Annotated in this window: 18 protein-coding genes (2 of these 18 cut by a window edge); 15 read left to right on the top strand and 3 right to left on the bottom strand. The window is 60.5% G+C overall.

Features of this window, described 5'->3' with window-relative positions:
• Positions 1 to 1,476, bottom strand: partial view of a cellulose synthase family protein gene (locus ACKVY0_RS13795; RefSeq protein ID WP_409215406.1) — the 5' portion only. Its footprint begins 27 nt before the window's first position; 1,476 of the gene's 1,503 nt are visible here — the first part of the coding sequence; it begins with the start codon at positions 1,474 to 1,476; its stop codon lies off the left edge, out of view.
• Between the two features lie 159 nt (positions 1,477 to 1,635).
• Here ACKVY0_RS13795 and ACKVY0_RS13790 point away from each other — a divergent pair, with 159 nt between their 5' ends.
• From ACKVY0_RS13790 to ACKVY0_RS13760, 7 genes are all read left to right on the top strand, one after another.
• Positions 1,636 to 2,430: a class I SAM-dependent methyltransferase gene (locus ACKVY0_RS13790; protein ID WP_409215405.1), complete on the top strand. Its 795-nt coding sequence runs from the start codon at positions 1,636 to 1,638 to the stop codon at positions 2,428 to 2,430.
• 289 nt (positions 2,431 to 2,719) lie between these two features.
• Positions 2,720 to 12,061, top strand: a complete 9,342-nt coding sequence (locus ACKVY0_RS13785) for a Calx-beta domain-containing protein (RefSeq protein WP_409215404.1) — start codon at positions 2,720 to 2,722, stop codon at positions 12,059 to 12,061.
• 55 nt (positions 12,062 to 12,116) lie between these two features.
• On the top strand, positions 12,117 to 13,082 hold the full coding sequence (locus ACKVY0_RS13780; protein ID WP_409215403.1) for a GDSL-type esterase/lipase family protein: 966 nt from the start codon (positions 12,117 to 12,119) through the stop codon (positions 13,080 to 13,082).
• Positions 13,083 to 13,287: 205 nt separating this feature from the next.
• Positions 13,288 to 13,509 carry a hypothetical protein gene (locus ACKVY0_RS13775; protein ID WP_409215402.1) on the top strand — a complete coding sequence of 74 codons (222 nt, stop codon included), beginning with the start codon at positions 13,288 to 13,290 and terminating at the stop codon, positions 13,507 to 13,509.
• An 8-nt stretch (positions 13,510 to 13,517) separates the two neighbouring features.
• Positions 13,518 to 13,955 (top strand): type II toxin-antitoxin system VapC family toxin, encoded by a 438-nt coding sequence (locus tag ACKVY0_RS13770; RefSeq protein WP_409215401.1) that lies wholly within the window; start codon positions 13,518 to 13,520, stop codon positions 13,953 to 13,955.
• 67 nt (positions 13,956 to 14,022) lie between these two features.
• Positions 14,023 to 14,901 (top strand): GH25 family lysozyme, encoded by an 879-nt coding sequence (locus ACKVY0_RS13765; protein ID WP_409215400.1) that lies wholly within the window; start codon positions 14,023 to 14,025, stop codon positions 14,899 to 14,901.
• 680 nt (positions 14,902 to 15,581) lie between these two features.
• Complete coding sequence (locus tag ACKVY0_RS13760) at positions 15,582 to 15,926, top strand: PQQ-binding-like beta-propeller repeat protein (RefSeq protein WP_409215399.1); 345 nt, start codon at positions 15,582 to 15,584, stop codon at positions 15,924 to 15,926.
• 29 nt (positions 15,927 to 15,955) lie between these two features.
• Here the strand turns inward: ACKVY0_RS13760 and ACKVY0_RS13755 are convergent, their stop codons facing one another.
• The gene (locus ACKVY0_RS13755; protein WP_409215398.1) at positions 15,956 to 16,276 is read right to left on the bottom strand and encodes a putative toxin-antitoxin system toxin component, PIN family; all 321 of its coding nucleotides are present in this window, start codon (positions 16,274 to 16,276) and stop codon (positions 15,956 to 15,958) included.
• 95 nt (positions 16,277 to 16,371) lie between these two features.
• Positions 16,372 to 16,599 (bottom strand): hypothetical protein, encoded by a 228-nt coding sequence (locus ACKVY0_RS13750; protein WP_409215397.1) that lies wholly within the window; start codon positions 16,597 to 16,599, stop codon positions 16,372 to 16,374.
• 624 nt (positions 16,600 to 17,223) lie between these two features.
• Here ACKVY0_RS13750 and ACKVY0_RS13745 point away from each other — a divergent pair.
• The 8 genes from ACKVY0_RS13745 to ACKVY0_RS13710 all read left to right on the top strand — a co-directional run.
• Entirely contained in the window at positions 17,224 to 18,294 is a 1,071-nt protein-coding gene (locus ACKVY0_RS13745) for a hypothetical protein (protein ID WP_409215396.1), read from the top strand.
• 349 nt (positions 18,295 to 18,643) lie between these two features.
• The gene (locus ACKVY0_RS13740) at positions 18,644 to 20,626 is read left to right on the top strand and encodes a hypothetical protein (protein WP_409215395.1); all 1,983 of its coding nucleotides are present in this window, start codon (positions 18,644 to 18,646) and stop codon (positions 20,624 to 20,626) included.
• A 276-nt stretch (positions 20,627 to 20,902) separates the two neighbouring features.
• On the top strand, positions 20,903 to 21,460 hold the full coding sequence (locus ACKVY0_RS13735) for a YaeQ family protein (protein WP_409215394.1): 558 nt from the start codon (positions 20,903 to 20,905) through the stop codon (positions 21,458 to 21,460).
• 109 nt (positions 21,461 to 21,569) lie between these two features.
• A complete protein-coding gene (locus tag ACKVY0_RS13730) occupies positions 21,570 to 22,091 on the top strand; it encodes a hypothetical protein (protein WP_409215393.1) in 522 nt (173 codons plus the stop codon).
• A 97-nt stretch (positions 22,092 to 22,188) separates the two neighbouring features.
• Positions 22,189 to 22,893 carry a DNA alkylation repair protein gene (locus tag ACKVY0_RS13725; protein ID WP_409215392.1) on the top strand — a complete coding sequence of 235 codons (705 nt, stop codon included), beginning with the start codon at positions 22,189 to 22,191 and terminating at the stop codon, positions 22,891 to 22,893.
• Between the two features lie 57 nt (positions 22,894 to 22,950).
• On the top strand, positions 22,951 to 23,226 hold the full coding sequence (locus tag ACKVY0_RS13720) for a hypothetical protein (protein WP_409215391.1): 276 nt from the start codon (positions 22,951 to 22,953) through the stop codon (positions 23,224 to 23,226).
• Between the two features lie 85 nt (positions 23,227 to 23,311).
• Positions 23,312 to 26,725: a PVC-type heme-binding CxxCH protein gene (locus tag ACKVY0_RS13715; RefSeq protein ID WP_409215390.1), complete on the top strand. Its 3,414-nt coding sequence runs from the start codon at positions 23,312 to 23,314 to the stop codon at positions 26,723 to 26,725.
• Between the two features lie 330 nt (positions 26,726 to 27,055).
• A protein-coding gene (locus tag ACKVY0_RS13710) for an autotransporter-associated beta strand repeat-containing protein (RefSeq protein ID WP_409215389.1) crosses the window boundary here: on the top strand, positions 27,056 to 57,671 show its 5' portion. It continues 6,515 nt past the right edge of the window; the window shows 30,616 of its 37,131 coding nt (coding positions 1-30,616); its start codon is at positions 27,056 to 27,058; the stop codon falls past the right edge of the window.

The raw sequence follows: 57,671 nt of genomic DNA, 5'->3' as shown, positions 1-57,671 counted from the left end.
CGCTTGAAAGGCGGACATCGAGAAGCGCTTCATCAGCGAACCGGCAGCCACGTAGCCGAAGCCGCCGAAGAACAGCAGCAGGAAGGGGATGGAGCCCCACTGGCCGCGTTGCGCGGCGAGGGCGATCATCCAGCCGAAGTAGCCGGTGAGGGCAACCTCGATCCACAGGGCGATGGATTTGCCGGCTTTGTAGCTGGAGCGCTGCTTCGAGGCCTGGGTCTTGTTTTCGATGCCGTACTTGGGGGTGCGGACGAATTCAGAGCTTTGGTTCAGCAGCGCCTCGATCACGGCTTTGCCGTTGTTGATGCTCATGCCGATGCCGAGTGCGAGCAGGATGGGCACATACGGCAGCGTTTTGAGCCAGCCGTAGCGGGTTTGTGCTCCTTGGGCGGTCATGTAGAACACGACGACGGAAAAGGAGGCGAAGAAGAACACGGGCACATCGACGAACACCGCCTTGTGCCAGGAACTGCCCATCACGAAGTTCGCGGGATACATCAGCACCAAGGTGCAAAGCGTGAGCAGGTAAGCGAAGTTGGAGGTGAGATGCGCAGTGGCCTCGATCTTGAGGCGCAGCGGGATGTCGCTGCGCCAGACATCGCCGAGGATTTTTTTGCAGACCTGGATGGAGCCTTTGGTCCAGCGATGCTGCTGGCTCTTGAAGCCGTCCATGTCCGGCGGCAGTTCGGCTGGAACGACGACATCCTTGAGGTAAATGAACTTCCAGCCTTTCAACTGGGCGCGGTAGCTGAGATCAAGATCCTCGGTGAGCGTGTCATGCTGCCAGCCACCGCCTTCAGCGATGGCTTTGCGCCGCCAAATGCCGGCGGTGCCGTTGAAGTTGAGGAATTCGCCGTGGCGGCTGCGGGCGGTCTGCTCCAGCACGAGATGGCCGTCGAGGAACAGCGCCTGGAGACGCGTGAGCAGCGAGAAATTCTTGTTCAGATGGCCCCAGCGGGCCTGCACCATGCCGACCTTCTCGTTGGTGAAGTGATGGATGACTTTTTTGAGGTAATCCGGCTGCGGCTGGAAGTCGGCGTCGAAGATGCAGATGAATTCGCCCTTGGCGGAGGCCATCCCTTCATCCAGCGCACCGGCTTTGAAGCCGTGGCGGTTGGTGCGGTGGCGGTATTCGACGTCGTAGCCCTGCGACTTGAGATTGGCGGAGAGCTGCTCGGCATGCGCGGCGGTTTCGTCGGTGGAATCATCGAGCACCTGGATTTGCAGGCGGTCGCGCGGGTAGTCCAGCGCGCTGACGGTGCGCAGCAGGTTCTCGACGACGTGCATCTCGTTGAAGATGGGGAGCTGCACGGTGATGACGGGCAGTGCGGCGAACTCGTGGTGCGGCTGCGGCACGTCCTTCCGGTGCTTCCAGTAATGGTACAGCACTTTGATCCTGTGTGCGCCGAAGGCGGACAGGGCGGTGAAAACGAGGATGTAGCTGGTAAACCAGAAAAAGTTGTCCCACTCAATCATATACCGGGAGGCCGTCGGGGCAGGGGGCGCAATCAATCTCCACCAGCGCCAAACAATCAAGCAGCATTTCGAGTGCCAGCCGGCCCCTGATTTTCAGGCATTTGCAAACCGGGCCGCTGATTTATGGCGCGCCCTGTGGAACTCGCCACAATGCGCCCCATGCCCACCGAACAGCGCGACTGGTATGACACGCCCCTCTATTATGACATCGTCTTCGATGACGGCACGGTGCAGGAGGCGGACTTTCTGGAGGCGGCGTTTGTGAAGCATGCGCAGCCTGCGAAGGGCCGCCGTCTTTTCGAGCCGGCCTGCGGCAGCGGTCGCTTGGCATTGGAAATGGCCCGGCGTGGCTGGGAGGTAAGCGGATTCGATGGCAATGCGAACATGATCGAGTTCGCTAAGGCACGGCTGGCATCAATAGGACTGAAGGCACGGCTGTGGGAGGACTGGATGCAGAGCTTCACGCTGCCCAAGGGCGTGAAAGGCGGTTTCGACCTCGCGCATTGCCTCGTGAGCACCTTCAAATACCTGCACAGCGAAAAAGATGCCGCCGAATGCCTGCGTCGTGTCGCCACCGCGCTGCGTCCCGGCGGTTTGTTCTTCCTCGGCCTGCATCTGACCGACTACGAGTCTGGCAAAGAAGAGCACGAGCGGTGGGTGGCGCAGCGGGGCAAGATCAAAGTCGTGTGCAACACGCACACCTGGCCCGCCGACCGCAAAACGCGCCTCGAAAAACTCCGCACCCGGCTGAAGATCACGGACGCGGGCCGCACGCACACGCAGGAGACGCACTGGCAGTTCCGCACCTACAATGCGGCGCAATTGAAGGCGCTGCTACGCAAGGTGCCGGAACTGGAGTTGCAGGAGTGCTACGACTTCACCTACGACCTCGCCGAACCGCGTCGTTTCGACGACAGCTATGCGGACGTGCTGCTGGTGCTGCGGAAAAGCTGAGTATTGACGGCAGGGCGGGAACTTTGGTAGTCTCCGGGAAATCAACCCAACCGGCCATCTGTTCTAATCAAACGGATCGGTGGTCGTTGTTCTTTGAACGCCCCAACCAATCTTCATGCGCAAGCGCACGTTTTTGTGTCTCGTGGCGGCTGTACTGGCCGCCGTCTTTGTTTTTCAGCCTCAACCGGCTGAAAAAACGTACGTGGCAATCTCGAAGCGTGCAGGAATTAAGACGGCCCAATCCGGAGAGCGGGCACCGGATGCTCCACAAGCTGCCGAGCGTCCGAAAATGGCTGCGCCGGCCGTTTCGGGCGATGTGCTGACGGATTTTGGCGCCTGGATGTTGCGTTATCTCGATGCATCGGAGACTGAGCGCGCGGCCTTGGTGGTGGAGGGCATGAAACTGGTACAGGAACGGCGGCCCGTCTTCAAGGCGCTGATCATGGAGAACCCGCGTGAGGCACTGGCTAAGGCGGTGCCGATGGTGGTGCGGCAGAAGTTGCCGGCGGAGGTGGTGGCGTTGTTGGAGAAGCGGATGAATCACATCGGGGCGATTCGGGTGCTGCAAGGGGTGCCGCTGGATTTGAATGATGCGCCGGTGCCGACTTATCGTGAGGTGGAGTTGGAGAAGGGCGGGACTTACCGCGCTTATGTGTATGGCGAGCGGGCGAACAAACTGACGTGGACGGCGGGGGCTTCGGTGAATGGCGTGGCGATGGATTCGGAGTTTGCGATCAGTGATGAGCCGACGCGGCGGTTGGAGGTCGGGGAGATTTTGCCTGCGGGCAAAACGGTGGTGGGAGATTGCCCGGTGTCGGGGAAGTATGTGCTTGATGCGGCTGATGTGCCTGCGGTGGTGCCGGAGAGCCTGCCAGCGGTGGAGACGCCGACGGAGATCATCACGTTTTGTGATGGCTCGCACATCGCGATGCAAAATCAGACCATCTTATATGGCGAGGGCGTGACGGGCGGGTCGTTTGCATTTTCGGGCATCTTGCCGGGATCGCCGACGCCTGCGCTGGGTCAGGTGAAGGTCATTGTGCTGAACACGACCTATGCGGATCAAAACGCGCTGCCTTCCACCGAGGCGCAGCTTTACGCGACGCTGCGGGATGTGGCGGATCATTACTCGAAGGCTTCGTATGGCCGCCTTTCACTCACGGGTGTGGTGGCACCGCCGATCAAGCTGCCGCACAATGAGGCGTGGTATGTGAATCGCGACACGAGCAACGGCGGCGACATCGGCGGCACCAACATCTCGATGGCGGACGCACGGGCTGAGGCGAAGAAGCTCGGCTTCGACTGGAATGACTACGACTGCACCGTGATGCGGCACAATGGCGGGCCGGGCAGCTATGGCGGGCTCGGCGGTGGCAACACGGTGTGGTGCCGCAGTGACAGCGTGAGCCTGTGGGCGCATGAGATCGGGCACGCTTTCGGCCTGGGGCATTCGAACTTCTGGAGCACCTCCGGCACGAGCAGCATCGGCTTCGGTGCGAATGAGGAATACGGCGACAGCTACGACATCATGGGCGGTGCGGGCACGACGGGGCATTACAATGCGGCGGCAAAAAATCAGATCCGCTGGCTGCCGAGCAGCTTTTTGCAGCCGGTGACGCAGAGCGGGCTGTATCGCATCCATGCGTTTGATCAAGGCGCGGCTGATCCGAGCAAGCGCTACGCTTTGACCATTCAAAAAGACGTGCAGCGCACTTACTGGGGCATGGTGAGGGCGCTCTTTGATAGCAATCCCTTCGTGAAAAGTGGTCTCGTCTTGGGTTGGAAGTTTCCCAACGGCGGCGGCAGCAACTTCCAGCTCATCGACACGACGAACGGGTCGCCTTATGCCAAAACGGATGCGCCGATCTCGCTCGGTGGCACTTTTGGCGATACGGAGAGCGGCATCTACGTCACGACGGTCGCGGCGAGCGACGTGCCACGTTACATCGACGTGCAGGTGCATCTCGGCACCTTCCCAACCAACCACGCGCCGACGATGACTCTGGCCGCCAGCGCGGAGGTGATCCCGCTGAACGGCACGGTGACCTTCACCGCGACAGCGAGCGATTCTGATGGCGATGCGCTGGCCTTTAGCTGGCAGCACTTTGGCGGCGGCACGCAGATCGTCTCGCCAAACACAAACGTGATCACGCGGCAGTTCACGACGGCAGGCACTTACATCGTGACCTGCACGGTGAGTGACATGAAGGGCGGCACAGTGACGCGGAATCAACTCATCACGGTTGGCACGGTGACGACCTTCACCATCAGCGGGCGCGTGACCTTGCTCGGGCAAGGAGTGCCGGATGCGGTCGTCACGGCGAACAATGCGAACGGTGTCATCAGCGACGCCGACGGCTACTTCACGATCCCGAACCTCACGGCGAACACCTACACGCTCACGCCGCTGCTTTACGGCTACACGTTTGGCGATCTGTTTAACAACAGCATCGTGGTGGGGCCGAGTTTCAGCGGTGCGAACTTTGAAGCCACGGCGCAGAGCGTGGTGACGCTCACCGCGCTGAATCCGAACGCCAATGAGCTTTCGCCGGTGACGCCGGGCACCTTCCGACTCACGCGGACGGGTGACATCTCGCAAGACCTCGTGGTGAATGTGAACTCCGCACTCGGCGGTGCCACCAAGACGACGGACTACACCTTCACGCCGGATTATGTGACCGGCTCACTCGGTTTCAGCACCTTCACCATGCTGGCGGACTCGGCCACGCTCGACATCACGGTGACGCCGGTGGTGGAAGCGCTCAGCGAAGGGCCGGAGACGGTCATTTTGCAGCTCGGTCCGGGCAATGGTTACCTCGTCGGCTCCGCATCGAGTGCCACGGTGGTGATCGCGGATGATGACACGAGTTTGCCCAAAGTAAGCCTCACCACGACGCGGAACTCGGTGATCGAAAACATCGCCTCGCCGGGTCTTTTGACGCTTTCACGCACCGGGAGCACCGCAGCCAGTTTGACCGTGAATTACACGGTGAGCGGCACGGCGACGAGTGGCGGCGATTTCACGGCTTTGAGCGGGTCAGTGACGATTCCGGCCACTGCGGCCACTGCGACGGTCGAAATCACTCCGGTGGACGATTCGACCTCTGAATCGCTGGAGACGGTGATCGTCACGCTGAGCACGAACGCGGCTTACATCATCGATCCACTCACCACGCCGGCCACCGTGAGTGTGTATGATGACGATCTGCAAACGGTGAACGTCACCGCGAGCGATGCAGAGGCCACGGAGATGGATTTGAGCATTCCAGGCACGGCGGCGGACACGGGCACGTTCTTGATCACACGCAGCGGCGACACCAGCCAGGCGCTGACGATTTATTACGCCTTCTCCGGCGTGACCGGCAGCGGCATCATGGCGCTGCATGGCGCGGATTACGATTGGATGCCCGGTGTGGTGCAAATCCCTGCCGGACAAACTTCCGCCGCCATCACCATCATCCCGCGCTTTGATGGCCAGGGTGAAGGCGTGGAGCGTTGCGTGCTGAATCTCGGTGCAAACGCCACGAACTACGTCCTCGGCACCAGCGCCACCGCCACGGTCAACATCAACGATAACGCGGCTGACGTCGCCTACATCGACGTGGTGAACACCGCGAACGGCGTGGAGCCGAGCACGAACGCGAACTTCCGCTTCTCGCTGCGCGGTGACACCACGGACACACCGGTGGCGGTGAATTTTACACTCGGCGGCACAGCGGTGAATGGCACGGACTACGACACGATCGGCTGGTGGCAGCCGGTGAGTTCCGGCAGCACAGAAAGCCTCCGCGCCATCTGGGCGGCGAACGCGACGAACCTGTGGGCCGTCGGCGACAACGGCACCATCCTCAAAGGCGACGGCAGCACGTGGACCGCGCAGACGAGTGGCACCACGGAGCATCTCCGCGCGGTGTGGGGCACCAGCGTGAGCAGCGTGTGGGCCGTGGGTGATGGCGGCGTGATCCTGTTCTTCAATGGCACGAGCTGGGCGGCGCAAACGAGCAGCACCACGAATGCGCTGCGCGGTGTGTGGGGCAGCAGCGGCACGAATGTTTTCGCCGTGGGTGATGGCGGCACGATTGTGCGCAGCACGAATGGCACGAGCTGGGCCGCGAGCGCCTCCGGCATCACCACACGTCTCCGCGCCGTGCATGGCAGCGGCACGAGCAACGTGTGGGCGGTGGGCGATGGCGGCGTGGTGCGCTTCTGGAACGGCACGACCTGGGGATCGCAAACCTCCGGCGTCAGCACGCAGCTCAATGCGGTGTTCGCATCCAATACGACGAACATCTGGGCCGTGGGCAGCGGCGGTGTGGTGCGCAAAGGCACGGGCACGACTTGGGCCAGCCAGACATCCGCCAGCGGTGCGGATTTGAACGGCGTGTGGACCGCCAGCACGACGAATTTGCTAGCCGCCGGTGCCAGCAGTGCGCAGATGGTCAGCACGAATGGAACAAGCTGGTCGAATGTCATGCTGAGTGCGCTGGGCACCTTCAACGGCGTCTTTGGCACCAGCAGCACCATCGGCTGGGCCGTGGGTGATGGCGGCGCGATCTTCAAACGCGACAACGCCACCGCTGGTCCTGTGCCGAGCAGCGTGGTGATCCCGCGTGCTGCGACCACGCTCGATCTGGCGCTGCGCACGAAGGATGACGCCGATTTCGAAGACTTGGAGTCCATCACCCTCACGATGCAAAGTCACGCATCGTATCAAACCTTCCCCGCCAGCGCATCCGCCAGCGCTTGGCTGCGTGACAATGACAACGTCAACACGCTCGTCGTGGACACGCAGGTGGGCACTGGCGGTGCGATCAGCGTCACGGAAGGCGTGATCAGCACACCGACGAAGTTTTACATCTCACGCCTCGGTGCCACGACGGCTGCGGTGACAGTCAATATCCTCTACGGCGGCACCGCGACGGGCGGCGGCGTGGATTACACCGCACCAGCGAGTGTGACGATCCCAGCAGGCGCGACGGGCGTGGATGTGCCGGTCACCGTGGTGAATGATACGACGTTTGAAGGCACGGAGACGATCACCTTTGAATTTGCCGCAGGCGGCTACGGGCGTGGTGTCGGCGCGGTGATGTATATCACGGACAATGACACGCCGACGGCCACCGTGACCTTCAATGCGCCCAGCTCCAGCGGTTTGGAAAATGTCAGCGCGGTAAACATCCCCGTCACGCTTTCCGCCGCGCAAGCTGCGGATGTGACGGTGGAATATCTCACCAGCGGCAGCACCAGTGCCAGCAGCAACCCCTTCAGCAGCCGCCCGGTGCCCTACTGGGTGCGGGTGGTGAAGACGGGCACCACGGTGGCCTATTTCCAGTCCAACGACGGCACGACATGGACGCAGCGCGGCTCCAACGTGACGGTGAGCACGCTGGGCAATGACTACCTCGCGGGCCTCGCCTTCGCTCCAGGCTCGACCTCATCATTCAGTGCGGTGATGGATAATCTAACGATCAGCAATGGCAGCGGCACTCTCGGCACCGAGACGGCGGTGAACATTGGTAGCGCGACGGGCAGCAGCTCGGTGGCGTCTGGCGTCTATACTTTTACCAACACCGGCAACGGCCTCAGCAACACCACGGGCGACAATTTCCGCTACGTCTATGTGCCGGTCACTGGCTCGGCGGACTGCACCGTCACCGCCCGCATCGTCAGCAATGGCAATGCGAATGCCGCCTCGCGCGCAGGCGTGATGCTGCGCTCCAGCATCGCCACTGGATCCGTTCACGCTTCAGCGTTCGGCACAGGATTGACCTCCGGCGATTGCTACACGCTGCAACGCACCACGACGAGCGGCACGGCGACGCTGAGTTCCGCCTTCACCAGCCTCATCCTGCCGATGTGGGTCCGCACCGTCCGCGCGGGCAATGTCTTCACTCAATCCGTCTCCCGCGATGGCACGGCGTGGACGAATTTTACCATCACGCCGAACATCGCCTTCGCGCCGAAAGTGCTCGCCGGTCTCGCCGTCAGCGCGGCGAGTGATGGGCTGATCGCCACGGCTACGTTTGATAATGTCACGCTCGGCGGATCGCCCATCACCACGCTCGGTGGTCGCACCATCGGCTTTGTGAATGAGCAGGGCAGCGAGAGCCTCAACACCGGCGTGTGGACGGTGAACGGCAGCGGTGCAGGCATCGGTACGGACGAGGCACACTTTCCCAGCATGGAAGTCACCGGTGACTTCACGCTCGCCGCGCGCGTCACATCGCTCACCGGCGGCGGCGCAAGTGCGCAGGCAGGCGTCATGGTGCGCGACGACCGCACGCATTATGCGCGGGCCGTTCACACCGGCTGGGTCAAAAATAACACACTGGAGCAGCGCTATCGCCTCCAGAGCAACACGACGGCCTTTGGCTCCGGCGTGGACTACACGCTGCCAGCGGGCGTTTTGACCATCCCCGCAGGCCAGACCACTGGAAACATCACCCTCACCATCAACAATGACACGATGGATGAACCGGACAATTTGGTGACGATCCAACTCCTCAACGCCAGGGGTGCCAACATCGGCACGAACGCTTACCACGGCTACACCATCATCGACGACGACAGCCCGCCGGCGAATCCGTATGTCGGCCTTGCCATCGCCACTGGTAGTGTCGTCGAAAGCGCGGGCGCAGCGCAGATCGCCGTCGCCTTGAGCAGCCCGGCCACTGCGGCATGCAGCGTGGACTACAGCACCACCGACGGCAGCGCCACGCAGCCCGGCGACTACCCGACGACGACTGGCACGCTGAGCTTTGCCGCTGGTGAGAGTGTGAAATACATCACGCTGCCGATCACGGATGATGCGGTACTCGAAGCGACGGAAAACCTCACCCTCACGCTCGCCACGCCCGTCGCTTTGAACCTCGGCAGCGTCAGCGCCTTCACGCTGACGATCACGGATGATGATTCGCCTGCCGTGACCATCGTGGCGAATGATGCCAGCGCCAATGAGAGCGGCGACGCAGGGCAGTTCACCCTCACCCGCACTGGCGATACGACGAGTGCGCTCGCCGTCACACTCACACGCACCGGCAGCGCCACCAGCGGCACGGACTACACCGCGATCAGCACCACGCAGACCATTTTGGCCGGTCAGGCGAGCCTCACCGTGAATGTCACGCCCATTCAAGACACGACCAACGAAGGCAGTGAGACGGTCATCCTCACGGTGGCCAGTGGCAGCGGTTACATCGCTGGCACGCCGAGCGCGGCCACGGTCACGATCGCCGATGATGATCGCAGCACGGTGACACTTGTGGCGAATGATCCGACGGCCTCTGAAAGCGGTGATGCAGGCCAGTTCACGGTCACCCGCACGGCACCGACCAATGTGGCGCTCACGGTGAATTTGACCATCGCAGGCACGGCCACGAACGCGACGGATTACGCGAACGTGGCTGCCACGCTCGCTTTCGTCAGCGGCGATGTCTCCAAGATCATCAATATCACACCCGTCGATGATGGCAGCACCGAAGGCCCCGAGGATGTCACCCTCTCGCTCAACACCGGCAGTTACGACATCGGCGCGGCTTCGTTCGACAATGTTAGCATCACCGACAACGACAATCCGCCCATCGTCTTCATCAGCAGCCCCACCGCGCAAGGTCCACTCATCGCTGCTGCGAACGGTGTCATCGTCAGTGCGCAGGTGAGTGACGACGGCTTCCCAGCGGCTCTCGCGACGAGTTGGAGCTGCGTGAGCGGCCCTGGTGTGGCGACCATCGAATCGCCAGCAGCCGCTACGACCGCTGTGACTTTCTCCGCGCCTGGCACTTACGTTTTGCGCATCAGCGCCACCGACGGGCAGTTCACCGTGGCGGATCAAATCACCGTCGTGGTCGGCAGCGGCCTCGTGGCATCGAACTGGATCACGCAGGACATGGGGCCGTCGTCATCGCGTCGTGGCCAGGGACTCGAGTACGGCGGACTGTTCAGCCAAACCGGCACCGGGGCCGGTTACAGCGCCACCAGCAGCGATCAGGCCCACATCATGGTCCGCAGCGCCATCGGCGATGGCAGCGTGGTGGCGCGTTTGACGAGCTTTTCGACCACCGCAGCGCTCGCAGGCGTCACCATTCGTGATTCGCTCGCACGCGGCTCGAATCGCGCGGTGTTGGGCTTTGTGCCCGGCACGGGCTTGCAGTTCCGCACACGCGCAGCGGTTGGCAATGACACCAGCGTGGCCGCCACGGCTCCCGCGTTGCCTTTCTGGCTCAAACTCGAGCGCAATGCCACCACCAACGAAATCACTGCCAGTTACAGCACCGATGGCACGGCCTGGACCGCTGTCGGCACACCCGTCGTCATCCCGCTGCTCAACACGGACGCGCATTACGGCCTCACCACCACGAACAACAGCACCGCCGGCAGCGCCACCGCGCTCTTTGACAATGTGACGCTCACGCCCACACCCAGCGGCCCCGCTTGGGTCAATGAAGACAGCGGCACCGCGCCGAACACCGCCGGCAGTGCCAGCTTTGACGGCACCACTTACACCGTCAACGGACCCACCACCGGCTACTTCCACGGCTGGCAGTATTACGGCGACATGGTCATCACCGCGCGGCTGAATACTTTTAGCAGCGGTGCAGGCAGCAGCAGCGGCGGCATCCGCGTCGCCGAGAGCATCGAAAGCGGCGCGTATCTCCACCTCGGCCGCATGCCCACTGGCAGCTACAGCGGCTACTACTGGACCAGCATCGCCGGTGGTAGCGGTGGCGGCGTGCCCAGCGGCATTTCCGCCGGCAACTGGATGCGCATCGTACGCCGTGGCAACGCCATCACCGGCTACCGCGCCACGCACAACACCACGACGAACAATCCCAATGCCTGGACGCAAATCGGCCAGCCACAGACCATCATCATGACCACGCCCGTGTGGGCTGGCTTTTACGTCAGCAACGCCAGCGGTGCCACCGGCACGCAAAACACCTGTACCTTCACCCGGCTCACCATCGAGGCCTTGAACAAAGCACCCGTCATCGCCGCCACAGCGGGAGGCAGTGTTGCTCCGGTCAATCTCGACGGCACCATCACCGACGACAGCCTGCCCGCAGATTTTACCAGCCTGTGGAGCAAACGCAGCGGGCCCACAGGCCTCATCTTTGGCAATGACGCACTCGCCGACACCACCGCCACGTTCACGGACAGCGGCCCTTACGTCCTGCGCCTCACCGCCGACGACACCGGCGCCGTGAGCTTCTTTGACCTCAATCTGACAGCCTACACCACACCCTTCGCCCAGTGGCTCGACATCAACAACGTCGGCAACGAAAACAACCAGCTCATCGAAGCCACCGCCGATACCGATCACGACGGCCTGGTGAATCTCGTCGAATACGCCACCGGCACCAACGGCACCGTGAGCAGCACCAGCCCGCAGATCGTCGAGTTTGCTCCTTCGAGCGGCGAAACCTACCTGCGTCTCACCGTTTCGAAAAACCCCGCCGCCACGGATGTCTTGTTTGAAGTCCAGGCCACCGGCAATCTTGCCGACCCGCTCAGTTGGAGCAGTGCCGGTCTCGTCATCGAATCCGACACGAGCACGCAGCTCATTGTTCGTGATTCCGTGCCCGCCAGCGCAGGCCAGTCGCGTTTCATGCGGGTGAAGGTCACGCGGCAGTGATCCGCAGTTCAAGCTGCTGGACATTTCCCGCCGCCTCCGCTCCAATAGGCCCCGCATGAATTTGAAACCTCTCGCTGGTCTTTTGGTGCTCGCCTGCGCCTCCTTCGCATCCGCTCAAACGCCGGAAACTACCACCGCGCCGTCACAGCCGACGACGTTTGAATTTAAGGACGGCGACCGCCTCGTGCTGATCGGCAACACCGTGTTGGAGCGCGAGCAGCGCTATGGCTCGTTCGAGCCGCGTCTCGCCCTCGCCCTTGGCGAAACGAAAGTCAGCGTGCGCAATCTCGCGTGGAGCGGCGACACCGTCTTTGGTCATGCGCGCTCGTATTTCGGGCCGCCGGAGGAGGGGTTGCAGCGCCTTTCCACGCATCTGGAAATGCTCAAACCGACCGTCGTGCTGCTGTGCTACGGTTCGGAACTCGCGTTTGAGCGACTTGGCGGATTGCCGGAGTTTTTGACCGGCTATCGCGGTCTGATCGAGCTGATCCGCTCGAAATCCCCCGGTGTGCGCGTCATCATCGCCGCCCCGCCGCCGCTGGAAAATCTGCCGCCGCCGCTGCCGGACCTCACCGGTGAAAACAAGAACCTCTCCAGCCTGCGCGATGCCCTGCGCAAGTTTGCCGGCATGCAGAACGCCTTCTTCGTCGATTGGTTCGAACTCATGGGCGGCCTGCCAAAGCCCGGCAGCACCGCGAAGCCGCTCACGGAAAACGGCGTGCATTACACGCGTGAAGGCTACGAAAAGCTCAGCGCCAAGCTCATTGAAGGCCTCGGCCTGAAAATGCCCGATGCACCCTCGCCCGCGCTCGAATCACTGCGCCGTGCGGTCATCGCCAAGGACACGCTGTTCTTCAACCGCTGGCGTCCGCACAACGAGACCTACCTGTTCGGCTTCCGCAAACACGAGCAGGGCCAGAACGCCAAGGAAATCCCGATGTTCGACCCGCTCATCGCGCAAGGCGATGAAGCGATCCAGAAGCTCAAGGCCGAGGCGCTGTCGCAGTCGAGAAGGCCGTGAAGTGGCGGGCGGGATTGGTCAAGGCGTTGGTCAAGAGGTCAAGGCTCGTCCCCTGCCCGCAATGCTTCGCGATAGCGATGCAGGCGGGTCGATCCCGGTGCTGCATCAGCCCACAAAACACACGGATAGAAAACAGCTCACAAGTCTGTGCTGCGACGGGAAACCGTGCGTTGACGCCTGGGGTGTTTAGGATTTGAATGTCGGCATGAAAAAAGCCGCTGCCACCAAACGCGCACGCTGTCCTGCTGCGCCCCGGATTAAACAATCCACCAGCATAGCCAGCCGCTATGTGACCTTTCCCGAGGCAAAACGACTGACCACCGCGGAATGGATGGCCGAGGAGGCGCGCATCACCGAACTGATGCGCGGCGGCAATGTGGACCGGAGCAAGTCCGTGGTGGAAGTAATGCGTGACATGCGCCGCTGATTCCTGCCATGAAGCTGACGATTGATGCCAGCGTGTTCGTGGCTCGTTTTGTGGAGGAGGACGTGTTTCACGAACCGTGCAGCCATTTTATTGATGCCGTACGGCAGGACAGACTCGTGGTTCATGCGCCGGTACTCTTGATTGCCGAGGTGGCCGGGGCGGTTGCGCGTATCAAAAAAGACCATGTGCGGGGAGATCTGGCAGCACTGCACCTGCGCACTTATGAATCCCTGAAAATTCGTCAAGCTGATCTCGCTTTTGGCATCAGTGCCGCAGCTCTGGCTTCGCGTCATCATTTGCGCGGAGCCGACAGTCACTACGTCGCTGTGGCGCGGGAAACGCGGACCACTTTGATCACGCTGGATGACGAACTGCTGGCGCTCGATGATGCGGGAGTGATCGCTGTGATGAAGCCGCTGGACTGGCTGCGGCAGCATAGTGTATGATGTGTCGTTGCCGCTGCGCCCGCTTTCTTCGTTGACGTAACTGCTGCATCCTGAGTAGAACAGCGGGATGAAAAAAAGTGCGTTGCGCTGCTTGGGAATGTTGTTGATCGCTGGGCTCACGGCCTGTGCGCCGATCCGCACGGAGACGGTGTCGCTGGGACGGGCGCGGGGCTGCTTGAACAACGTGGTCGATTTCGGCTGGGATTCGGGCGTGATCCAGTTTCACGCCATGCGCAGCATGGGTGTCGATCTCCTGATTCATCGCGCGACACGCGGCAGTTCCAAGACGGATGACGATTATGCCCGGCGGGAGCTGGCGGCGCGGCATGCGGGCATGAAATGGGGCGCGTATCATTATGTCCAGGGTGGCGCTTATCTGGCCCCGCAATTGCACCGCTTCATCAGCACCGTCGCTGCGACGGCGCACCGCAATGGCACCACGCAGCACGCTGTCATGCTCGTTCTGGACAACGAAGGTGCAGATCGTGTGTCGTGGGACGCACTGGCAGGTGCCGCGCGGTTGGTGCGTGCGCACACAGGTGTGTGGCCGCTGCTCTATTGCAGCGTGCCAAAGCCTGGCACCACGGCCTACGCGCAGCAAACCAGCGAACTGGCCGCGCTCAGTGCTGCCGACCGCCACACGCTGCACGACTGCGGTCTGTGGGTGCCGCGTTACGGCGAGGCACCGGGTGCGAGCATGAGCTTCAGCGTTCCGCGCGTGTTCGGCACCTGGACCCTCTGGCAATACTGCGGCGACATCAGCGGCAAGCCCAAGCATGCCCTTAACGCTCCCGAATTCACCGGCCAAGTCGGCGCCGCCTTCACGCGCAGCGGTGGGCGTGCATCACTGCGGCATTTTTGTGATCGCAACCTCTTCAACGGCTCGCAGGGCCAGTTCGAGCGCTTCTACCGCGCGCACTCCTCGCCCGTGGCCGCGTGGCGGTGACGATAAAGCCGCGTTCGGAGCCAGGAGCGTCCGCGGGCGGCTTATTTACAGAATGATGGGAACAGAATGATGCTGAGGTGCAGACATCTTGATCTCGGGCGCTGCTTGAACCGTGACAAGGAATGCCAACGGGCCTCTGCGACCGTCCAACCTCTGCGGTTAATTTGGATTGAACCGCAGAGGCTGGACGGTCGCAGAGCAGAACTGGATCACTGAGTTTCTCCTGGGGTAAGGTTTTTTGAGATTATTCTGTAACCATCATTTTGTCCATCCAGCTCTGCGTGCGGCTGGCGGCGGCGGCTTATTTACAGAATGATGGGAACAGAATGATGCGGAGGTGCAGACATCCTGACTTCGGGCGCTGCTTGAACCGTGACAAGGAATGTCAATGGGCCTCTGCGACCGTCCAACCTCTGCGGTTAAGTTGGATTGAACCGCAGAGGCTGGACGGTCGCAGAGCAGAACTGGATCACTGAGTTTCTTCTGGGGTAAGGTTTTTTGAGATTATTCTGTAACCATCATTTTGTGCCATCTGACTCCGCCTGCGGCTGGCGGCGGCGGCTTATTTACAGAATGATGGGAACAGGATGATGCAGATTATTCTGTAACCATCATTTTGTGCCATCCGACTCCGCCCAGCATCCAGCATCCAGCAACCAGCAACCAGCAACCAGCACCCTATGCACCTCTCCGACCTCGTCTTCACCGGCTTCAACAAACGCGTCGCCGCCCTGCATCGGGACACGGGCGCAATCCTCTGGCAGTGGAAAGCACCCTTCGGCATGAGCTACACCACCCTCCTGCTCGATGGCGACCGCCTCATCGTCAGCGTGGACGGCTACATGTATGCGCTCGATCCCTTCACCGGAGATCAGCTCTGGATGAACGAGATGAAAGGCTTCGGCACCGGCATCGCAAGTCTGGTCTCCGTCCATGGCAGCTCCAGCGCTCATGTGCTTGCCGCAGCAGCGGATGCAGCAGCCGCTGCGGCTGCCAGCAGTACATCTGCTACCACCGCGACTTGATGTGAGGGGGGGGCGGGAGTGGCCGCCAGTCACGGTTGCAGATGCTTGGCGATAAATTCCTCCGGCCTGATCGGCTGCGGCTTGTAGCCGGCATTTCGCAGCGTGCGGTAGTGACGGTCATCCGTGAGCACAAAGTCGGCATGCGCGGCGATGGCGCAGTCGGCGAAGGCATTGTCATCAGGGTCTGCCGGAATGGTTGCGAAGCGGAACGCCGGGTTCGTGCGGATGATCGTGCCGTGCGCGGAGGAAACCAGCGTGAAGAGCTTCTGCAGCTTCCCCCAGTGTCCGGGGCTGCGCATCTCCAGACACACCTCCTCATACTCAAGCCAGATGGCCGGGGACACCGCCACGCTGATCTGGCCTTAACTGATGGCCTCCACCAGGCGGCGCAGCGTGCTCTGCCTGCCAAACATGCGGATCACCACGTTGGTGTCCAGAACGACGATCATGGCTTGGCGGTCTGCTGACGCTCACGCACCTGCTGGATGATCTTGGGCAGCTTCGCCATCATGCCGTTGGCGCGCAAATCATCCGTCAGGTCGTCGAGTTCGCCGACCGTCCGGTTGATCTCCAGTTGCACCAGCACACGCTCGATGACCGCCAGCTCCTCCGGCGAGAGGTGATTCAGGCGTTCCACCAGTTGCGGCAGCGGAGCGGGCAAGGTCGCGTTCATGGCCGCATTATGCCCATCTAGGCAGCGCGGAGCAAGGTTTTGCTTTCAGTCATGGCAGCTCCAACGTCCATCTCCTCGCTGTTGTGTCTCCGGTCAGATGGCCCACGGAAGGCACGGAATAAACACCGCGGTTATCCAGACTTTCCCGTGGGATTCTATGTGGCATCCGAGGACACCTGGGGATCAGATGCGCCGCTCCGTGCAAGGGAGAATCCGGCATAACTCGCTGCGCTCGGCCTGCGGCACATATTCCGGTTCTCCCCTGCACTACGCTCTGCATCTGAAAGGCGGTCTCTATGGGTTTTGCGAGACGCAAACCCTTGTAAACACAGGGCTTGCGCCCATGGGCTCGTCAAGCCAGTCGTGAGATTGATCCCACAGGAAAGTCTGAAGAGCCCGAATGACGGGCGTTGGATTGCCTCGAACGGAGGAAGGGAAGCTTTTGTGCGTGACAGAAGATGGGTGCGATCATTAAAATGCGGTCCATTCTACGCCATGAAAAAGCGATCTGATCCAGCGCTTACCCAATGCGAGGCTTGTGAACGAAGGCCTGCCGCGAGGCTAGATCGACGCAGGGAGGAGTGGTGGGGACCTGTGCGCGTGTGCCCGGTTTGTGCGGACCGGATGGATCGGCTCTCGCTGCGGCCGCTGGAGTGGTACAACCTTGCCAAGCTGCACGGCCCTCATCACACCATTCTCCGGGAAGAGTATTACAGTCGCGGGGGGGTGGCCCTGATGTCGGTGGATGAACTGGAGGAGGAACCCGACGTACTGCGGGCCCCGGTGCTGAAGGATGTCCGCCATGACCTGCGGCTGCTGTGGGAGCACACACTGACGCGACGTCATCTAGGGCGGAAAGTGCTGGCGGCGTGGCGCAAGCAACCGAAGGCGAAGGCGGCGGTATTTCTGGCCGCGATGTGGGATGCCAGGAAGGACGTGCATGCGCGGGTGCATTTGCTGCACCTCTGCAGTGAGTGTCTCGGTACTGCTGGAGCGGGACTGGTGCGCAGGGCATGGGCGGACTTTGACGAGAAACGAAAGGCGCGTGCGCTGACGGCGGAACGTGTGGACAAGGCCGGGCCAGGTGGGAAGCCTGCCATGCTGGATGATGATGAGGTGGATGAAGATGAGGATGAGGATGAGGATGAGGATGAGGTGAATGACGGTGCCATGCCGTTCGGGCTCAGCCTTGCCGACCGTGGTCCCGGAATTGGCCTGCTGGTCTCTGCCTCGGCGTGCTGTTTGCCAGCGGACGAGAGTTTTGCCCGTGTCGTGTCTGAGATTGAGCGTGAGCCGGCTGGCTGCCAGCATTACATGCTAGGGTTGCTGCAAACGCTGCGTGACAGGAGGGCGCTGGCGTGGATCGAAACGCATGCGCAGTCTCCCGTCACATCAGTGTGGGGCAGTGCTGCCGCTGCTTCAGGTCTTGACTGGTCGAAGGCGGTGGAATGGCTGAACCAGGGAAGGCCGATGAGCCTCGTGGCGCTGGATGCTCTGGAAACGCTGGTCTTCCCCTTTGGGAATCCAGAGGAGGACTTTTATGGCGTGCGGCTGCTCGATCCGCCGAGCCGACGGACTTTGACCCGGGTGCTCAAGGCTTATGCCGCGCGTGATCCGGTGCCGAGAGTGGAGAAGGCGGTGGATTTTGTGCTGAGTTATCCGGATGTGCTGCTGGACGGCAAGCCGTATCAATAAACTGCGCCGAGTTCGAGAACGACGGTTGACCGCTTGACCACGCCTTGACCTTGCGATGCGATGCGATGGGATCGAGGACGAGTAGGAGTAGGAGTAGGAGGACGAGGAGGATCACCTGCGGTGGGCTGGGACTTGACGGCGCAACCTTGACCGCTTGACCACGCTTTGACCTCGCGAAGCGATGGGATCGAGGACGAGTAGGAGTAGGAGGACGAGGAGGATCACCTGCGGTGGGCTGGGGCTTGACGGCGCAGCCTTGACCGCTTGACCACGCTTTGACCGCGCAGCGAAAGCTGACCCTGCCATTTCCTGCTTGTGTTCCACGATTCTCTCATGCTTCAATGATCTCATGAACGCACTGGCGAAAGCTTTCATGGAGTGGGCGCAGGAGCCGCAGCGGACGGCGGACGAGCGTTTTTCGGTGCTGCTGCTGCTGGAGATTCATGCGCCGGAGTTTTATCCGAGGAACGGCCTGGAATTGCACCGTCAGCGGGAGGCGCGGCGCTACAATGCGGCATGGATGCCGGTGCTCAATGAGGCGGCCTTGCGCGTGGTGGCAGGGAAGCTGGAGGAGATCCGCGAATATCCATTCTGGCAGGATTGTGACCGCACGCTGCGCAGCGTGGAGGTGGTGCGCTTTCTGCCGGGGCTGAAAAAGCTGAAGGTGCTGGGGGAGGTGCCGGATCTGGAACCGCTGCGGTATCTGCCGGGGCTGGAGGAACTGGTGGTGAACGGGGAGGTGACGGATCTCTCCTGTCTTCGGCATGTGCCGGACTTGAAGTCGCTATGGCTGGGGTGCGCACGGCTGGAGGATTACCGCCCGGTGGCGCTGTGCCGGAGGCTGCGCGTGCTGCAGGTGCGCTGCACGTTTCCCTGGCCATGCATCGAGGGCTGGGAGGTGCTGGAAGAACTGGAGGAGATGGCCTGGGAGGGATCGGCGCTGGGTTTTCTGAGCCTGAAGCGTCTGCCGGGCCTGCGGAAGCTGACGCTGAACTGCGGTCAGCCGAACGGGGAGGGCGGGCTGCGGGACTTTCATCAACTGCCGGAGATGCCGCAGTTGCGGGAGCTGGATGCACGGCACTTTTTCTACCTGGACGGGATCGAGCGCTGCTCTGCTTTGCTCAATGTGCGGGTGACGGGGCCGTTCCGCACAGCGGCACCTGTGGCGGCGCTGCCGGTGCTGACGCATCTGACGCTGGAGTGCGATGAACTGCGGGAGGTGAAGAGCCTGCGGCACGCCCCGGCGCTGCATGTGCTGCGGGTGAAGGGGCGGCGGCCACAGGATTATTCCGGGCTGGAGGAGTCACCGAACCTGCGAGAGGTGCGTGCGGAGGGCTGTGAGACGCCGCAGGTGGACCTGGACATGCTGCGCGTGCTGCTGCCGGACTGGGACGAGTATTTCGCCGCCGCGATGCCGCGTGCGCTGGGAGAACTGTGCTGGCACATTCTGGAGCCACCGCAGGCTGCATGGCCGGAGATGAGCTACCCGGAAAATGTGACGGACTGGCAGGCGAACCGCGGCTTTCAACAGTCGGAACACGCCTGGGTGGAGCGGCGGCTGCAAGCGGCGCTGGAGGCCTGCGGTCTGACGCGCGAGGAAGGCTGCCGGGTGGGAGGGTATCATCATGGCGTTTATCGTGACGGCACACCGCGTCCGCCGTTTGAAGGTGGTCCCGGCCAGGGGAAGCGCTGCACCACGCTCTGGCTGCTGGGCCTGCGAACGATCGGGCGTTTCCGTGAGGTGGTGGACTGTGCGCGCACGACCTTTGCCGGGCTGCGGCATCCATGGGCGGTGCACATCATGGGAGAGCCGAGTCCGGGCGATGAGATGATGGGCCGGCCATGGGTGACGGATGACGATGATGAGTCCATGCGTCAATACTACCGGGAAAAGCAGCGCAAGGAGCGCGAGCTGCTGGCGCAGGAACTGCGGCTGAAACTGCTGCGGGAGGAGGGCATCGAGCCGGATGAGAAAGATTTCCGCCTGCCACCGCCCCCCAAACCGGAGACCGGTGGCGGCAAGGGCGGCACCACGACCACCACCAAGCCGGCGGAAGACGAAAAGCCGCCGATGAAGTTCGACGCGCCGAACCTGGACTGGAACAATCGCGACGAGGATGATGACGCCGGTGGTCTCAAGGAGGCGGACCCCGATGATGAGGAAGAAGATGAACAGTGGCTGCCCATGCCGCCGAAGATGAATCCGAACGTCTTCTGGGATGGACTGAATCTCTACCTCGTGCTGACCGAGGACACACTGTATGTTTATGAGAAGGGGCGGGAGGTGGTGGAGTATCTGCTGACGCTGGAGAATGGGAGTGGCGGAGCTTGACGCTGCCTTGACCTCGCGAAGCGATGAGATCGATCACGCCTGCACCCGCCAACAACGCTTCGCATCGCGATGCGGGCTGGTCGCTAGCGCGAAGCATTGCGGGCAGGGGACGAGTTCGAGTAGGAGTAGGAGGACGAGAACGAGCCTTGACCTTGCGAAGCGATGCAATCGAGGACGAGTTCGAGTAGGAGGACGAGTAGGATCACCTGCGGTGGGCTGGGCCTGACGGCTCGGCTGACCGCTTGACCACACCTTGACCCGCCCCTACCTCCACGCATGGCACTGAAGGCAATCATTTATCGCGCAGGCGTTTCGTATTCCGATCTAGACCGCAATCTTTACAGCGATCACACGCTGACGATCGCGCGGCACCCGTCGGAGACGGAGGAGCGGATGATGGTGCGGCTGCTGGCGTTTGTGCTGAATGCGCCGGCGACGAATGACCTGGGGACGCTGGAGTTCGGCAAGGACATGTGGGAGGCGGATGAACCGGCGCTGGTGCAGCAAGATCTGACGGGCCTGACGGAGCACTGGATCGAGCTGGGGCAGCCGGAGGAGAAGCGACTGGTGCGCGTGTGCGGCCGGTCGAAGCGGGTGACGGTGTACAGCTTCGGCAGCATGGCACCGGCGTGGTGGGCGGCGCTGGCGGGACGGTTTTCGCGCGTGAACAACCTGACGGTGTGGCAGCTTCCGGCAGAGCAGACCAAAGCGCTGGGCGCGCTGGCGGATCGCTCGATGGATTTGCAGATCACGCTGCAAGAAGGCGTGCTGTTTGTGGGGGAAGGGGAGCGCAGCGTGGAGATGACGCCGGTGCGGTTGTTTGGTGCGGAGTGAAGGCGGGTCAAGCAGTCAAAGGTCAAGGTGCTAAGGGGTCAAGGGGGCGGCGCACCGCAGGTGAGAAACTGCGACTGGCAGAGCTTGGCTGGAAGGGTAGCGTGAACGCATGACGACAGGCGAGTTTTATGACTGGCAAACCGGCGGCGGCGGGGGCGACCTCGGACGTTTGGCGCGTGCGTGGCAGGCGGCTGGGGTGAAATGGTGTGTGATCGGCGGGCTGGCGGTGAATCATTGGGCCAAGGAGCCGCTGATCACCAAGGACGCGGACATCGTGGTGGCGTTCAGTGATCTGACCCAGGCGCTGGAGGCGGCGCGGACGGCGGGTTTCGTCATCACCGCGCACCGATTCTTCGCGAATCTACAGGGACAGGGCGAGCTGGCGATTCAAGTGACGACCGATCCGCTCTACGCCGGCATGGCAGAGAGAGCGCAAGAGGTCGAAGTGGTGGGGATGCGGCTGCCGGTGGCGGCGCTAGCGGATGTGTTTCAAGGCAAGCTCTGGGCCTGGGGCGATCCCCAAAGGCGACCGCTGAAACGACGGAAGGATGAACTGGACCTGCTGCGTCTGGCGGAGGCATGGCCGGCGCTGCAAGCGGCGCTGCCGCAGAAGTTGCGTGAGGAGGGATGAAGCGGCGGAATGCCTGGCGAAGGCTTGACGGATGATGCCCGGAGTTTTTGCCGCCGACTTGCTGGAACCATGAACATTGAATTGCGAAACTTGGCCCATGACTCTCATTCATCTCCGCCAACAACTCCGTGCGCAGGCCAGTGCTGAGCGGGCGGCGGGTGCGCGGCGGTTTTTCAAGACGGGACCGGGCGAGTATGGCGAGGGTGATCTGTTCCTCGGACTGACGGTGCCACAGGTGCGGGCGATGCTGCCACAGACGGATGCTTTGACGGAGAAGGACGTGCTGACGCTGCTGCGCTCGGCGTGGCATGAGGAGCGGCTGCTGGCGCTGCTGATTTTGGTGCGGCGCTTTGACAAGGCACGAAAGGATGAAGCGATGCGTGCGCGAGTAGTGAAGCTCTATCTGGCGAACACGGCGTGGATCAACAACTGGGATCTGGTGGACACGAGTGCGCCGCTGATTCTGGGCGTGTGGTTGCTGACGCATGAGCGTGCGGTGTTATCGAAGCTGGCGAAGTCGAAGAGCCTGTGGGAGCACCGCATCGCGGTGCTGGCGACGCTGGCGTTCATCCGTGCGGGTGAGTTCGAACACACGCTGCGTCTCTGCGAGCAGTTCCTGACGCATGAGCATGATCTGATGCACAAAGCCTGCGGCTGGATGCTGCGGGAGGCTGGCAAGCGCGACGTGGCGGTGCTGCGCGCGTTTTTGGACCAGCACGCGGTGCAGATGCCGCGCACGATGCTGCGTTATGCCATCGAGAAGCTTCCGGAGGCGGAGCGGCAGCACTATCTGGGGCGATGAACGAGCAGGCGAATATCATGGGTTGCAAATCGGCGTCTGTTTATGCTTAGTGCTGCCATGTCCGCCGTCGCCGCTACTTCGCCAAGCATCGCCATCTGGGAGCGTGCGATTCAGCCTGCCCGCAAGTCTCTCGACGCGGCAGCGGCCCGAGGGCTGCTGGAGATCAAGCTGAGCAAGCGTGATCTGGACCGTGCGGATGCCTTGGCGGCACGTGCGGCACAGGGAAAACTGACGAAAGCCGAAGCAGTGGAGTTGGAGAGTTATCGCTCGGTGGGCACGGCGCTGGAGTTTCTGAAGTCCAAGGCGCGCCGCAGTCTGGCGGCAGTGGTTTGATTTCACGTCATCATTCGTTTCTGATTTCGCGGAGAGAATGCTTGCCAAAGGGGCGGCGCGGCGTCGTATCATGCGGCTTCCATTTATGATGACCCGCCTTGTCCTGATTCTTGTTGGTTCGATTGGTTTTGCGCACGCTTCGCAGCCGACTTCGCTCGCTGATTTGCCCGATGCGCACCCGGAGGCGGAGCTGAAGTCGTTCGTGGTGCCGGAGGGATTCGAGGTGAATCTGTTTGCGGCGGAGCCGATGATTCAGAAGCCGGTGCAGATGAACTGGGACGCGCAGGGGCGGTTGTGGGTGGTGACGAGTTCTACGTATCCGCACATCAAGCCGGGCGAAGAGGCGAAGGATCAAGTCGTGGTGCTGGAGGACACGGATGGCGATGGCAAGGCGGACAAGTCTGCGACGTTCGCGGACGGGCTGCACATCCCGACGGCGCTGGCACCGGGCGATGGCGGCCTGTATGTGGCGAACTCGACGGAGGTGTTGTTTTTGAAGGACACGAACGGCGATCTGAAGGCGGATGAGCGCACGGTCATGCTCAGCGGCTTCGGCACGGAGGACACGCATCATCTGCTGCACACGATGCGCTGGGGGCCGGAGGGGATGCTGTATTTTTTGCAGTCGATCTACATCCACACGCACATGGAGACGCCGCATGGCGTGCGCAGGCTGATGGGCGGCGGAATTTGGGAGTTCAGGCCGGAGACGCGGCGTGCGGAGCTGATCAGCAAGGGGCTGATCAATCCGTGGGGCTTTGAGTTTGATCGCTGGGGGCAGAGCTTTGCGTGTGATGGCGCTGGCGGTGAAGGCGTGAACTTTATTTTTCCAGGCAGCGTGTTTGCGACCTCGCCGGGGGCGAAGCGCATCATGCATGGACTCAGCCCTGGGCAGCCGAAGCAGTGCGGGCTGGAGATCGTCGAAGATCCGCATTTCCCGGCGGACTGGCAGGGGACGTTTGTGCTGAATGACTTCCGTGGCAATCGCGTGAACCGATTCAAGCTGACTCCGAGCGGCAGCAGCTACATCGCGAAGCAGATGCCGGATGTGCTGGCGAGCACGCATCGTGCGTTTCGGCCGATTGATGTGAAGATGGGGCCGGATGGAGCGCTTTACATCGCCGACTGGTACAACCCGATCATTCAGCACGGCGAAGTGGATTTCCGTGATGCAAGGCGTGACCACGAGCATGGCCGCATCTGGCGTGTGACGGCGAAAGGCCGTCCGCTGAGCGCGAAGCCGAAAATCGCGGGTGCGGCGACGGGCGAGCTGCTGGAGATGCTCAAGAGCGACCGCAACTACGTGCGGCGTTTCGCGAAGCGTGAGCTGCGTGATCAAGGCGCAGCCAAGGTGACGCCGGAACTCGACGCGTGGGCCGCGAAGCTCGATGCGACGAAGGAAGCCGATGCGCATGCATTGTTGGAAGCGGCGTGGGCACGCGAAGGTGTGAACTCATTCTCGCCAACGATCTGGCGGAAGCTGTGGGAGAACAGCGACTATCGGATTCGTGCGGCGGCACTGCGCATTCTGAGCCATCGCTGGAAAGAACTGCCGGACGCGATGAAGGTACTGGAGAAGGCCGTGGCGGATGAAAATTCTCAAGTGCGCCTGTGGGCGCTGGCGGTGCTGGCGGACATGCGCAAGCCGGGGGCGATCAGTCAGGCGCTGAAGGTGCTCGATCAGCCGATGGACGAGTCGCTCGATTTCCTGCTGGAACTGACGTGCCGTGAGCAGGCCGATGTGTGGATGCCGGCGGTGGTGAGTGGCAAGCTCAAGCTCGACGAGCGGCCGAAGCATCTGGTCTATGCGATGAAAAGCACGGGGCGCAGCGATGCGTTGCCGCCGCTGTTTGCAGCGCTGAAGGGTGGCAAATTGAGTGCCGAAGATGCTGCGGCAGTGCTCGGCATGGCCGGTGATGCGGCGGACGTGGCGCAGGCGAAGGCGATGGCCGACATGGTCAATGACGCGGCGATGGGGCCGTACTACATCGGTTTGATGGACGCACTGGTGAAGGCGGCGACGGATCGCAAAATCATCCCGGAAGGGGCCAAGGAGACCGTGATGGCGTGGTTTGACCGACCGGAGCCGCATGTGGTGCATCGTGCGGCGATTTTGGCGGGACTTTGGAAGGTGGAACCGGCGCGTGAGAAGCTGGTGGCGCTGCTGACGGACGTGAAAACGATTCCGCCGATCCGCGAAGGGGCGATGCGTGGGCTGACAGCGCTCGGCGGGGTGAAGACGCGGGATTTGTTCGACAAACTGTTCGTGGAATCGGCCGACGGCGGCCTGCGCGGGCTTATGATCGACGGTTTGACAACCGTGGGCCCGCAACTGGCGGCGAAGCGGGCAGTGGAGTTTTTGGCGAAGGCCGACGTGGAGGCGGCGAAGCCAGTTTTGGCGGCGTTTTTGAAGAACAAGCAGCTTCCAGGCGTGCTGGCGAAGGAACTGGCGGGCAAGACGATTCCTGACCTGGTGGCCGTCGAAGGTATTCGCATGGTGACCTCCCGAGGCATCCAAGGGCCGCTGGCCGATGCGCTCAAAACCGCCGGCGGAGTGAAGCAGATGGACAAGCCGCTCACCCCGGAAGAAATGACCGCGATGGTGGCGAAAGTGAAGGCGCAGGGCGATCCGGCACGCGGTGAGGCGGTTTACCGCCGCCAGCAGCTTTTGTGCATGACTTGCCACGCGATTGGCGAAAGCGGCGGGGTCTTGGGGCCAAATTTGGTAAGCATCGGGGCGAGTGCACCGGTGGATTACCTGATCGAGAGTCTGCTGGAGCCGAGCAAGAAGATCAAAGAGGGCTATCACATTGTCATCGTGAGCAAAAAGGACGGTGGAGTGGTCTCCGGCGGCCTCGTGAACGATGGCGCGGAGGAGTTGACCATTCGTGACCCGGCCAATCAAATCGTGAAGGTGGCCAAAGCGGCCATCGCCAACCGCCAGATGAGCCCGGTCAGCATGATGCCGCCTGGAATGACCGCCAGCCTGCGCGAGGATGAATTCGTCGATCTCGTGCGCTTCCTGTCCGAGCTAGGCCGGGAAGGGGCCTTCAAAACGCAACCGAACCGCTATGTCCGCACCTGGAAGGCGATGGGCAAGATGGAGCAGAAGGACATCGACCATGTGCGCCATGTGGGCAGCTTTGCCCTGAACGACGAAAAGTATGCCTATCCGTGGCAGATGGCCATCAGCCAGGTCAATGGCGACCTGCCGCTGGCCGATCTGCCAGCGGCGCAGAAGATGTATCCGTGGTTCCCAAAAATCGTGCAGTTTGGCCTCAAGCTGGACAGCGCGAGGAAGGTCAAACTGGGATTCAGCGCGGTGAAGGGGATCGTGGTGGCGGTGGACGGGACAGAGTTGAAGGAGTTGAATCCGCAACAAGACCTTGATCTGGCTGCGGGAACACACCGAATCAGCGTGCTGGTGACGCGTGATGCCGGGGAAGTGGCGGGTTTGCGGGTGGAAATCCTAGACGGTGCCGCAGTGGTGGTGCCGTGAGGTTTTGCAGAGCTGAAATTTGGTATTGCCCATGTATTTGCATTGACGCATTGGGTGCGGTTTCGCTATTCTGAACGCGAAGCCTGAAATCGCTGTCTTACCCTTGCCGAGTTTCCAGTCCCAACCGCACTATTGCAGCCCCATGAGAAAACGTCCCAACCGCCTGACAGAAAACGAGTTGCTCGCCCTGCCACCTTGCTGTGACTTTTTCATGCTTCCTGCCGGTGATCGCCGGTCGATGTTCCAGGCCCAGGGGCCAACTTGCTGAGCCGCCCGTTTTTGCCCGCATTACAAAACCTTTCTCCCGCCCATTTCCAGACCCCTTTTTTGATGAAAACACTTCGACACAATCGCATCTTCCTCGGCTGGTTCATGACCGCGCTGGTATTCTGCCTGCAAGTGGCCACTCCGCTGAGCGCGGTGACCTTGTATTGGTCAACGCCTGGTTCTGGCACCACCAGCGGCACGTGGGAGGAAGCGTCTTACAACGTTAATGTCACGACCAATGGGCTCGGTTACAACCTGAGCAGCCAGAGTGTTTTGTCGGTGGCGTCCACCAGCAATCTGTACGTGGGCCAGTTGGTGACGGGTTCATCTGGTTTGCCAGCCGATGCCAGGATTAGTTTTGTGGATACCGGCAATAACACGATCACGCTCGACCAGAATTTGACCGCCGACGTTGCCGCCAGCACTCAGCTGACTTATTCATCGCCGTTTTGGGCTGCAACATCGAGTGGCAGTGGAAGTTCATGGAACAGCACCACAAACGCGTCAGACATCGCCCTGTTTGAAAACGGTAACAAAACGATCACTGTGAAGGGGGCGATCACTGCGGGCGGTTTGCAGTTTCTTGGCCAGGGCGTGACGGTCACTTCAGCCAACACGAGTTCCGTGCTGACGATGGACAATGCGCCGACAATCACGCTTGGTGATACAAACAGCTCTGGCACAGTCAGCGCCAACATCAATGCGGCGATGGCTGGAAGTGGAATGCTTACGGTGAAGGCTTTTACCGACAACACCAACACGGTCATTCCCACCCGAGCAATTCTTACGTTGGGAGAAACAACCCCAACATCCGCCGGAAATTTTGTCAATTCGCGAACTGGCGGCATCACCGTGGCGGACAAGACGGTGCTGGAGGTCATGGCGAGAACGTTCAAACTGGGATCAACCACGGCCAATTCCAATCCTCTTGGAAGCAACGCAGTCACGTTGCAAGCTGGTTCGGCATTGAACATCAACGGTCAGGCCAATCAGGATTCCGGCGCTTCCGCCCGTGTTTTTGCCACGACAGGCACGGCTTTCAGCAGTCGGGTGGACTTCACCGGAACTGCGACAGGAGTGACGCTGCCAAGCACGACGGTGCAGTCCACGGGAGCGATCGGGAGTTCCACGCTCACTGTGGCGACCACGGCCAATCTTCTGCCTGGCATGGCCGTCACCGGGGCGGGGATTCCCGCCGGCACCTTCATCAATTTCATCGCCAATGAGACTCAAGTGACCCTGCGTAATGCCACCTTCTCGTCCGCGCAACTCACTGGGGCCAATCCCTTGGCAAACTTCAGAGCCCCCTTGGTTGGAGGGGCCATGAGCGCAGATCCTGCCAGTGTGGTTCCGTTTTTGGACGGCAGTCAAGGAACATCGATCGCGTATCAACAGATCAACGGCCTGACAGGACAGACCCAAAACATCACCGCGAGCAATTATGGCGTGCAATGGCTGGGCAAATTCAGTGTTCAAGGAGGAGATTACACGTTTTTCACCAACTCAGATGACGGCAGCCGGGTGTTCATCGACGGCGTCTTGATCATTAACAAGGACGGCACCACCGGGGACCGTTCCAGTGCGCCGATCCGGCTGGGTGCCGGACTTCATGAAGTGCGCATTGACTATGTTCAGGGTGGAGGAGGAGCCTCCATGAATCTGGGCATCACGGGAGCAGAGTTCTACTCTGGCGGAGCTTTCCGGATTGGACTGAGTTTAACTCAAGCCGAGTCCAACACCGCTGCCGGGGGCAGCAATGCCATCAATCTCGGCAACAACGTCACCCTCGAAGGAGATGCGCAGATCAACCTTGTGGGCCAGAATTTCACTTCCTCTAGCCTTGGCGGGCTGACCCTGAATGATGGCACGACACTGACGGTGCGGACGATCGACAGCACCACGTTGGATACCGTGGTCGCTGGCAATGCCGCGGGTTTTGGCCAGACGCTGCGCTTTGGCGGGGCTTCGTTGCTGGGCAGCAGCGCGAGCGGCACAGTGTACCTGGCCTCGGACGCAAATGTGGCTTTCGACGGAAGCATCAGCGATGGCAGTAACAGCGCGGGCACCGGCGGGCGAAACATGGTGCTCGAGAAAACCGGGGTCGGGCGCCTGTATTTTGGCCAGACGGCCTCGCAGAGCATGATGAAAGCTGGTGTCACGGATAGTTCGGGCACCCTCGTCAGTGGAAGTATGATCGATATGAAGGGCGGAAATCTGGTGCTGGTGGGCAGCACTGCTTCCGGGGCGTGGAACCCCATTGGCGGAGCCGCGATCAAGCTGAATGGAGGAGGGCTGGTGCTTGACTCCAAGGGGGCAACAGACTCCGGGGTTGGACCTTCGTTCAACAACCACATCTACGTCGCTGAGAACGCCACGATCCAAAGCGCCGTGAACGCGGCCGCCACCACGATCGGTGGGAGCCGGCTGGCGGCCACCACCGTCAGTGGCAACAACGCCGTCACGGTCGCCAGCACACAGGGTTTGCGCGCGGGAATGCCGGTCACGGGCTATGGAATCACCCAGGGTGCCACGATTTCATCGGTGACAGATGCGACCACTTTCACCTTGTCCACCCCGGCCACGGTTAGTGGCAGCAGCACGCTGGGCATTGCGAACACGCTCACCATCGCCAGCGGAAAAACGCTGACTCTGAACACCATCTCCAGCGGTACTGCTGCCGCTGCCAATGCCACCACGCTCGCCGTGGCCGCAAACATCACAGGTGCTGTAGGAACCACACTGTCGATGAGCACCACGATCATGAATTCCGCAGCCGCCTATCCGACAAGCTTAACCGGGGTCAATGTCACAGATCCGTTCTCGACTAACGCCACATTTAGCGTGCCCGCGACGCTGAGTCTTTTGAGGGGGACTTTGGTTAGCGGAACTGGCATCGCCTCAGGGAGTTTCATTCAAAACATCGACCCCGACTCTTTTAATCCCGGTTTTAACATCATCACACTCTCCCAGGCTGCCACGATTACCGGCTCGATGGACCTGACTTTCACCGCACCGCCATCCGTCGCGAATACTTCATTGCTTGGTGCTGGTGGCGGAACGGTGGTGCTGCGCGGCAACAACACGGGGTTTTTGGGAGGTTTCTCATTCCTGGACACTCGCACGGCCTTACAGATCGAAGGAGTGGACGCCTTTTCCAACAAGTCCCTCACTCTCGCGGGCAATCCATTCACGATGCTGGCGGACGGCAGCGGAACGGGGGCGCGCGAGAGCCTGGCGTTCAACTCGAGCCTGACGATCAGCGGGAACACCACTGTGACGATAGGCCGTCAGGGTTACGTGTATGCGCCGCTGTTCACCACGGCTTCCAACAAGAAGTTTCAGATGAACACTCTGAGCATTGGAGCCAATACCCTGAGCGTGGCCACTGGCAGCGCTGGTTACGGGCTGGACTTCACGGGGGCGATCACGCTGACAGGTTCCCCCGTCTTCAACGTGGGCACCACAACCACATCTCAAGTGGGCTCACTGTTGTCCTTGAGCGGAGCGGTTAGCGGGAATGGCATGAGCATCACCAAACTGGGGATTGGCACGCTCCAGATGAGCGGGTCCACCAATTCCTTTGGTGGGAACGTTGTGCTGGCATCCACGGGAACGGTCGGACAGAATTTGCTGACAGTCCCAAGCACGGCAAATCTCATCGTCGGGCAGGCGGTGACCGGCACGGGAGTGCCTAACGGTTCGAGGATTTTGTCCATTGCGAGCGCCACTCAGTTTACCATCACGAGCAATCTTGTTGCTGGCTATAGCAACTCCAGTATCACCTTGAGTTCGTTGGTGGACATCCAGGGCGGCGTGCTGGCCGTGGACCGTGACCAGTCATTCGGAAACTCGAACAATGATGTCCGGCTCAACGTGAACGCCACCAGCGGGGCAGGTTTGAGGCTGCTTGGCGTGGACGGCAGCTTCGGCAGCGGCCGCAACTTCATCCTCAACCAGGCGAACAATAGCATTGAAGTCGTCAATGGTGTGATCGCCACGCTGACCAACGGTTTCAAGTACTCCACTGCCACCCATGGCCTGTTTAAGAACGATGCGGGAACCCTGGTGCTTGCGGCTGAACCCACAAATCTTGCAGGTGTATCAGGTTGGAATGGTGTCACGACCATCAACCAGGGAAGCCTTCAGATCACGTCCGCAACCGCGCTGGGCACCGCCACGTTCAACACGATCGTCGCGGAGCGTGGTGCTGAGCTGGCGATCAACATTCCTGCGGGAGCCACGCTGACGGAACCGGTGCAGATCAACACCGTCGGCAACGGGGTCAACCTGACAGGGGTCAACTCGCTGGGGGCAATTCGCAACATGGCCGGAACGAACCTCCTGAACGGATTGATCACCATCAATGGTGCACCGGACGCGGACAATCAGGCCCGCAACGTGATGATTGCTGGCGTGGACAACGACAGCAGCCTCACGTTGGGCGGCGGAGTCCGGTATAACTTCACTGCGGGCACGGGACGTTCGATGACCTTTTACCTTTCTGCCACGGGCAGTGGCAGCGGCACTCTCTTGGGCACCCTTCTCAACACCACTGCAAGCACGCTTGGCACGACAACCCTTCAGAAGGTTGGAACGGGCACTTGGAATATCACGGCTGCCAATGCCTTTGGGAGCACTCCATCTGTCGGTCAGATCATCGTTAGTGCGGGCACGCTGACCGTTAGCGGCAATGGATCCCTCGGCACCTCGTCTGCAACAGTGAACATCAACCCAGGTGGCACGCTTGCTCTGAATAATTCCACCACCAATGTCAATAACCGTATCGGACAGCGCGCGGTGAGTTCCTTCGGTGGAAATCTCACTTTAACCGGCAATTCCGCCGCAGCGACGAGCGAACAGACAGGCGCTTTCACGTTTGGCAGCGGTAACAGCGTCATCACGCTCACACCCAATGCTGCGCAATCGCTGACTTTGACCTTGGGCACCTCAAGCACGGTGGCCCGCAATGCGGGTGGCACCGCTTTGATCCGCGGAACCAATCTGGGCAGTGCGGCAGCGGCCGACACGGCGGTGGTGACTGGCCCGGCCTCTGCCAATGGCTTGGCATTCGTCGGCCAGCTCGGGGGCACCGGCACGCTCAGCAAGTCGATCGTGCCATGGGCGCTTGTGGATACGAGCACTTCAGGAGGTGGCGTTTCATTTGCCACCGCAGACTCAGCGGCATCTGGAACGACCACAGGTGTGAGCAATCTGCGCGCGCTCGATATCAGCACGGAGATGACTTCCACGCTCACCACTTTGGGCAACATCAGGCTCACCACCGGGACCACCACGGCAGCCGTGCCATTAACGATCAACTCGCTCACACTCAATGGGGGCAACCTCACGGTCACCACGCCCCATGCCGTGACCTTGGACAGTGGTGGCTTGCTGGCTCTTGCGAATGCCACCCTCAGCGGAGGTTTGTTGACCACCACAAGCAATCGCGAGCTGATCGTGCATACCGTGGGGGCGGGGACCACGCTGACCGCCACCTCCTTGATCGTCGGCACCTCTGGCGGTCTCACAAAGTCTGGAGCCGGCACGCTCGTTCTGGGCACCGGGAACAGCTACACGGGCATCACCACGGTCAACCAAGGCACACTGAAACTGGCCTCAGGCACCACCAACTCGATTTTCTTCAACAACGACTTGGTTGTGAATGCAGGCGGCACGCTGGACCTGAATGGTGGCGTCCAGTATGCGAGTCGGCTGCGGAATGACGGCAACGCGTTTGTCGCAGGCAATGGCGGCACTGTAACCTCTACTGCTGCGGCCACCTTGGTCCTTGCCAACGGAAATGTGAACTGGGCTGGCCAGATCAATGGTGCCATTGCGGTGGCGAGGTCTGTGGTTGGCTCTGGCAGCAATGAGTGGAACATCTATGACGCGCAGGGATACACCGGCGCCACGTTCCTTACGGGTGGACGCACCCAGTTGCTGGATTCGGGAACCTTGTCGGCCACTTCATCGCTCTCCATCAGCCAGGCGACCCTGCTGTTGCAGAACAATTCGGCCTTGGGAACAACTCTTTCCAATCGCATCAACGACTCGGCTGCCATCACGATGACCGGAGGCATGATCCAGTACCGCAACCGTAGCGCCATGCATTCATCCGAGACGTTAGGTGGCTTGACCTTGAGTGGGGGGCAAAACATCATCGACAATGCGGTGCAAGGGGTCAGCACCAACTTCCCCAGCACCTTCTCCAGCACCTTGACCTTTGGCAGCCTGACGCAGAACTCGAAGTCCACCCTTTTGTTCCGGGATGTTGACGGGTTGATTGGCAACAACAGCCGTGTTTTGTTTACGACCGCTGCGACCACGGTCAACAATCTGCTGGCCAACGCCAGCAACCAGACCGGCTGGGCGGTGATCAACAACAGCATCTCACTCAACGGTGCCACGGTGACATACGGGGAGTTTGCCAGCTATGCGCCAGACATCGGGATCGGCGGCCTGTCTCGCACTGGGTTTGCAGGGCAGTCCGGAACAACCATCAATGGCAGTTCCGCAACGGATAATCTGCGACTTATTGTCAATGCGGTGAACAGCACCGCAGCCTCGGGCAGCACTGTGCTTACTCTTGGCAGCACGACTGCTTTCAACGTGGGCGACACCATCACGGGAGATGGCATTGCTGCGAATACAACCATTAGCAGTATCCTCAACAGCTCCCAGATCTCCCTGAGCCAGGCCACTACGGCGGCTAATCCTGTGATTTCCGTCGTGCAAAAACTCACTGACCACCGGACCATCAACACCCTCACCCTGGTCGCCAGCCGCAATGCTACGGTGGATCTCAACGACAAGACCCTGACCTTGCAAGGGGGCGGCCTCATCTTCTCACAGACGGCCAACAACAACGGCACGGTTAATGTCCTGTCCAGTGCCACCACCAGCACGAGTGTGACGGTCGCCTCGGTGCCGGCCACTTTGATCGTTGGGTCCACCCTCCTCGGACAGACAGTGACGGCAGTCTCTGGTACCATCATCACTCTCGCAGGCAATGCGAATGCCAACGTCAACGCCAGCCCCGTCACGGTAAATTATACTGATGCTGGCGGCGGCGCTGGAACGGTACAGGTCCTGTCGAGCACTGACACGTCCACCACGGTCACCGTCGTCTCGGTGCCTTCATCCCTCACGGTGGGTTCGCAAATGCTTGGTTCCACGGTTCTTGCGATCACCGGAAATTCCATCAACCTCGCGTCTCCAGCGGATTCGAACATTGCCACCAACCCGCTCGCAAGCAGTTACACGAGCGCCACGCCGGTTTATGTGAATTTCATCAATGGCAACCTGACCAGCGGCTCGGGCGACCTGTATATTCATGCCCTGCCCTTCGGCGGCACCAGCCGTCTGGGTAACATCAGTGCCAACATTATTGGTGCGGGAGCACTGGTGCTGGGGGGCAATATCTCCACTTCAGGACAAGCAGGGGTGATCCTTTCCGGCAGCAACACTTATGGCGGGGGCACTTTCGTCAATTCCGGAACCTGGATATTGAACAATCAGTCCGCCAACGGCATCTCGACCGTGGTCATTCCAGGGAACATCACGATTACGGGCGGGATGCATGACACCAATCTGACGAACAACAGCACGGTGCGCCTGGATGCCAGCAGCCAGATTCTCAACAGTGCCACCGCCACCCTGCAAGGCTCGGCTTTGTTGAACATGAACGGCTCCAACCAGACACTTGGCAGTTTGGTGTTCAACAACACCGGCGGCGGTGCTCCGACCATCGATATTAGTACGGGCCTGCTCATTTTGAACGGGAATCTCACCGCCAGTGCTTCCAGCGTTGGCAATGTTTCCTTGATTCAGGGTGGCACCCTTTCATCGAACACGGTTTCGGGCAGCTCTACGGTTACAGTGTCCAATACCTTCGGCCTGACCCCTGGAATGACGGTGGCCGGCACGGGGATTCCAGCGAACACCACCATCCTCTCGAAGACTACCACGGCGATCACCTTGTCCAACAATGCCACTTCCACGGCGACCAGTACCCTGACCTATGGCAGTGCGGGTGCGCTGAGCTTGAATGGCTCCGGCACGCTAGGAGCGCCCACAGACCGCACGTTCACTGTCAATCCCATTACCGTAAACGGTCAGAACGTGGCGCCGCTGCAGGCCACGCTCAATATCTCTGCACGTATTCTGGACGGAGGGACCGGTGTTGCCCGTATTCTCAAGGCAGGGACAGGACTTCTGCAACTCAGTGGTGCCAGCACGTTCACGGGTGGCGTGACAGTCAATGCTGGTGGATTGATCATTGGTGCCAGCAGCACGGCTTCGACTGTCGGCAGCACTCCCACCAGCGGACCTCTGGGCACCGGTACACTGACGCTGGCTGCTGGCACCAGCCTGCTTTCAGCCACGGTTGGAAACACGGTGGCGAACACCTTTGTGGCGAACGGCAGTTTCACCTTTGATGGTGCGAACAGCCTGTCGCTCAATGGGGGTTCCACTCTGACCACGGCTTCCACCATCACCGTGGCTGTGCCAGGCATGGTGGCCACCTTTGGCGGCAAGCTTTCCAACACAGGCATCCTGAACCTCACGAAAAATGGTCATGGTACGTTGAACTTCGCCACTGCGGTGTTGGCAACCGGCGTGGTCAACAACAACACTGTCAGCGGTACCACCACCGTGACAGATGGCAGCCTGCGCCTGACCAGCGCTGCCGGCCTGACCAGCGCCACACCGCTCGGCACCTCCGGGATCACCCTGAACGGTGGCATGTTGGAACTTCGTGGAGACGGTGCCAGTTCGTCCGGATCGATCACGTTTGGCAACAATGTCACCCTGTCCCAGACATCAACGATCAGCGTGGATCGTGTCGGCTCGAACATTGGCAACACGTTTGTCATGGGTCAGCTCGGCATGACCGCCGGCCAGACGCTCAACGTGCTCAGTGCAAACTCGTACAATTTGCGCTTTACCTCGGGCTCCTACACTAACAATGGCACTTTCACCTTTGCGCCTGCCGCAGGCTCGTCGGTGACGGTGGGGGGTAACTTCGGAGTGTCACAGGCGGTTGCGAACACCGGTTCCGGCATGCTCTTGTTGAGTGGAAGCAATGCCTTCACCACCGTTGTTGCCAACAATATTGGGGCTGCGCCGGTCATGAACAGCACTTCCACGCCGCTGGGTGTCGGAGCCTACACCTTCACCAATGGAGGCAGCCTGGTGGTGGCTCCGGTGGGTGCGGGTGCCGCTGGCGTTGGGACCTCAGCCCCTGCGAACTACAATTCTGGTGGACTCACCGCCCGTTATTTTTCCGGTGGTGCCACCAACATCAATTCCGCATTTGGTTCTGGCATGGCTCCCGCAGCGGTTGTCACGGGCCAGCCCCTCGGGGATTTGAGCCTGAATAACCGTCCGGCTGGCGTCACCAACCAGGCGGGCACCATGGTCACCTACACGGGCCTCATTCAGATCGTCAACGCTGGGAATTATGCCTTCCAGATTGCGGAGGACGACCAAAGCCAGCTCGTGATCAACGGCGTCACTGTTGCCGGCGCGAATTCGACGGTGGCTGGAGGCGGCAAATCGCCATCTCTGGCTGCGGCAGGCACCGGCGTCATCAATTTGAGCGCTGGTTATCACACGATTGTGCTGAAGACCAACAACCTTTCGGGTTCAGGCGGCTTCCAGCTTCTCTACGGCAGTGCTGATGCAGGCACCGACACTTCGGGCAACAATCTTGCCACGGGCTCCAACGGCATCACGACAGCAGCTGCGAGATTGCAGGCCGTGACGAACTCCCGGCTGTTCTTCCTGAACACGACGGCGAGCGCCACGAACACTTTTGCCGCTCAGATCAGCAATGCGTTCACTCTTAGCGCCGGGAACACTGCTACAGTCGATGGTCAGGGAACGGACATCAATGCCACTGTTGCTAGCCTTACCCTGGGCGGTGCTGGATCGGCGCTCACTGTGAGCAATCAGTCCGGCACGGGCTGGCTGGGAGTGGCAGGAGCTACCACCATCTCCGGATCTGCCGTCCTGCGTCCGACCTCCGGTACTTTGAATCTTTTGGGCGGCGTGACCACGAACACCGCTTCGACCGCCGTGACCAAAACCGGAAACGGCACCCTCATTCTCGGCGGCACCTGGGGCGGCACAGCCGCTGGCACGGCGACGCTGATGGTCGGGCAGGGTTTCCTGCAACTCACCTCTGCGAGCGCGCTGCCCGGCGGCGGCACCACCATCACCCGGCAGCTCCAGGGCGCCCAGTTCCTGAGTTCAACCACCGCTAACAGCAGCAGCACGGTGACGATGGCCGCAGGGGACACGTCGGGGTTGCGTGTCGGTATGGCCGTCACCGGCACGAACATTCCCGCCAACACTTTCATCACCGCCATCACCAACAACAACACCTTCACGCTGAACAACAGCGCGACGGGTGCAGCCACCAATGTGCTTACGTATGATGCATCGCGCCTGACGGTAAGCTCTACCACCTTGGCATCCAGCACCACGGTGAGCGTGGGCTCCACGGCTGGGCTGGCAGTTGGCATGGGGGTCAGTGGCACAGGCATACCCGCCAGTGCGTTCATCACCGCCATCAGTGGAAACACCATCACTCTAAACACCGCTGCGAACCAAGCCGGAACCAATAATCTGATTTACGACACCTCCAGCCTCACGATCAACTCCACCACAGCCAACAACAGTCAGACGGTGACGGTTCCATCCACGGCTGGTCTGGCGGTGGGCATGCGTGTTTCCGGCGGCATCGTGCCTGCAGGTTCCTACATCACTTCAATCGTCAATGGCACCTCGTTCACCATCTCGCAGGTGACGCCAAACGGTGGTGCTGGAACCTCCAATCTTGCCTATAGCTCCGAAACTTACGGTGCCCTGGACTTGAACGGCATCACAAGCGTGGCTGGCAATATCACACTGAACGGCGTTTCGCCTGTTTTGCGTAATTCGACTGCACCAGCCGCGCTTTACAACAGCAGCACTGCTGCTGCGAGTGTCAGTGGCACGATTTCTATTGGCGTTGCTGGATCTCTCAATCAGGCGACGGCGATTGGCGGCTTTGGTGACATCACCCTCGGCGGTGTCGTGCAAGATGGCGGCACTGCGGGAACAGCTTGGAGCAAGGTTGGGCCGGGAACGCTCACCCTTGGCGCGAACAACACATTCACCGGTGCCCTCAATGTTAGCGGCGGTATCCTGCGGCTTGGCAATGCCGGTGCCCTCGGAACAGTCGCAGGCGGTACCACCATCAGCAATAATGCGACGCTGGATCTCAATGGCCAGGCGGTGAGCTTGGCGGAGGCGCTGACCCTCAGTGGTGCAGGCACCACAGGCCTGGCCGCCAGCAACACACTTGGCGCGCTCATCAACAGCAGTGGCACCGCTGCCAGCTACGCGGGAACGATCAATCTCGCAGCCGCCAGCAGCATCAACATCGGCAGCGGAAGTGGAATCACGACATTGAATGGAGTGATTGGCAGCTCGGGTGCCAACAACTTCACACTGACCAAGAATGGCGCGGGGACATTGATCCTCACCGCCTCCAACACCAAGGGCAGCACCACGGGAGGATTCTTCACCGTGGTCAATGCTGGTACGCTCACTCTTAGCGGTGCAAACGGCACATTGGGTGGTGGCACAGCCGCCACCACCACCACCGTGAACGCCGGAGCCACGCTGAATTTGGACAACTCCACCAATGCGCTGAACAACCGTCTCAGCACTCGTCCGGTGACGCTGAGCGGAGGAACATTGAGTCTGACCGCCAGCAGCACGCCAACGGCCACCCTTGAGACAATTAGTTCGGGCGATCTGATCTTTGCGGCCGGAGCCAGCCGTGTTCTGCTCACACCCAACACCAAGGCAGCTCAAATTTTGATTGCTGGCAGCGGTTCTGTGGTGCGTTCTGGCACGGGGACGGGGCTGGTGGCCGGCCTTGGCCTTGGTGGGACTTTCAACGGCGCGAACACCTCCACTATCAATTTCGACACGACTGCTCCCTCAATCACTGGTGAGGCTGGCAATGTTGGCAATGTGACGGTGCTCACCAGTTCTACTGGTAGCACTGCGGTCACGATTTCTGGCGGCGCACCTGCGGGGTTGGTGGTCGGCTCTAGCCTGCTTGGGGCCAGGATCACTGTCATCAACGGCAGTAGCATCACTCTTGCCGCCAACGCCAACCAGAACATTGCTTCTTCCACGTCCACCGCCTTCACATCTCCGAACCGGGCCATCTTGCCGTGGCTCCTGGTGGATGACACCGGAACCAGCGGCACTGGGGTGAGTTTCGCGGCGATCTCATCTGCTGGAACGGGCAGTGTCGGCCTCATGAAGCTGACCCTGGGCACGGATACGGTCAATGACTTGCTGCCTGCTGGCAATCCTAACGTGTATTTCACGACGGGCATTACGACCGCTACCGCGAATGCTGTCACCACTCTGAACTCCTTCACCTTCACTGGCGGTACCTTGGCGATCGCCAGCGGCAGCACCTTGTTGTTGAACAGCGGCGGCGTGCTGGCCACGGCCAATGCCAGCATTACTGGCAGCGGAGTTCTGGCCGCAGCGAACGGCTTTAACCGCGAGTTGATTTTCCATGTGACTGGCGCTTCGACGCTGAACGTGGCACCCAGACTGTACACCGTTTCCGGGTTGACCAAGGCGGCTGGCGGCACCTTGAACCTGCAATCTCAGGCAACTTATCTTGGCAACACGACCATCAATGGTGGCATCCTGCAACTCAACAGCGGCGCTGCGCAGACTTTGTTCACCTCGTTCACGACTGCGCCTGCGGCAGGGGGGTCGGGATCTGGGCCGAGCGGCCAGGTCATGCAGGTGAACAGTGGAGCCACGCTTGATCTCGTCGGCAGAAACCAGTCCTTGGCCAACCTGAGCAGCGCTGGCACTCTTTCCGGCACGGGAGGAACCGTGATTAACTCCAACGCCACGGCCGCCGTCTTGCGTGTCGGCATACAGACTGCCAGCACGTGGGCGGGGAACATCAGTTCAGGTACTGGCGCGATCAATCTGGTTCGCGACGGTGCGGCTGCTTGGACCGTGAACTCGGCAAACACGATGAACGGTTCCCTCACGCTCCAAGGGGGCTCTACGGTGCTTCGGGATGCGGGCACTTTCCAGGCGGCCAGTTCGATTACCATCCGCCGGGCCGGTTTGGTCTGGAATGACACGGTGAGCCAGGCTCAGGCGGGACGCTTGCTCAGTACGGCTGGCATGACACTCAATGGCGGCGGGTTCCTTTACCAGTCGCGTTCAGGTGCCAATGGAGCGATCACCCTCGGTGCGCTCACGCTTGCAGGTGGCTCATCATTTATCGCCGCCCAACCGACCAATGGCACGGCCCAGATCACCTTTGCCAGCCTTGGCACACGTGCTACCGGCGCCACGGTGACATTTGGCAGCACTCCAGGTGACAATGGGCGGATTCTCTTCACCAGCGCCCCGACTCTGACGAACGGCATTCTGGGTGGCTGGGCCGTGGCACTTGGCGTGGATCCGGTCGCGGGCGGTTCCAATAATGCGGAATTCGCCACTTATGAAACAGCTTCGGGAATACGTTCGGCGGGCAACTACACCACTGTGTTCACTAACGGGCAGACCATTGCCACAGGAACATCATTAGCGACTACCAACGTGCGTCTTGGTTCGCTTGCAGGTTCGGCCACCAGCACGGTCACGCTGGCTGCCGGCGGAGCCACGATCAACAGCCTCTCGATGAACAATGGCGCGGTGAATCTCAATTTTAGCAGTGCATCTGACATTTTGACCGTGACTAGCGGCGGATTGCTTGGTGGCTTTGACAACACGGTCCGCAACCTCGGCTCTGCCGCCTTGCGGGGCATCCTGACCGCCGGAGCGGGTCAGAGCGAACTGTTCCTCTACAACGGGCAGAACGTGATGACGGTGAATTCCGTGATCGCCAACAACAACACGACCATGAACGTCATCTTCGACGGTTTGAGCCAGGTCGCGGGTACCAATCAGACTGCGCCGACGATCAATCTCACGGCCGCGAACACCTACACTGGCACCACCTATGTCAACGGCGTGATCGTGAACCTCAATGCGTCTTCTGGTCCTGCCATTCCGGGCAATTTGATCATTTCTGGCGGCAACAACAGTGGTGCCGACTCACTGCCGATTGGCAATGCGTCGGTTTTCTTGCAGCAAAGCAACCAGATAGCTTCATTGGCAACTGTGACCATGAACGGCGGTGGTTTGCTGAACCTCAACAACTTCAATAACACCATTTCCAATCTTGCATTCACGCATGATGGTGGTGTCACAGGTCCGGCTGTCATGACTGGAAGTGGCACGCTGGCAGTGGTGGCCGTCCGTCCTCTCACCGCCACTACGACGGCAAATTCCAATCAACTGGTATTCTCGGTGGCTTCGGGGGCGACGATCGCGGCGGGCACTTCTATCGGTGGTGCTGGCATACCGACAGGGACCACCATCTCAAGCAATTCCAACGCGACCAATTACACCATGTCCGAAAACGCCACGGCGAGCGGCACGGTCACGATTCAAAACAGCGCCAGCACCACCGCAGGCACTGCCGCGCTGACCTTCACGATCGCGCCGAGCGCCAGCGCCCTGGCCGCTGGCACCCCTGTGAGTGGTCTTGGCATCGCTGCTGGCTCCACCATTTCCAGCGGTTCCGGGCTGAGCTACACGCTTTCCCAGACTTCCACTGCGGCTTTGTCTGGCAGCGTGACGGTCGGCGGCATCATCACGGCCTCCAGCCTGGACAATGGCAGCGCAATTCCGGTGCTGAACGGCTTCCTGGACATCAGCGCGGGGCAAAACTTCAATGTGGCCGCTTCTACCGTGATGCCTGGCCAGATGGGTCTTACCGGGCAGATCGGGCTTGCGCTGAATGCCGCAATGAACACCGGCTTCATCATCAAATCAGGCAATGGGGTGCTCGGTATCGGTGGTCAGAGCGCCTACTCCGGCGGCACCTATGTCAACTCGGGGGCACTCGCCTTCGCGCAAAATGGCGCGTTCATCGGCAATTCACAGGTGGTACTGGCGGCTAGCACGTCCCTTGATGCTCGCGGACTCGCAGGAGTGGTCGGCTCCGTCGCTGGCTCCGGTTCCATCACGAACTACAGTCTCAACACGCAAGGCACTGTGGTGACGGGTTACGACAACTCGAGCGGCACGTTTTCCGGAACTTTTTCGAGTCCTTTCGTGAATGGTCTTCTCAACGTGACCAAAATCGGCAGCGGGACTTGGAATCTGACTGGCAACAACAACGCCTCGGTGTCCAACACATTCACTGTAACCCAGGGTGCGGTGACGCTCGACGGCGGATCAGGCCAGTCACTCAACTTCCGCGCCTATACTCTGAATTCGGGCGGGGTGCTGAACATTGACAATCGCACCAACGACGTGGCCAACCGCCTAGGCGTCAGTGTGGACGGCACTCCTGGAGCCTACTCGGACATCAGCACCACGTTGTCCAACCGGACCACCAACCTTCAGGGGGGCGCGCTCAATTTCTTTGGTGTGACCGGCTCACAGCTCTCCCAGACCATCAGTGCTATCACGACGGCTGGTTCCGCGACCGTAAACCTCTCAGGGGGAACCACTGCCGGCTTCTATGTTGGCATGCCTGTGGACGCCACCACTTTTATCCCGGCCGGTCTTCGTGTGGCGTCCATCGTCAGCTCCACCCAATTTACCCTTTCTTCGGGAACAGGAGTCACGGCAGGGACCGCTGATACCAACTTCCTCGGAAGAAGCGATAATCTTGGGGCTGTAAACATCCAGAATGGTGCCGGTGTCATCACACTGTTTCCAAACACAGCGGTGGGAACTGCCACTGTGCTTGGATTCCGTTCCATGAACAGCATCGCTGGCAGCAGCGCAGGCGGCACCCTTCTGCTGCGTGGAACCTCACTCGGAGCTGGAACACTTGGCACAGGGACGGTCGGAGTTACGAACTTCGTCGGTGTCTCTGCGCCTGCACAGATTGGTTCTGGCGGAGCTGCGGGCACCACCACCATGAGCATTCGTCCAGACATCATTGGTGACACAAGTCTTACCGGCAACGGCACGGGATTTGTCACCTATTTTGCAGGCAGAGGCTTCCGACTCCTGACAGCTGGTGAACAAGCGTCCACCTTGGGCACACAGCCGCAGATCGCACCGTTTTCCGCCGTCAGCCCGAATACCAACGTGCGCCTGACCGCGCAGCAGAACCTGACCGCGAATTCGACCATCAACAGCCTAGTGCTTGATTCAGGGAGCGGGGTGTTCATGGCAGCGGGCACGCTTTCTTCAACGGTCAATCCCTCGGGCAGCCTTTACAACGTCGCGGGCGGCCTGCACACGCTGACGGTGACATCTGGAGGCATCCTCTCGCTGGCAAACAACAATGGCATCCGCGGCGGCGTGCTTGCACCAGGAGCGAACAATCAACTGATCTTTCACAACGTGGGAGATCTTGTGGTGAACAGCTTCCTCTCTGGAGGCGCTCAGGGCCTAACCAAGTCTAGTGCTGGCAAACTCACCCTGAATCGCGCTAGCTACATCACGGGAACGACCACGCTCAACGCAGGCACCTTGGAACTTGGGGCGGGAGCCAATACCCTGCTGGTAACAACCGGAACCACCACCGCCACTGTCTATGACCTGCGTGTCAATGGCGGCATCTTGGATGTGAAGGGGGGCAATCTCGCCGTTGGGGCGATCTCCAACAATGCGACAGCGAATGTCGGCGGCACCAACGTGGCACTATCGGGCAGCGGAGGCACCATCACGAATACGGGAGCCACGCCTGTCACGCTGGTCACCAGCACTGGCACAAGCTCCAGCTTTGGTGGCGTCATCACCAACTCAGGAGGTGCCTTGTCCTTCACCAAGTCGGGGTCAGCCACCTTGATCCTCACCGGAGCCAGCACCTACACCGGAGCGACCAGTGTTCTGGGTGGCACCTTGACTCTGCGTGATGGTGGGTCGCTTGCCAACACCAGCGCCATCACTGTGGGCTACTCGACGCTGTTGCTCGACAACCAGGGCCTCAGTAACAACACGGCACGCATCAACGCATTGGCTCCCGTCACTCTGAATGGCGGCTCATTGACCATCAACGGTCGCCAGTCGCTTGATGCCCAGACCATTGGCGCGGTGACCTTGGGCCAAGGCTCTTCGGCGATCACAATCAACGAGTTTGGTGGTGCCACCACTGGCGGCTACGCGCTCACCCTGGCGGACCTCAACCGCGTCGCTGCCAATGGTGGTGTGGTGAATTTTGTGCCCGGCTCTGGCCTGACATTGGGGGGCACCACGAATACCGCCACGGCCGGTGCCCAGCCGCAGGTTTTCCTCAGCCAGGTCAATGGCAGCGCGTTCAGCCAGAGCAGTCTGGTCAACGGCATCATCGGCGGTTGGGCGGTGGTGGTGGTCAACGGGTCTGAGTTCGCTAGTTACAAGGACAGCCTCGGGGTCAGCCAGCTAAGTAATACGGGTGCTGGTTATGCTAGTTATGCCAGCAGCGACTTCACTACTGCTGCTGCCACTGCGAATGTGAATGAGAGCAATGCTTCCCGCACTTTGGCAGCGAGTAGAACGATTAACTCATGGCGCATCACCAACGGAACGACCGAGACCTTTGGTACGGCTGGAAATGCGGCCACCCTGACAATTGCAAGTGGAGGGCTGATTACCACGACAAGCGTGACATTCAATCGTGGAGACATCAACTCTGCGATTACTTCAGGCAGTTCAGATCTCTTTTTCTGGGCCAATTCTGGCACCAACACGATGAATACCAAGATCACCGGCAATATTGGCTTGGTGAAATCGGGTAGTGGAACTCTTGTCTTGGGTGCGGCGGCATCTTTGGCCTCGAATACCACGAATACTAGTGCCGTGGTGACAATGACCACTACCGCTGGTCTGTTATCTGGGAGTGTGGTTTCTGGCTCCGGAATCACGACTGGCACCACCATCCTTTCAGTGGATAGCCCGACGCAGGTTACCCTTTCCCAACCTGCGACGGCGAACGGTGCAAACGTGGTGCTGAATTACAGTCTCGGGAACAATTCGGCAAACGTGCTCTCCAGCAACGTTGTCGCCCGCAATACGATCATTGTTGGAAACACGACCGGGTTGACCGTTGGACAGACGGTTACGGGCACTAATGTTTCAGGCAGCCCAACAGTCGTTGCCATTCTCAACGGTAATCAGGTGGTCATTTCATCCAACGCGACGGCGGCGGGAACGGCGAACCTGAATTTCACGGCGGTGACTCCGCAAAACGGCAGCATCAGCACCACTACGACTGATAAATCCACCATTGCGTCTGTGGGCACCACCCAAGGTCTTACGGTTGGACAGACGATCACAGGTACTGGTATTCCTGGCGGGACGACCATCGCGGGTATCCTCAATGGAACTCAGGTACTTCTCTCTGCCGCCGCAACGGCAACGGCAACCAATAACCTCACCTATGGTACATATACCCCGGTGAATGGTTCCGTCAGTTCCACTACGGTGAATGGCACACAGGCCACGCTCGCGAGTACGGCTGGACTCGTCATCGGTGCGCCGGTGGAAGGCGTGGGAGTCGCTCCTAACACCGTCATTGCCGCCGTGAACAGCCCGACACAGGTGACACTGTCGCAGCCTGTGACAGCCAGTGGCACGGGCGTCTTTGTGAATTACATACCTGGAAGCACGGTGACACTTAGCAGCACCACCAGTACCAGCAGTCCTGTGGTATCAGTGAGCAGCACAAGCGGTCTGGTCGTTGGCCAGCCGGTCACTGGCCCTGGTATTCCGAATGGCACGACCATTACCTCAATCAATACTGCTAACTTACAGGTGACGCTCTCGCAGACCCCAACGGCCAGCGGGACAGCCTCCCTTGTTTACACCACTGGCACGCTTAAAAACGTCAACGACTACACTGGGACCACCATCGTTAATCAGGGTATATTGCAGCTTTCCACCGGTGTTTCTGGCACCCAGCTCATCCCGGGCGACATCCGGATCAACGGAGGTGCGCTGAACTTCGCGAACACCAACACCGGTCAGATCGCCCCTACTAGCAACATCACCCTTTCCGGCACAGGAACTTTCACATTGCCCAACTATGGCACGTCAGTTCAGAACACCTTTGCTAGTTTGACCTTCAACGGCAATGGCGGCACTGCTGCGCCTACGTTTAGCTTCGGCACCCCCACCGCCTCGAGCACCGTGGTGCTCACGGCGGCCAATGCCATCACCGCGAACAATGACAACTGGGCGGTGACTCCGATCATCAGCAGTGGCGCTGTCGCGGTTAGCGCACTTCAACTGAACAATGCCGCCCCTGTCATCAGCGTGACCGGTTCCGCGCCAGTTGGGCTAGCTATCAGCGTCCCGATTACGAGTGCTGGCGGCGTGGTCACCAAATCCGGTGGTGGAGCACTTTCGCTCACCGGCCTCAGCACCTTCACCACGGGCTTTAATCTGTCTGCGGGCACCTTGATTTTCGGTAATGGCAACACCTCCCTGACCGCAGGGGCGCTGGACATTGCCAGCAGCGCGATCGGCACAGGATCGCTCATCCTGGGAGATAGTGCCACTATCCTCGCTGGCGGCTTCACGGTTATCAGTTCAGGCACGACGAACGGTTCGTCGGCTGTCACGCTGACCGGAACCAATGGGCGTCTCCTGACTGTGGGCCAGATTGTCAACGGCACCGGTGTTCCAGCGGGGTCGTTTGTGTCATCCGGCATCAGCGACACCGGTTTCGCATTGTCGTCTCTTGCGACTACCACCGCTACCAACAACCTCAACTACACCACCTGGCTTGCGAATGCGATCACGGTAAACGGCAATTTCACGTTTGGCGGCACTTCCGCCGCGAACAACCTCTTCCTCACGGGGGTGATGAACCTCGGTACGGCGGCACGAACCATGACGATCACCAGCCCCTTTGTCACGGCTTACCTCAACGGGCAGATCACCAGTGGAGCGCTTTCCGGCATCGTCATCGCAGGCGCTGGCACCGCAGTTTTTGCCAGTTCCGCCAACAATTACACGGGCAGCACGACCATCACGGGGGGCATGCTGAGATTGGGGGCTGCGGGGGTGATCCCTGACAACTCCGACGTGGTCGTCGCGGCAGGCAACACCCTGACCGGCACCACGGGCGGCACGCTAGATCTCGCAGGTTTCTCCGAAACCGTGGGATCGCTAGCGGGTGGAGGTCTGGTGACCAATTCCGGGTCGGCGGCCACATTGACTGTGGGCGTATCCAATCTGGCCCAGGCCACCTTTGCCGGGATGATCACCAACAGCACCAATGCCTTGAGCTTGGTCAAAGTTGGCACCGGCACCCAGACTTTGACCGGTCTGAACAACTACCGGGGCAGCACCAATGTGACGGGTGGCGTTTTGGAGGTCAACACCCTGGCGGATGTCGCACCAAGCTCGATGGGGAACGTGGCCTTGTTCTCGAACGTCAATCTTGCGGGAACGTTGCGTTTCATTGGCTCGGACGCCGCCCGCAGCACCACCACCCGGGTGATCAACCTCACCGGTGCCGGTGTTCTCGACGCCTCTGGAAGCACTCCTCTCGTGCTAAGCAATTCGGCGGCCGGCACGACGACCAATGTCACCAGCAGCGGCAGCGGTCTCACGACCACCAATTTCGCCATCACCCCGGGGACCACCACCTACTCGGTGGCTCCCACCTTGGCCATTAATGGCGGCGGCGGCACAGGTGCCACTGCCACGGCCGTGCTCAACAGCAGCGGGCAACTCGTAGGCATCACCATGACCAACACCGGCTCCAACTATACCACCGCCCCAACAGGGATCACCCTGAGCGGCGGCACCACTACCTTCGCCGGGACAGCTACGACTTTTGTTGGCAACGCCTCCAGTTTTGCCGGTGTCACCTTGGCGGGCACCGCGCCGTCCAATTTGGTGCTAGGAACTACGATGTTTGGGCAAACAGTCACCGCGATCAACGGCACGGCGGTCTCGCTCTCCGGCACTGCCAACCAGACGGTCACGGTTAGTACTTCGGTGCCGTTTGGCAGCACAGTGGGTGTTGCGTCCAGTTTGACCACATCTCCGAATGTTACGCTGCGTGCCACGGCTCCCAGCACCTTGGTGGTGGGTTCCACCCTGTTGGGGCGGCGAGTGATCTCAGTCAGCGGTACCAATGTAATCCTGGATGGAAATGCCACATCTGCGGTGACCAATGCCAATGTCGTTTACGGTGGTGCCAGCGTCACGGGAGCTGGCAATAACCTCACCTTGCAGGGAACCGGCAGCGGCACAATCGCTGGTCCGATAGCTATCACCACCGGTGCCTTGACCAAGTCTGGCAACGGCACCTGGACACTGACTGGCAACAGCAACTACACGGGCAACACCACCGTCAGTGCCGGGACGCTGGTGCTCAACCAGCCTGCGAGTTCCACGGCTGCCCCGGGATTGGGAAATACCGCGATCACGGTCAATGGCGGCACTTTGAACGTCCAAGGGAACTACTTTGCAGGTCTGACCTCGGTGGCGGCATCTGGTGCCTCCTTGACGGTGAACGCAGGAAGCACATTGAGCCTGTCTAACAACGCCATCGGCACCTTCACCATCCAGCAGAACGCCACCGGACCGGCCACTGGTCTGACTTTGGGCTCCGGCAGCAGCACGCCGGTCAATCTCCTTCTGGACATCAATTCGGGCGGAGTCACGCAAATCGATCGCATCAACGTCACACGTGGAATCACCATCGCCGGACCTGTGGAAATCGCACTCGCGCCTGTTTCCACGGCCACTAGCCTCTCTTCCGGTACCTACACCTTCCTCTCCGGCAGTTCGCTTTCCAATCCACTCAATCTAAGCCTGACGAGCTCCGGTCTCATCCTTGGCTTCCAATCGTTGACCGGCAACACCAACGGCACCACGACGATTTCCATGCCAGGCGGTACCACCGGGCTCGTCATCGGCATGAACGTCACAGGCACAGGCATCGCCACCGGTGCCACCGTCGCCGGAGTCGCCGCGAACTCGGTCACCATCAGCACCGCAGCCAGCGGCAGTGTGTCTAACAATGCCTTGACCTTTGCCAACAATTACACGGTGACGCTCGGTAACACTGCTACGACGGCGACATTGACCTTGGCCTCAGACGTCACCAGCTCGTGGTTCTGGACCGCTGGCAGCAGCAATCTTTCTGATGTAAGCGGCAACTGGTACTCCACCGCCACTGGCACCGGAGGTGTCAACGGAACCCCAGGCGTCATTGACGACGTTTTCTTCACCGCCAACTCGGCCAACACGAGCAGGCTGGCGGTGACTTTGGGCCGCAATGAGCAATTCCGCACGCTAACTTTCACCGGCACCGGCACTACGGCTGCGAGCAATCCAGTTTCGATCAACAATTCCGGTGCCAACACCTACCGGATTTCCCTCAATGCTGGCGGACTCAATGTGCAAGCTGGCTCCGCCGCGCACACGATCAATGCCAATGTTCCCGTCCGTCTCCTCGCCAGCCAGACTTGGAACATCGCCAGCACGGCTGGCGTGTTCACCGTCGGCGGCGTGATCAGCGAGTCCACCACGGGCATCAATCTCAACGTGACGGGAGGCGGCACCCTGTATCTTCAGGGAGCCAACACCTTCAGCGGCGTCACCACCCTGGCCTCAGGTAGCTTGCGCGCCGACATCCTCGCCAATGGCAGCACGGCCAGCGCCCTGGGGGCATCCGCCTCGCTCGCCTCGAACCTGGTGTTTGGAGACAGCGCTGGAACTAACGCCGCGACGCTGGATTACCGCGGCGGAGCCGTCAGCACGGACCGTTTGTTTACCCTGGGACGCAACACCATCACCATCGACAATAGCGGAACCGGCGGTCTCAGCTTCACCAACACTGGCGCGCTGGCCTACCAGGGCAGCGGTGCGCGCACTCTGGCCCTGACGGCCACCTCCGCCCAAACGAACACCTTTGTGCCTGTGATCGGCGACAACGGCGGCGCGACAGCGTTGACCATGAGCGGCAACGGCACTTGGGTCATGGCACCGAACAACGGCATCCTCGCTGGTGTGACAGGCACCGCCACCGCTGGAAATACACTGATCACCTCCAGCGACACCTCACGCCTTGTTGTAGGCCAGGCTGTCATTGGCGAAGGCATCCCACTGGGTGCTTACATTACAGCGATCAATCCCGACACGAGCTTCACCCTGAGTGTTGCGCCGACCATCGGCGATGGACTGACCCCTGATGACTATGATCTCGGGGCGGGCAACTTTAACACCGGTGTGGTCACTCTCGCAGGCGGCGTGTTGAGGACCGACAACCTCAATGACATCGGCGTCGCCAGCGGCATCGGTCGTGGTGATGCCTCCAACACTGCTACCAACGCGGCCTCGCTGGTATTGAATGGCGGCACGCTCAGTTATAACGGGACCGGGACAAGCACCAACCGTCTTGTGACCCTCGGAGTCAACGGAGGCGTGCTGGACTCATCCGGAACGGGAGCGCTGGTGTTCTCGAATACTGGCCCAATCGTGGTCAACAGCGCCGGTGCTCGTGCTTTGACGCTCGGCGGCAGCGCGGACCCGGCCTTGTTGAACACCTTCAATCCCGTCATTGCTAATGGCAGTGGCACCATCTCGCTGGTGAAGAGCGGCACGAGCACCTGGGTGCTGGGTGCGGCGGGCAATGACTACACCGGCGCCACCACGATCAATGGCGGCGTGCTCCAAGTCTCCAATCTGGCAAACATCGGCTTCATTAGCAATATCGGTGCCGGGGTTGCAACGGATAATACCACCAACGCAGCCAGTCTGGTGCTCAATGGCGGTACGCTGCGCTACACAGGAACTGCTCAGTCCACGGACAGGCTTTTCAGTGTTGGCCTTTCGGGAGGCACCATCGAATCCTCCGGCACCGGAGCGGTGAATTTCACAAATTCAGGCAGCATGGGCTTCAACGGGCTGAGCGGTGACCGCACGTTGAGCCTTTTGGGCGTCAACACGGATGCCAACACGCTCAGCAATGTGGTCAGCGACAACGGTGGGGTGACCTCCGTGGTGAAAAACGGGCCTGGATCGTGGGTGCTCGGCGCGATCAACACCTATACCGGCTCCACCACCGTCAATGGCGGCAACCTGCAGGTCGGCACGTCTTCCACACATACCACGGGCGGAGCCGATGCGGGTGGCATCACCGTCAACTCGGGTGCCACGCTCTCTGGCGTGGGCATCGTGAATGGCACCGCAGGAGTCACCAACCACCTGATCGCCAGTGGAGCCACGCTGACACCAGGCGGCAGCTTTGGCACCGCCGTGGGGTCCATGGTCTTCAATGGTAATCTGACGCTGCAGGACAATTCTGCAGCCAGTTTCACGATCAACGGACGCACTGGCAATGACCTTGGCATTCTCTCCAATCTGCTCGTGGGTTTCTATGACACGGTCGGTGGTTATCGCGACCAGAGGCTCTCCACTTGGAACGCCGCCGTCATTGGCAGCCATGACGCCATCACAGTGAACGGAGTGCTCGAACTCAATCGCAGCCAGATCACCCTCTCCGGCGGTTACTTCGCCACGGCTGCCAGCGGCGACTTCATTGATGTCGGCGACTGGAACTCGCTCTCAGTGGGATCGACTTTGGATGTTGGCACCAATTACCGCAATGGCGGCGCTGGCGGTGGAAATCTGAATCTGCCCACCCTCTCAGGCCAGCTCGTTTACGACGTGAGCAAGTTTGCCACGGACGGCCTTCTCGTCATCCTCACCAAACCAGGCGACATCGCCGTCCGGCTTTACAACTACAACCTCACGGGCTCGTCCTCTTGGGGGGCCGCTACCAGCTGGCAGCCGCAGGAAGCGCCGAATGCCATCAGCAGCATCACCACCCTCAACACCAACATCTCCACCAGCGCCCAAGTGGCCCTCAATGGGGACAGAATTGTCGGCAAGCTCTTTCTAGGTGACACGAACAACACTCATGGCTTCACCATCACCCAAGGAGCCGGCAACGGGCGGTTGATCTTCAACAACGGTGCTTATGGATCTGCCGTTTTGAGCAAGGTGCAGTCCAACACCTCCACGGAAATGCTGTTCGTGCCCGTGCAACTCGCTAGCAATCTTCAGGTGATTCTTGGTGCGGGTGGTGCCTCCCCGCGTGTGGACATTGTCGGCTCCATTTCGCAGGCCAGTTCCGGCCTTGGTATCACGGTGATGGGCGGCGGGCGTCTGACACTCTCTGGAACCACAGCCAATAGCTTCAGCGGGGACACCTGGGTCACGAATCGTGGTTTCAGTGACGCCGGCAACCCCAACCTGGTGTTGGCCAAGGCCGCCACCGCTGTGGTTTCCAGCCCCTTGAGTATTCTAACCTTCGGCGGGTCCACAACGGTGAGCCTGACCAGCGGAGACACCACCGCATTGCGTCCAGGCATGGGTATCTTTGGAAATTCTGCCATCCCGGTCGGGGCCACGATCGGCACCATTCTGAGCGCTACCCAGTTCACGCTTTCCGCTGTGGCGACCAGCAGCGTTTCAGGCACTGCCAGCGCAGGTAGCTTAGCCAGAACGCTTGTGGCTCAGAATGTCAGTGCCAGCATCACCAATGGAAACAACAACGTGACACTGAACAGCGGCAATACTTCCAATTTCTTTGTGGGCATGCCGGTGAGCGGTACGGGTATCCCGGTCGGCGCCACCATTGCGACCATCAATGCGAACGGCACGTCGTTTACTCTCTCAGCCAATGCTACCGCCACCAACGCCTCCGCCGCCATTGCCGCGAACACGCAGAGTTTTGCTGCTACAGTCAATATCGGTAGCAATCTGGTCACGCTAAACACGGGCAGCACGGCCGGGTTCTATGTGGGCATGCCCGTCAGCGGTTCAGGTATCCCGGTGGGTGCCACGGTGGCAGCCCTGAATGCGAATGGCACCCAGTTCACTCTGTCTGCCAACGCGACTGCCACCAGTGGCAGCGCCGCCATCGTCGCCAGCGCGGGCGGCACTGTGGCCAGGACTGTCAGCACTGCGGGCTTCTATGTGGGCATGCCGGTTTCAGGAACGAATGTGCCGAATGGGGCCACAGTGGCCGCCATCATTGATGGCACCAACTTCATCCTGTCCACGGCTGCGTCTGCCTCCGGAACTTCTCTGACAACCTATGGAAGAGATGTCGTCAACGGCACCATTGTCGGCGGCCTCACCATTGGCGGAGTCAGCCGCGGCCTGGGCCAGGTAACCGGTGCTGGCAACAACACCGCCGTGGTGCAGTTGGGTGGCAACGAGCAGATCGCCGACGGGACGGTGATTCGTTTCGATGGTGCCGCCAACAACAACGCTTATTTCAAGATGGTCGGCAATAATGAGACGGTGGCGGGTCTCGCAGACTCTACCGGCGGCGGCGTGGTGGAAAATCTCGAAGGTGAAGCGCTCAGCGCCAGCAGCACGCTGACACTCCTGACCAGCGGCAGCCGCAGCTTCAACGGCATCATGCGTGACCGTGCCAACAACAACGGTACTGGTGTGCTGAACCTGGTGGTGGCCGGAACAGGGGAGCAGGCACTCTCCGGCGGCAGCATCACTTACTCAGGCACAACGACGATCAACAGCGGTGCCACCCTGGCGCTTACGAATACAACGGCGTTTGGCAACGGTTCCGGAACGGTGGGCTCGCGTCTCATCATTAACAACGGCACACTCAGTTTCCGTGACTTCACAGCAGCCTATTCCTTGAACCGGCTCATGCTTGGCGGCAGGATGGTGCGTGAAGGCGGTGGTACTGTGAATGTGGGCCTCGGATCGGCCACCACCTTCCTCAGTCGCGTCAGTTACGCCAGCGGCAACGCGCTCGTCACCCTCCCATCCGGCAGCACGACAACCAACCTGCGCACCGGCATGTATGTGTATGGTGTGGGCATCGCTGCGGGAACCAAAATTCAGTCCATCAACAGCGCCACCACCTTCACACTTTCTGCCGCGCCCACCACCAACACGCCTGTGGGAGGAGATTTCCTCGGCATTGCCGGTCATGCCACGAATGGTGTCGCGGTTTTGGATGCTCCCGGAGTCACTTCCTTTAACCCAAGCACCTTCGGCTTCATTGGCGGGAGCGTCCCTTTTGACTTCCGAGTCACGAATGGGAACTTCGACATCCGCGGGGTTCAGACTTTGACCCAGGTGAGCTTGGGACGTGTGGTGCTGGAAAACGGCTCCCTCAACATCCGCGGCACCGGGGACAACGTGACCAACGGCGCATTGGTCACTGTCAACGGTGCCATGGTCATCAACGGGAACGTCAACCTAGTGGGGGCGAACATGCTCGTCTCGGGTACCACTGGTGCCTTAGGTTCCCCAACTGCGATCAACATTTCCGGCGTGGGCAATACTGTGTGGGGCAACGGCAGTGGACAGGGACTTGAAATCCAAAACAGTGCTAGCACTCTGGCAATCACTTATAGTACGACCCGTATCGGTGATAGCACGGCGATAAACCTCAATGGTGGTCGGTTTCTGTATCGTAGCTTTGGAACGGGAAGCGAGGCGTTCGCTGAAACCGTGGGACAGCTCACACTCACTGGTGGTGCCAATATGATTAGCACTACCAAATCAAATGCTGGCTCAAACATCGTCACCTTTGAGGGGCTGACGCGTCAGGCAGGCAGCATGATCAACATGGAAGACTCTTTTGCTCTCGGCAATTCAGGTGCTTCAAAGGTGATGTTTACCAACGCACCTACGCTTGCCGGAGGCATCATCGGCGGCTGGGCGGTCGTGGGCAGTGAGTTTGCCACCTACAATGCCACCGCTGGCGTCACGGCGGTCAACTCGGCTGCATCGACTCAAATTGCAACTGTCAGCACGACCTACACCAGCAGCAGCAACGTCAGACTTGCTTCAGCGCAAACGATCAACTCAATTACGGTCAATTCAGTGAACCTGCGTGGCTTCAATACCACGATCAATGCCGGAAACACGCTGACCATCAGCACGGGCGGGGTGATTAATTTTGGTTCGACTCTTGCGGGCGGCATGGTGACGGCAGGTGCGACCTCCGGCTACGACCTGATCACTCATATCACCGGAGGCACGACCACCATCACGAGCCTCCTGGTCAACAACGGAGCCTTTGAGATGAATCTGGCCAAGTCTGGGCAGGGCACGCTGCAGTTGAGTCCTGGCTTCAGCCGCACAGGCTCTTACACCTCTGGTCAAAGCACTGTAACGATGAGCGGCGGTGCCAACACCACCGACATGCAGGTCGGGGCATTGGTGAGTGGTCCCGGCATCGCCGCCGGCACCGTGGTGGCAAGCGTTTTGAGTGGCTCCCAGTTCGTGCTGTCCAATGCACCGCTGCAGACACAGACTGGAACTGGCCTTACGTTTACGCAGGTGAACACCTATTCAGGTAGGACGTATGTGAATGAGGGAACCCTGCGCATCACGAGGGAAACTGACTTGGGTGTCAACCCTTCGAGCTTCCGTGCGGACCAACTGGTGCTGAACGGCGGCACTTTGCAGGTGAATGCCACCATGGACATGAATGACGTCAATCGCGGCATCACGATCGGGGCCGCCGACGGGCGTTTCCGGGTCGCTGACAACAGAGTTTTGACCATAAGTTCTGCCAACATCATCAGCGGTGCATCAGGACGGTTGATCTTGAGTGCGACATCGGGTGGTCCTGGCGACAATCGTGGCATCCTCACCATTGCAGGAGACCATGATTTGTCCGGCGGTGTGGAGACTGAAGGGATCCAGTTTGGGACCACCGGCCAGTTGGCCTCCACTTTCTCCACGGGCAGCACACAGGTCGTGGTGAGCAGCACGGCTGGGCTTGAGGTCGGGTCCGCTATTTCCGGCAACAATATCGCCCAAGGGACAACAGTCGCTGCCATCATCAACGGGACGACCCTACAATTGTCCCAAGCCACCACCGGTGGTGGCACCAACGTCAGCCTGAACTACGGCGACTTTAATGCCCTCAAACTCACCGGGGACAACACCATCGGCTACATCCGCCTGAATGGCTCCGCGATCGTTCTCTCCGGCAACAACACACTGACGGGAGACATCGCACTCAACAGCGGCTTGCTGCGTTTGGGCGGGAACAACACGTTCAGCGGGAAGATTTATCAGCAGTCAGGTGAGATCCGCCTCGAAAGCGCCACCGCGCTGGTCACGACAGCAGGCATTGCGATCAATCTGGCCACCGGTGTTTTCAACCTGAACGGCTTTGATGCCACCTTCTCGGCCATCACCGGCGTTGGCACTGTGACGAACGATGGAGCCGCCCCGGCCACGTTGACGGTCAACACGGATGTCAACCAGAGCTTCCAGGGAGCGCTGGTGGACGGCCTGACCAGCGCCACGAAGTTGTCTCTGACCAAAACAGGTCTTGGAATGCTCTCTTTGGGTACATCAAACAGCTACAGCGGGGCCACGGTCGTGCAGGGCGGCGGCTTGGTGGTCAACAGCCTCAACAGCGGTGGTTTCGGCAGCAGCATCGGCTCTGCTTCCAACGCCGCGGCCAATTTGGTCTTGGACAACGCGGTCCTGCGCTTTGTCAGCAACACCCCTACCTTCACGGACAGGTCGTTCACCATGGGAGTGGGAGATTCTGCGGCCACCATCGTGGCGGATGGCACCCGGACGGCGGCGAGGATGAATTTCGGTCAGGCCGGCTTCTCTCCTGCTGTCGGCTTCACTGGCAGCGGCAACCGCACGCTGACGCTGAGCGGCTACAACACGGGCAACAACGTTTTCGCCCTCTCTCTTGGAGATGGCGCGGGCGGCTCCACCTCGCTTGTGAAAAACGGTCTGGGAACTTGGGTGTTGTCCGCTGCCAGCTCCTTCACCGGAGAAGTGCGTGTCAATGCGGGCATCCTCGCAGTGACTGCGGACGGTGCTCTCGGGGCGGCGGGCCAGGCAGGCATCGTTGTCGCTGGGGGAAACAACAACGGCAGTTCCATCCCCGGCGGTGCTAATGCCACCCTGGACTTCCGCAATGTCACCTACAACACTGCGGATGCGATCTACCTGGCAGGTGGCACCTTGGCCGCGACGACCGGAACCAGTTCCTGGGCGGGCGCTTTATTTGTGACCGGCAATTCCAGCGTGCTGATTGGCCAGGGAGCCTCGCTCGAAATCAAGGGCATTTTCGGCGGTGGAGGTGCCATCACCCAGTTCGGCGACGGCACTCTGATTTTGAGCGGCCAGGCTGACAGCTTTACCCGCAACACCATCAGCAGCATGTCGCCGGATCACACCGTGCAGGCGGGTACGCTCGTTCTTGATTATGCCAACGGCGACAGCAGTCGGCTTGCTGACACTGGACGAATCACCCTCGGCGGCGGGCGTCTCGGAGCCACGCTGGTCATGAGAAATGGAACAGGCCCAATCCTCGAGATCATTGCCGCGGCCACCATTGGCGGCGGCAGCAATCGTATTGATCGGACGAATAGCACGGCTGTACTGCGCATGAACTCGATCACGCGCAACACCGGCGCGTCGCTACGCTTTAGTGCGGACAACATTGCCAGCACTGACAATCTCAATGTTAACGGTATCTTGGGTGGCTGGGCCTATGTGGGGGATTCTGACTGGGCTGCTGTCAGCACGGCGAATGACACAAGCACAGGCACAGTGATCTCCAACGCAAGGCTTACTTTCGGCCAGTCTG

Origin of the sequence: Prosthecobacter sp., assembly GCF_046154365.1 — a bacterium.
Classification (GTDB): Bacteria; Verrucomicrobiota; Verrucomicrobiia; order Verrucomicrobiales; family Verrucomicrobiaceae; genus Prosthecobacter.
This window is presented reverse-complemented; position numbering and strand designations above follow the sequence as displayed.

Coding starts and splice junctions, on each gene's coding strand:
- ACKVY0_RS13725 (WP_409215392.1), top strand. CDS start 22,189: ATGACTCTCATTCATCTCCGCCAACAACTCCGTGCGCAGGCCAGTGCT.
- ACKVY0_RS13785 (WP_409215404.1), top strand. CDS start 2,720: ATGGCTGCGCCGGCCGTTTCGGGCGATGTGCTGACGGATTTTGGCGCC.
- ACKVY0_RS13765 (WP_409215400.1), top strand. CDS start 14,023: ATGAAAAAAAGTGCGTTGCGCTGCTTGGGAATGTTGTTGATCGCTGGG.
- ACKVY0_RS13715 (WP_409215390.1), top strand. CDS start 23,312: ATGATGACCCGCCTTGTCCTGATTCTTGTTGGTTCGATTGGTTTTGCG.
- ACKVY0_RS13770 (WP_409215401.1), top strand. CDS start 13,518: ATGAAGCTGACGATTGATGCCAGCGTGTTCGTGGCTCGTTTTGTGGAG.
- ACKVY0_RS13740 (WP_409215395.1), top strand. CDS start 18,644: ATGAACGCACTGGCGAAAGCTTTCATGGAGTGGGCGCAGGAGCCGCAG.
- ACKVY0_RS13790 (WP_409215405.1), top strand. CDS start 1,636: ATGCCCACCGAACAGCGCGACTGGTATGACACGCCCCTCTATTATGAC.
- ACKVY0_RS13760 (WP_409215399.1), top strand. CDS start 15,582: ATGCACCTCTCCGACCTCGTCTTCACCGGCTTCAACAAACGCGTCGCC.
- ACKVY0_RS13775 (WP_409215402.1), top strand. CDS start 13,288: ATGAAAAAAGCCGCTGCCACCAAACGCGCACGCTGTCCTGCTGCGCCC.
- ACKVY0_RS13750 (WP_409215397.1), bottom strand. CDS start 16,599: ATGAACGCGACCTTGCCCGCTCCGCTGCCGCAACTGGTGGAACGCCTG.
- ACKVY0_RS13745 (WP_409215396.1), top strand. CDS start 17,224: ATGGATCGGCTCTCGCTGCGGCCGCTGGAGTGGTACAACCTTGCCAAG.
- ACKVY0_RS13720 (WP_409215391.1), top strand. CDS start 22,951: ATGTCCGCCGTCGCCGCTACTTCGCCAAGCATCGCCATCTGGGAGCGT.
- ACKVY0_RS13780 (WP_409215403.1), top strand. CDS start 12,117: ATGAATTTGAAACCTCTCGCTGGTCTTTTGGTGCTCGCCTGCGCCTCC.
- ACKVY0_RS13730 (WP_409215393.1), top strand. CDS start 21,570: ATGACGACAGGCGAGTTTTATGACTGGCAAACCGGCGGCGGCGGGGGC.
- ACKVY0_RS13735 (WP_409215394.1), top strand. CDS start 20,903: ATGGCACTGAAGGCAATCATTTATCGCGCAGGCGTTTCGTATTCCGAT.